The sequence below is a fragment of the Advenella sp. genome (assembly GCF_052108595.1).
Lineage (GTDB): Bacteria > Pseudomonadota > Gammaproteobacteria > Burkholderiales > Burkholderiaceae_B > Advenella.
Map to the genome: position 1 here is coordinate 13,232 of NZ_JBQEAU010000014.1, position 42,429 is coordinate 55,660.

Below are 42,429 nucleotides of genomic sequence, written 5' to 3' on the forward strand. Positions count from 1 at the left end.
ACGGACAGAAAGGACAGTTTGGCCAGACCAACTATTCCACGGCCAAAGCAGGTATTCATGGCTTTACCATGGCCCTGGCGCAGGAAGTGGCCAGTCGCGGGGTCACCGTCAACACGGTTTCCCCGGGTTATATCGGAACCGACATGGTACGCGCAATCCGTCCCGAGGTGCTCGAGCAAATCGTCGGCACCATTCCGGTTCGTCGTCTGGGCACGCCCGAAGAAATTGCCTCGATTGTGTCATGGCTGGCTTCAGACGAATCCGGCTTTTCCACCGGCGCCGACTTCTCGGTCAATGGTGGCCTGCATATGGGTTAAGTCCTTCAACCGGACAAAGACAGTTATTTAAAGGTTAAACAGGTAATGGCAAAAGCAACTGACACGGACGCCGTCCGCACAATCAAAAAATATCCCAATCGTCGGCTCTACGATACGCAGACCAGCACCTATATTACGTTGCAGGATGTGAGACAGTTGGTGTTGGACAATGTCCGTTTTCAGGTGCTGGATGCCAAATCGGGCGAAGAGCTCACGCGTAGCATCTTGCTACAGATTATCCTTGAAGCGGAATCTGGCGGCGTGCCCATGTTCAGTTCCACCATGCTGGCGCATATCATCCGTTTCTACGGACACGCCATGCAGGGTGTCATGGGTTCCTATCTTGAAAAGAACATGCAGGCCTTTGTAGATATTCAGGACAAACTGGCCGAGCAGTCAAAAGGTGTCTACACGCCGCAATTTGGTGCCGAAGCCTGGTCGCAATTCATGAATATTCAGGCGCCGCTGCTCAACAACATGATGAATAATTACGTTGAGCAATCCAAGAACATGTTCGTGCAGATGCAGGAGCAGATGCAGAACCAGACCAGCAATATATTCGGTGGTTTTCCGTTCAATCCGGCCGACAACGACAACGCCAAAGACAAAGATAAAGAAGACAAATAAGAAGGCGGGCGGGCAGCTCGCTGGCTACCCCAGGGGCTAGCTGCCATTATTTGTGCCATGCGAGCCAGAGGCCAGGGTGTCAGAACATGGCTGCCTGGCATGCGTTGTGGCTACGGTCCGGCAAGGCGGGCCGAGCCTTCCCCGGTACCGGATAGCTACTCGGGCAGCGGTGGGGCAGGCCGTACTTGAGTGCTGTCCTGTTTCCTGAATGGCGAATGCTCATGCAGCTCGTCCAGATAGGCCTGAACATGCACTGTTTCTTCATCCAGAAAGCGATGTATGGCATCGGCAAACTCGGGTCGAGCGATCCAGTGTGCCGAATAGGTCGCCTGTGGCAGCAGCCCGCGCGACAGTTTATGCTCACCCTGGGCCCCGCCCTCAAATAAGGCAATGCCGTGGGCGATGCAATAGCGGATACCCTGCATGTAGCAGGTTTCAAAATGCAGCCCGGGTATATATTCGTGCGCACCCCAATAACGACCGTACATTTTATTGTTGCCGATCATGTTCATGGCGCAGGCAACCGGGGCTCCCTGGCGTTGCGCAATCACAAGCAGCAGGCTGTCCGGCGCATGCTGCAGCAACTGGCTGAAGAATGCCTCTGACAGATAGGGCTGGCGACCACGCTCGTAATAAGTATTGCAATAGCAGGAAAAGAAAAACGAAAGATCTTCAGCGGTAATCTGTTTGCCGCGCTTATATTCAAACGTGATATCGGCCTGGGCCACCTTGCGTGCTTCCTGGCGAATTTTCTTGCGTTTGTCATAAGTGAGACTGGCAAGGAAGGCATCGAAATCGGCATAGTCGGCATTGTTCCAGTGAAACTGGACACTCTCTCGTACCATGTAACCGGACTCGCGCAGCACGGCCAGATCGTCCTGTTCGGGAAACAGTACATGAATGGACGAGACTTTCAAGCGCCGGGCGACCTCAATCGCCGCCTGGGCGAGCACCCGCCTGGCCTGAGCGTTGCGTCCGATCAGGCGGGGGCCGGTGACCGGTGAAAACGGAGCCGCGCACAGTAGTTTGGGATAGTACTCAAGGCCATACTGGCTGAAAGCCCGGGCCCAGGCCATATCGAAGACAAATTCGCCCTGGGAATGGGTTTTCAGATACATCGGCATGAAACCGGCCGGCTGCCGACGCTGATCGTATAGAATCAGGTGACATGGTTGCCAGCCGGTGTCCTCGCTGGCGCAGCCGGTATTTTCCATGGCACGTAAAAATGCCGGAGAGATAAACGGATTATCGTTGGACCAGGCACGCCAGTCAAAGTCCGGCAGATCAGCCAGCGAGTGCAGGAGTTCCACCTGCATGTTGTTTACGTCTTCAGATGACACTGCATACCACCGTTTATTGCCACCACCACTTCAGACTCCTTGTATGACTACGACTGCTTTTGATTCCGACCACAGGGTTGCCGTTACCGCTGTTACCGGCTTTCTGGGTAGCGGAAAAACCCGCTATATCAACCAGCTGTTACAGCAACCCGATATGGCCAATACGGTTGTGATCGTAAATGAAATCGGCCAACTGGGGATTGACCAGGCAAACTGGTCATTCGTGCAGCCTTCCACTATTCTACTAGAAGGCGGGTGTCTGTGCTGCCAGATGCAGGGCTCCATGAGTGCGACATTGCAGCGTCTGTTTACCGATGCCCTGGCGCGAACCATTCCCCGCTTCAATCGCATCATCGTAGAGACCAGCGGTCTGGCAGACCCCTCGGCATTGCGTTTTACATTGCATAGTGATTTTTTTCTCAAGGAGCGTTTCTTTTACAACGGCTGCATCTGTATCGTGGATGTTGTCAATGCCGACAAACAGAGCACTTATGTTGAATGGTCCCGGCAACTGGTGCAGGCTGATCTGGTCCTGCTGTCCAGAACAGATAGCATTGCAGGTGACCAGGCGCTTGGCGTTGCGCAATATATATCAACTGTTACTGATGCGCCGGCCATGACCCTACCGCAATTTTTTGCGAATGAAAATCCGCTAGATATGCTGTCAAAACTGCAGGTATCGCCAAGGCAGGGCGCAGGGTTTTCCAATTTCCTGACAGGCTCGCTTGCCGGCGTCAGCCATACCGACCACCAGACTCTGGCGCAAAACCTGGGACTTCAGCGACAAAAGCCGCAGTCAGTGCTGCGACCGGTGCAGTCGCATTCGGCCATAGGGATTGTGACGCTTGAGTTTACTCAACCACTGCGGCGCAGCGTGTTCAATCAGGCGCTGGAGGCGATGCTCGCCAGGCTGGGAGCAGCATTGATCAGGGCCAAGGCGTTGTTGCGCTTTGTTGACGATCCAGGTCTGTATCTTTTCAATATCGTACATGCACAGCGATATCCCGCCCAGCGGTTGCGGGCTGCGCAAGAGCAGGACCGGACTGCAATGGTGCTGTTTCTTGATGGCGCTTCGGAACACGCGGGATTGCCACAGGCAGAGGATTTTTATCGGGTATAACCACCAGGCTTGATCGTAGTGTGCGTTATATAATTTCGCTCAGGCAGTTGTTCGCTTCGATTTGCTGACAAGCGCACATGTGCGGAGCGTGTTCGCTTTAATTGATCTTTTGATGTATCGCTTCAACTGGGCCGGTTCGCTTTATTGTTTCACGTCATTGTTTTGTTGTATCGCTTGGCTTGATCGTTGCATTTTAACGCTACAGTAAGCGGCTGCATGTTGTCGATGTTTTTTTCAGCAGAGCACGCCATGGGTTTGGGCATCGGCCAGCAATAAAACGGGCTATAAAATAAATGACCGCACGCTTTACACCGCCAGTTACTCGGCGGCAAAGCATGCGGTATCTTACTTGAACGTGTTTATTCGCTGCTGTGGGTTGCTACGCAGCCTGTGAACGCCCAAGCCGCTCAACGTCACGTAATTTAAACATCAAGTAACTCAACCACGTCAGGCCACTGAGGCCGATGGCTTCTGGGCGATGCGTATATCAGCGAACAGGGCAGGCCGGATCAAAGGTCGTTGTTGTGGCGAGACCAGAAGTCACTCACTTGCTTTTCTGCTTCCTCTTTGGTGCGGCCATACTTTTCCTGCAGGATGCCTGCCAGTTTCTGGGCGCTGCCATTGACCTGGGCGACGTCGTCGTCAGTCAACTCACCCCATGTCTGCTTCACAGAGCCTTTGACCTGTTCCCATTTACCGGCTGCAATATCTTTATTCATACTTTGCTCCTGTTTCAGTTAATGTGAAAATCAGTGTTTGGCACTCTGATCACTTGAGTCTTTAGCGTAGCATGCGCCATGGCATGCTAACTGTCATGGATGTAACGCGCGGTAAAAGGTCGCGATAGCAGTGCATATATCCGGGAAAAGTGGCTATTCCAACTGTGTTTGATGCAGAAATCTGAAGACCCCTGGTATACAAAGGCGTGCTGCAGATTTCGGTGTTGCCAGGCGGGACACAAATGCAGGTGTATAAAGGCCGAATATAAATAGTTACAAGAATCCGCAATAATGTCGTGAGTGCGTGCCCGGGTTTCATTTGTGCGTTTCATTTGCAAAGGTTCATCAGTACGTCTCATTGCACGCCTCATCGGCCTGTTTCATTTATTTGCATGGCGACTGATCATTCCTGCGAGCAGCCGAACTGTTGCGCCAGGTCAAGCATATCCCGCGCCACGACGTCCCAATCCTGGTCGGGCACAAGGTCTTTTGTTTGCTGATGGCCGTGCTCGGTAGGACGGGGAATGAAAGCCGTGCGCATACCGCAAAGGCGTGCTGCGGCAAGATCATTGTTGTGCGCCGCGACCATGCAAATTTGTTCCGGCGGCAAATCCAGAATCTCTGCCGTGCGTAAATAGGCTTGCGGTGCCGGCTTATATGCCTGGGCAGTTTCTGCGCCAAGAATGGCGTCCCAGGGCAGGCCGGCCCGTTTGGCCATATCAAGCATCAGCCGAATATTGCCGTTCGATAGCGGCGCAATAATATAACGGCCTTTTAGCCGGGTGAGCCCTGGCACGGAGTCGGGCCACGGATCCAGCCGGTGCCAAGCCAGATTAAGCTGGGCCAGTGCATCCGCAGGCAAACTGGCGACGGGCACGTCAAACGTTGCCAGCGTCTTCTCCAGACTCTCCCTGTGCAGCACATCCAACCTTGTAAAGGGGCGTCTGCCACTGCGAACCTCTTCCATTGACGGTGAATAATGACTGCGCCAGACGTCGGCAAAAGTCGCTGGGTCAATGGTTGTCAGTGCATGCCTGCGTGCAAACTCAGTCACTTCGCCGATGACACCGCTGCGCCAGTCTACGACCGTTCCAAAAACATCGAACAACAGTGCGCGTAAATCAAGCTCCATTGCATCTGCCATAGTTTATTTCCTTTTAGAGGGGTGAGCGGGCGAAGGCTCCCGCGCAAAAAGTGTTTTGTGTACATGATAACCAATGTATTGCACAGGCAAGCGGCCTGCTTTCGGATGGCGTTGAATTAATGACCGGCAGCGCTGCCGGGCAACCGGATTCCCGATTTGGCAAACGTGCGTGTGATCGTACTGACAGCCGAGCCCGCGGGAGACATGGTTCTGTGGCGGTGATGTGACAACGTCATTGTGATCATTACATCCTGATTCTCCAGGGTAAATGTACGCGTCTTTCGGCATTTACGGATTTTTTGATCTGTTCCAAATCTCTAGAATATTTTTGCTGCTGCCAGACCTGAATCCGGCATCCGATTGCCGGATCAGTTATCGGCACGCTGGCGTATATATTGATTCAATGAGAGAGAAAGATTGTATGTTTAGACTCAAGAGAACTCTACCGCAAGTGACCGTAATCACGCTTGCTTCCATGCTGCTATTTTGCCAGCAGGCGGGCGCAGAGCAGGGCGAATCGCGCTCCACCCAGCTGGGTCACGAGGCCGAGGCCATTGGCGATGGCGCCGTGGCCATCGGTTGGGGCGCAAACGCTCGCGGAAAAGATAGCATCGCAATTGGTTCCAAAGTTCAAATAATCGGTCCTGCCACAACCTTTGCCTCAGATGGTGGCATCGCCATAGGAGCGGGTTCACAATCGCATAGTGCCGGCGACGTCAATTTTGGTTCCCGTACACTGTCGGGACTGCGCGATGGTGTAAGCGATGACGAGGCCGTCACCATGCGTCAAATAAAAGCGGCGCAAGCCTATACCGATACTGTAAAAAATGATTTGCTCAGGATGATCGATCCGGCCGGCTCGCCGGTGTTGGCGCAAGCCAAGGCCTATTCCGATCTGTCCAAGAATCAGGCCATTGCTGCCGCCAACGCATATAGCGATGCAGTAAAAAACGAAACCATTATTCAGGGTAAAAAGCATGTGGAGCAGATCGTGGCAGCCGGGCGGGCGCAGCACGATACAAAGCTGTTGTCGCTGGCAAAATCGTACTCGGATCGAGAAAACCAGGCCACACTGGAAAATGCCAATTTGTACAGCGAAAAAGTAGGGCGTGCAGTCCTGTCCAGGGCGAACGCGTTTACAGAGCTTCGCAGCCAGCAGGCCCAGGACAATGCCGTTGAGCTGTCCAGGCAATATACGGACCGGCGCGTCGGTCAATTGCAATCGCAAATAAAAAAATTCCGCCGACGGTCCAATGCGGGTATTTCCGGCGCAATGGCAATGACCACCTTAACGCCACCACCGGCGAATGCCAACACCTCTTTTGGAATGGCGATGGCAACGTACAGGAATCAAGTAGCACTGGCCTCTGGTGTTACCTTCAGAACGGGAAAAAACAGCAATCTCCGCCTGAACACCTCATGGGACTCTGCTGGTGGCATAGGCGCAGCTGCCGGTTTTAATGTGGCCTGGTAGTCAGGGTAAGGCTATGCAACGGTTCCTGTCGTCCGTTATTGGCAGGGGATTTCCCGTGAGTGGTGATTCTGGTGCGTGCGCCGGAAGGCATCGCTGCTGACGATAGGGCGCTTGCCCGCAGGTGGAGTTCACGCACATGAACCCAATCGTTGCGGGCTTTTTCATAATGAAAACGGATCGATAGTGGCTTTTTCACCCTAAAATTGGCAATTGTATCTAAGTGAAATCAAATTTACAGTTATGATATCAATAGCTGCAGGTTCGTCGGTAATATGACCGTATCTAATCCATCGGGAATCCAAAATGAAAAAAATGATTGCGTTTTTTGGCCTTTCTGTCGTTTTCCTTACTGGCTGTACGGCCCGGGGGCCCTCTGTTTCAGTAGATCCAGGCGGTATTTATCCATATGGCTATGATGGGGGCGGTCATTATCGGGGCGGTGGTGGTGGCCGTTTCTGTCCCCCAGGACAAGCCAAAAAAGGCAACTGCTAAATTTCGAATGCCTGGCACTGCTGTATAAGGCCCGTTTGACAAGACGGGCTTTTTTTGCGCCTTTTTCCAGTCAATTGTGCTCGCGTCTGCCCGATCTGACACGATAATAAACCATGGCATTTGCCAGAAAAAAAACGGCCGCGTTGACTCGTGTACTTCTGCAAGAAAAGGTGAGCACCTATATTGGTCAGGCAGTTTTAGTGCGCAGCCTCCAACAGGACCTATTTTTTATTTGGCAGGCACCGTCGTTGAACAGGCGCTTTCGAAAAAAGGCGTCTGGTGCAAAGGGAGGCGGCAACCCCCTGTATTTGAACAATCCATTCACCTGATTGGCCTTGAATATTGTCCGGCATCAAGCCCAGGAAAAATGGGTTGGGCTACAATAGTGAATTCAGATAATGGTCAATATAAGGAAATTGGCATGATAAACGACACATCTTCCAAACCCTATGGCGTGCCCAAGTTATGGGAGGGTTATGGTTTTCCATTTGTTTTTATGCCGGTTCTGGTCGGCGCCTGTGCGGTATTGTTGCTTGTCGAGCAACTTTTTTCCTGAATGAACGTGCGCGTTGCGTCAATGACGTTCTATCGCAAAAAAAACCAACGCTTTTTCGTTCCCATAATAAACGATTAAACAGGACATAGCCCATCAATCAGGTCGTTCAAGCAGGCGTTCGATATCTCCAAATACCGCCTGCCATTGCTGTGGCGATAAATCAAAGAAGTTGAAACTGCGAAGCAGGAAGGCGCCTTCGTTGGCGATAAAGGCCAGTCGCGCATTGCGTCCTTGTGCTGTAGAAAAATCCAGTCCTTGCAATTGTCTCGCGTACCAGGCGCGAGTCTCGGCCAACTGGTCGGAGTTTGGAATCAGCCCGGCAAGCATGGCGGCAAAACGCGACTCATCCTGTACATCGGCCTCGCGGGTAACCTTTATGTGGGCGCGTACATGCGCGAGCGCGTCAGTTTTGCCACCTGCCGCCTGCGCAACCTCGGCGTCGAAATGATCGCTCCAGCGCATGATCATCGCCTTGATCAGGCCCTCTTTATTACCGAAGCAATACTGCACGCCGCCTTTGGTAACGTTCGCGGCCCTGGCCAGCGCGTCCATCGTCAAACCGGCAACACCATGTTGTGCGACAATTTTCTCTGCTATCTCCAGCAGCTTTTCACGATCAATTGACCGCGGCCTGCCCGCGGTCTGTGGTTTGTTTTGTTTCATATCAATAATTACTTTCCATACGTATGGATTTATATTATAGTACATCCCTTAATTCCCACAAGGAATAATTTGATTCCATACAGAGCAAACATATCGATCAGGATCGCACGCCTACGTTGACGCTATCCGGTATGTGACTCGCAACACGCCCAGCCTTTACTCATGGCTGTCGGTGCGAACGGATTTTTTATCATGACTGCAACCGTCAAACATTCACGTAACCGATGGCTGATACTGGCTATCGTCTCCAGCGCTCTGTTTCTTATTGTCATTGACCTGACCGTGCTTTACACCGCATTGCCGCGTTTGACGCATGACCTGCAGGCCAGTGCTTCACAGAAGCTGTGGATCATCAATGCCTATCCATTGGTGGTTGCCGGTCTACTGCCTGGTCTGGGTACGTTGGGTGACCGCCTGGGACACAAGCAACTTTTTCTTAACGGTTTGCTGGTGTTCGGCATGGCATCGGTGGTTGCTGCTTTCGCGCCCAGCTCCGAAGTGCTGATCGGCAGCCGTGTATTGCTTGCCGTGGGCGCTGCCATGATGATGCCGGCAACATTGTCCATTATTCGTCTGACCTTTGAGGATGATAAGGAACGAGCCTTTGCCATTGGCATCTGGGCGGCCGTCGCGTCTGGAGGCGCTGCGTTCGGGCCGGTGGTCGGCGGTATTTTGCTGGAGTTTTTCTGGTGGGGTTCGGTCTTTCTGATCAACGTGCCGGTGGTCCTGATCGCCTTTTTGGTGGGTGCACGCGTTCTGGAAAAGCGGCCGGGTAACAAAACGCGAGAATGGGACCTGATCAGTTCCGGGCAAATCATGGTTGCCTTGATTTTCCTGACCTATACGATCAAGGAGCTGGGAAAACCGCAAGTTGATTGGATTGCATTTGTCATCGCGCTTGGGCTGGGCGCTGGCGCTTTGATCATTTTTTTACGTCGGCAAAAGCACAGCGCGGCACCCTTGATTGATTTTGGCTTGTTTCGCAATAAACAGTTTCTGCTTGGTGTTATCGCTGCATCTGTTATGTCGGCGACCCTTATTGGATTCGAACTTGTCTTTAGCCAGCGGTTGCAACTGGTTAGCGGTTACTCGCCATTGCAGGCCGGTTTGCTTATTCTGCCGATTCCACTTGCCGCTTTTTTTGCCGGACCGCTGATGGGATCGTTGCAGCCAAAGCTGGGCACGGCTCGTCTGCTATGGCTTTCACTGCTGGTCTCGGGTGTCGGCTCGCTTTGGTATCTGTTCATGTTCGATGGCGCCATACTGTGGTGGTCAGTGGCTCTGGCGGTCTTTGGTTTTGGCGCGGGTGCGGCCATTACCGGTGCGTCCACGGCCATTATCAATAACGCTCCCGCTAGCCGGGCAGGAATGGCCGCTTCAATAGAAGAAGTGGCCTATGAACTGGGTGGTGCGATGGGCGTGACTATTTTCGGCAGTATCATGTCTGTGATTTATACGATGAAATTGGTACTGCCCACCGATTTTTTGCTACCGGGTATTGCGCGCGACAGCCTGGATCAGGCGCATCTGGTTGCAGAGCAACTGCCGCCTGAACAGGCCGAACAGCTACTGTCAATCGCCTTTGCTTCGTTTGACTACGCCTTTATCGGGGTGATAATGGGAGTGACTGCTATGCTGTTTGTAACCGCCGGCATCATTTATTTGGTGAATTTGCGGTCTGCCGAAAGGGCGGGCTCTGGTTTTAATACAAGTCATTAACAGTCGGTGCAAGCGCAGCATTGTATAGTATGCGCTTGCACAAAAGGTGAGGCGAACAGTGGATGCTGCGGCAGGGGGCGTCGGATGTATATATGCCAGCTTACCTGTTTGTCACTGGTGCCTTAAGCTTCGGAGCCATAACAGTCGGCCCAGCAGTTGGGGGTTTCGTATAGTCTGGCGTGCGTCAGCTTGAGCCGGTCCCCGTACTGCGCCAGATAAGCAGCGGCCAAGGTATCGAATGCGATCTGGACCAGATTTTCGGCAGTCGGAATTCGATCCAGCACAACGGTCTTATGATCGGCCATCGAGTCCAGAAACTTGCGTACGACCGTATCACCGCTATAGACCAGGAAGGCATGATCCCAGACGTCGACGATTAGCTCCTTGGCGATGGCTTTGACATCGGAAAAATCCAACACCATGCCGCGGTCGGGGGCGCCATCAACCATTGAAACGGGGCCAGAGAGCGTGATTTCAAGCGTGTAGCGGTGGCCATGCATGTTGCGGCACTGGCTTTTGTGATCGGGTATGCGGTGGCCAGCATCAAAGTGCAGGGCACGAGTCACAGTAATCATGGGATGCCTATGTATTTATGAGTTTGCACGCTCAGACGCCATTTGGGATGATCCATGCAGTACTGCACTGCATGTTCGGTGGCGGCCAGGCGATTCGGCCCGTCCATGGGCTGCAGGAAAAAATGTGAAAAAGCCAATGCTTCAAACCGCTCGGGCGGGGCATTGGATTGAAGAAAGACAAGTTTAAGTTCATCGCCTTGCGTTTGAACCAGCTCGTTGTTCCCCTTCGGGCTCACACAGATCCAATCGATTCCCGCCGGTGCGGCAAGAGTGCCGTTGGTTTCTATGGCGATCTCGAAGCCTTCGGCATGAACGGCGTCGATCAGGGCGGTATCCAGTTGCAGCAGCGGTTCGCCGCCGGTAAACACAACATAACGTGAAGCCCCGTCAGGTCCCCAGGTTTTGGCCAGTGTTGCGGCCAGATCAACCGCCGTGGCAAATTTACCACCACCAACGCCGTTTGTTCCAACAAAATCGGTGTCGCAAAACGTACAGGCCGCCGAGGCACGGTCGATCTCGCGACCAGACCATAAATTGCACCCGGCGAATCGGCAGAAGACAGCCGCACGGCCCGCTTGCGCCCCTTCGCCTTGCAGTGTTTTGAAAATTTCTTTTACGGCGTATGTCATGTGTTGGGCCAATATGGAACTAATGCCACATTCTAGCCAATTGGGGGCAATCCGGCAGGAGTATAGGCTCGAATTTCGTAAATTTCCGAGTATTGGAGAGATGTGAAAAATGCTGTGACGGATACATGTTTTCTACGCAAGCGCAGGGTTCACGACTGCCATGGTGTATGGGAGAAATGTCGTGTTCCCGTTTTTGAACACAGGTTTCATGGCCATGATCCGCCTGAACCACGAAATTTACTCCGCTGTAGATTAAATCACTTAACAGTCCCATGGGGCCATGTCGGTAACGCTGATTTCATAGCGTGTCAGCGCCTCAGCGCATAGTGTTCTGCTTATTTTTCCTTGTCGTGCAAGTGCACCGAGCGCTGCGACCGCTATGGAATATTTGTCGACCTCAAAAAATTCCCGAAGTCTGGCTCGCGTGTCGCTGCGGCCGAAGCCATCCGTACCAAGCACGATGTATGGGCAATTTATATACGACGCAATAAGCTGTGGTAGCGCCCGAACATAGTCCGTGGCAGCAATCGCCGGATTATCACCGCTTATGCAGCCGGCCACGTAGCTCGTCCGCGCTGGCTGGTCTGGATGCAAGCGGGTCCATCGTTCTGCCTGCCTTGCTTCTCGTGCCAGTTCCGTAAAGCTGGTAACACTCCATATTTCACTTTTGATATTCCAGTCCTGGGCCAGCAGCTGTGCTGCTGCCAGCACTTCAGGCAAAATGGCTCCCGAACCCAGCAGCGTCACTGTTGCGCGAGGTTTACCGACGTTCTGTTCTGAAAACCGGTACATGCCTTTGATAATGCCGCTTTCCACGCCGTCCGGCAGGGTAGGTTGCGCATAGTTTTCATTCATCAGGGACATGTAATAGAAAACATCTTTCTGCTCATCGAGCATCTCGTGCATGCCATGGTCAAGAATGACGGCAACTTCAAAAGCGAAGGCAGGATCATACGCCCGGCAATTCGGTATGGTCGATGCGATAAGCTGGCTGCTGCCGTCCTGGTGTTGCAGGCCTTCGCCGCCAAGCGTGGTTCGTCCCGCCGTGGCCCCAAGCAGAAAGCCTCTTGCCCGCTGGTCTGCAGCAGCCCAGATCAAATCTCCTATCCGTTGGAATCCGAACATGGAGTAGAAAATATAAAAGGGAAGCATGGGTATGCCATGCACCGAATAACTGGTCGCTGCTGCGACCCACGAGCTGATTGCCCCAGCTTCACTGATTCCTTCTTCGAGAATCTGTCCGTCCTTTGCTTCGCGGTAGCTGAGGATTGAATCGATATCTTCGGGTTCATACTGCTGGCCAGCACTGGCGTAAATCCCTACCTGTTTGAACAGATTGGCCATGCCAAACGTACGTGCTTCATCTGCCACGATGGGAACCACATGCTTGCCTAATTTCGCATCCTTCATTAAGCCGCCAAGCATCCGCACAAATGCCATGGTGGACGACATTACCTTGTCGTTGGCTTCAATGGCAAATTGTCCATAGTTTTCAATGGCAGGCACAGGTAGCGGCACGGCCGTTTTGCTGCGCTTCATCATGCTGCCACCCAACATTTTTCGACGTTCCTGCAAATATTGCATCTCCGCGGAAGTACTGTCAGGTTTGTAGAATTCAAGATTTTCGGTCTGGGTGTCTGTCAAGGGCAAGCGGAAGCGATCCCGAAAGGCCAGAAGCGCGTCTTTCGTTAATTTTTTCTGCTGATGCGTGGTCATTTTCCCCTGACCGGTATCACCCATTCCAAACCCTTTTTTCGTTTGGGCCAGAATGACGGTAGGCTGCCCTGGGTGATTGACGGCCGATTTATATGCTGCATGGATTTTCACCAAATCATGGCCACCGCGTTTGAGCATGTCAATTTGTTCGTCACTGAGCGCGTCCGCCAGTTTTTTCAGTTCTGCGTTCTGCCCAAAAAAATGCTCACGGTTGTAACGTCCATCCTTGGCGGCAAAGGTCTGAAATTGTCCGTCTACCGTTTCTGCAAAGATTTTTTGCAAAGCCTTTTCGTCGTCGCGCGCCAGCAGTGGGTCCCAGTCTGAGCCCCACACCAGTTTGATGACGTGCCAGCCGGCGCCTTTAAACAGCATTTCCAGCTCGTCGATAATCCTTCCGTTGCCTCTTACCGGGCCGTCCAGTCTTTGCAGATTGCAATTGACGACCCAGACAAGATTGTCCAAACGCTCTCTGGCGGCCAGGGTGAGGGCGCTCATGCTTTCAGGTTCATCCATTTCTCCATCACCGAATACGCCCCATACAGTACGGCCATCACAGTTTTGCAAGCCTCTGTGTTGCAGATAACGCATAAACCGGGCATGGTATATCGAGCTGATCGGACCAATACCCATTGAACCCGTGGGAAATTGCCAGAAATCGGACATCAGCCATGGATGAGGGTAACTGGACAGGCCCATGACGCCTGCGCGTTTTGCTTTTATTTCCTGGCGATAGTGCAAAAGATTGCGCTCATCCAGCCGGCCTTCCAGGAAAGCGCGCGCGTACACACCGGGCGATGAGTGAGGCTGATAAAAGACAAGATCACTGGCCTGGCCACTTTGGGAAGCACGAAAGAAGTGGTTAAAGCCGATTTCAAACAAATCAGCGGCGCTCGCGTAACTGGCAATATGGCCGCCCAGATCGGCAAACTGGCCATTTGCGCGCACCACCATGGCCAGCGCATTCCAACGCATAATGGACGCCAGTTTCTCTTCGATTTCCAGATTGCCGGGGAATGGATCCTGGTCACTTGCCTGGATCGTATTGATATAGGGCGTTCCGATAGCAGGCTGCCATGGAATGTTCAGGTTTCGGCTCGCCTCGAGCAGGACATTGAGCAGATGCTTTGCTCGACCAGGACCCGAGGCGGCGGTCACTGACGCAAGTGCGTCGCACCATTCCTGGGTTTCAAGTGGGTCTTCGTCTGTGCCTGAGCTCAAGTGCCGGGGATTATATGCAAGGTTGGAATCGTTCATCGTATTGTCTCCGTTATAGCTACATTATAATTTATAGAAGACAATATATTTAACTGATTATGCTGTAATATTGCGGCATATTCGGCATTAAATGTTTTTAAATTAACTTATGGCGGCATAATGAGCTTTGATGATATTGACCTGAAAATACTGAAAGAACTTCAGAGCGATAGCAATCTTTCAAACGTGGCGCTGGCAAAGCGGGTGCATCTGTCGCCATCCCCGTGCCTGGCGCGCGTCAAGGCCCTGCATTCGGCGGGGATCATCCGGCAATATGTCGCATTGCTGGATGCGCAGAAGCTGGGCTTGCATTTAAGCGTTTTTATCTCGGTCAGTTTGAAACGCCAGGATCGCACGTCGCTGCAGGCGTTCGAGTCGCGGATTTGTTCGCGGGACGAGGTCATGGAGTGCTATCTGATGTCCGGCGACGCCGATTATCTGATTCGGGTGGCCGTGCCGGATATTGAGTCGCTGGAGCATTTCATCATAGAACAGTTGTCGCCGATGCCAGAAATAGAAAAAATAAGATCTAGTTTTGCGCTCAAGCAGGTACGCTACAAAACAGCACTTCCGTTACCGGCAGCGGGGCGTATTGAATGATGTTGTTGCAAACTTACTCAAGTTTTTAATCCAATGTGGCTTTTTTTGGAAGCTCGTGCCTGCTTATTGATATCCTGTTCCAGATGTTTTTCTGCGGCTGCTGCGTCTACATCGCCTGGGCCTCAATGTCCATTTCGGTCATCAAACTACTCGGCAGACGATTGCATCGCCTGGAAATAGCCCAAGGTCTGGCAAGCAGACTTAAGAATATCGAGCTTGAAAAAACAGTTAATGATGCGTGGACAGACATTGGGAGGCACGGCAATCGTGCGGATCTCTGATGCAAAACTGATGTTTAATGAATTATTGATCCGTCTGAATGCCGAAGTTACGGAGAACGCATTTGCCGCGGAACCTATACGGTACGGTATCTTGGGGGCTCTTGGGCGCGATATACTTTGAGCTCGGTGAGCTTAAAAAAAGCCGGGCAAAAAAATGAAAACGGCCCAAATGCTTTTTAATATGCACTTGGGCCGTTTTTTAAAACTGGTTGCGGGGGCAGGATTTGAACCTACGACCTTCGGGTTATGAGCCCGACGAGCTGCCAGACTGCTCCACCCCGCGTCTGTGTAAGAAAAGAATATTAGCCCATTTTGAGTTATGATGCAAGTCTGATAATACAAAGCGACATGTCATGGACCAGAATTTATCTCGAAAAATCCTAGAAACCGCCTTGCTGTGCGCCGACGAACCTATGAAAATAGGGGGTTTGCGCAAGTTATTTACTGATTTGGACGAAATTGACAATGATGTAATTAAGCAACAGTTGCAGGTATTGCAAGACGAATGGGCAGATAAAGGTTTAGAATTATTAGAATTGGCAAGTGGCTGGCGTTTTCAGAGTCGGCCCGAGATGCAAAAGTATTTAGAACGCCTGAATCCAGAAAAGCCGCCCAAATATTCACGGGCAGTCATGGAGACTTTGGCAATTATTGCCTGGCGTCAGCCTGTCACTCGCGGAGACATAGAAGATATTCGCGGGGTCACGGTTTCATCACAAATCATCAAAACGTTAGAAGAGCGCGGCTGGATAGACGTGTTAGGACATCGTGATGCCCCCGGGCGTCCGGCGTTACTGGGCACGACAAAGCAGTTCCTCGATGATCTTGGGCTCAAAGCGCTTGATGACCTGCCTGTGCTGGAGAGTGGCGAAGCTGGCATGCCGGATTTATCCGGGCTGGATATGAGTATCACGGCCTCGGAACAACCTGCACAAGAGCAGGTAGAATCAGAGATGATTTCCGATGAGTCTGCACCTGACGAGTCAACGCCCGATGCGGCCGGCTCGACGCAGGTTGATTTAGCCTCGTCTGAGGCGGCGTTGGCCGATTCTGATAGCGAGAATGCTGATGACCAGGCTTTGTCCGACGAGTCAGCGGATCGGTTGTCGGATGTGGAAGCGGAATCGCCCAGTGATGTAGCGGAATTGGCCGATGCAAGGCCGGATGAAATCAGCGAAGTATCAGATGAGATCAAGATTGGTGCAGACGGGTTGGTTCCTGCTGCCGGCGCGCAAGCGCAGAATACCGGAGAGACTCAAGAGCGCGTTGCCCACGGCGATGTGACCGAAGAGATGGCTGCTGCAGACGAGACAGCATCAGCCGCCCAAGAGATGCCGGCTGGGTTTAGTCCAGATTCGACATCGCAAAATGAACAGCCAGACGATCATAGCGTTGATCCTGCTGATGAAATTTCATCAGATCGGGAGGCGAGTGATAATCAAAACGACGATTTAAAGAATAAAACATAGTTTTTTGGAGTTACCAACATAATGAATAGTTCGGATCACGTTGATGCGGAAAATAATTCAAATGAAACGCGTTCAAGCCGTTCAAACGAATACGACAATGATTCTGTCGCCAGAGTAATCACCGTTAAGGGAGTCGATCAAACGGGTGCTGCGCCCGAGGCCGAGGCGCGTCAGAAGGGCAAGGGGCGCAAGTTGCGCACGCCGTTTCGTCGCCGTCGCGCCGATGCGGTACAGGAAAAGGCGGAACAGCCTGAGGTGGTAGCCGAAGTGAACGCTGCGCCAGCGAAGAAAGCGCAGCCGCGCCCGCGTCGTGCGCCGGGTGCGAGGGCTCCCGGTGGCAAGGGACGCACGCCGCAGGCCCGCCCGGATCGTAAGGAACAGGCCAGTAGCCCGTTTACCGCAGCCCAGGATGAACAGGATGCTGATCAGGCACTGGCCTATCTTGATGGCACAGCGCGTCTTGAGCAGAAGCTGAATAAAATTCTCAACAGCGACGCTGTCAATCCCAAGCTGCACAAAGTGCTGGCGGATGCGGGCGTCGGTTCGCGTCGGGATATGGAAGAGCTGATTATCGCCGGCCGCGTGTCGGTCAATGGCGAGCCTGCTCACATTGGTCAGCGAGTCGGGTCACAGGATCAGGTTCGTGTTAATGGTCAGTTGGTGATGCGGCCCAATGCCAAGCGTCCGCCGCGCGTTATCTTGTATCACAAACCTGCCGGGGAAATTGTCAGTCATGACGATCCCGAAGGTCGCGCGTCTGTATTTTCGCGTTTGCCCAAAATGCGCACCGGCAAATGGATTTCTGTGGGCAGGCTGGATTTGAATACCGAAGGCTTGCTGATATTTACCACCTCGGGCGATCTGGCGCACCGGTTTATGCATCCACGGTTTGGCAACGAACGAGAGTACGCGGTGCGTGTGCTGGGAGAGATGACGGACGCTCAGCGTGAAAGCCTGGTTACCGGGATTGTGCTGGAAGATGGGGCTGCCTCCTTTACCAGTATGGAATTTATTGGCGGCGAAGGAAGTAACCGCTGGTTTCGGGTCACTTTGCAGGAAGGACGTAATCGCGAAGTGCGGCGCATGTTCGAGGCGGTGGGCGTTACGGTCAGCCGGTTGATCCGCACCCGTTTCGGCGACATCGTGCTGCCTCGCAATCTGAAGCGCGGTCGCTGGGAAGAATTGGATCCGGCGCTGGTCAGTGCGCTGATGATTCAAACCGGATTGGTCAAAGAGGAAGATAGCTCAGACCACCGTCGGCCCCGCCAGCCTATTTCCCATGATAACGCCATGCCTCCGGGCTTTGAGACGCCGGTCAAGACGCGATCCCATGCGCCGGGCGCACGTCCGGCTCATGGGCGCAACAATGGCAATGGTCGCGCCGGTGCCGCAGCGCCTGGCGCTGGGGCACCCCGTCCGGGTCGTGCCGGTACCGGGTTGTACAATAATCGTCGTCAGGGCGGGCCGGCTGAAGGGCGTGGCGAAGGTCGCGCGAGAACCGCCGACAAGAACGAGCAGCCCCGTAATGGAAAAGGCGGTGGGCGTGGCGGCAACGCCAGTGGGCGTTCCAATACCCGCCAGACGTCGTCGCGTAGTCGTGACGAATGGCAGCCCTCTGGTCCATCTGCGCATGAATCTCAACTGGGGTTTATTGGTCGCAATCGTAACGGACGATAGGCGGATGCGGCATGGTCTGCGGTATGGTTAGTTGTTGTGAGCACCTGTCGCGGGCCAAATTGATGTTATGCCGAATAAATAGTAAAGTATTGATTATTCTGTTATAATTTCTGATTAACTAATTGCTTGGTTAATGTTTTGTGCTTTTTTTGTCTTATAGTTGCCTTTTAAGGGTTGTCTTTAGGGCATCATAAATGGCGTGTTTTGCACAGTGTGTGCAGTGGTTTAGCCGCAAGGTAGATTTGCACGGTCTTTGGCCAGATGCAACACCGAAGGGGCGGCAACGGCAAGGTTTTCTGTGGCGCGCCCGGTACCAAAACAATAACCAGAAACAGCTATGTATACCTTATTTTTGCAGGCAAGCGGCTTTTATGGGTCTGGCCAGGTGGAAATGTCGGGTAGGCTGCCAAAAAATGGCTGCATCTGCAAATTGCTGCATCTGCGGTTTTTTTTGCGCGCATAACTGTAATCAACAATGGGCTGGAAAAGGCCCATTTTTTATTGTATGACTGATTTATACACACTTACCGAACAGGCAATCGCCGGCCTTGGTGTTGAACTCGTTGACGTCGAGCGGGCTGCACTGGGGCTGTTGCGGGTCACGATCGACCGCGAGGGCGGAATTACGATCGAAGACTGCGAACAGGTGTCGCGGCAGCTTTCGCGCGTATTCGAGGTGGAAAACATCGAATATAAACGGCTTGAAGTGGGCTCCCCTGGTGTGGACCGACCGTTGCGCACACGCCGCGATTTTGACCGGTTTGCCGCGCAGCAGGCGCGTGTGGAAGTAAAATTACGGGAACCGCAGGACAATCGCAAGGTATTTACCGGCATTCTGCGGCATAAAGATAGTTCAGATGGTGCGCCAACAGAGACATTCTGTCTGGAATTTGACATTAAAAAGAACGAGACACAGACAATTGAATTTGCTTTCGACGATATCGAAAAAGCAAAGCTGGATCCGGTTCTTGATTTCAAGGGTAAGAAGCGATGAGTCGCGAAATTCTTCTGCTTGTAGATGCATTGGCACGTGAAAAAAACGTATCGCGTGAGGTCGTATTTGGTGCGCTTGAAAATGCGCTTGCCTCTGCGATGAAAAAGCGCTTCAAGGACGACGCCGATATTCGTGTCGTTATTGATCGTTCAAATGGCTCGCATGAGGGTTACCGACGCTGGCTTGTGGTGCCCGATGATGCGGGCCTGCAGGAGCCGGACCGTCAGGAATTGTTGTCTGAAGCGCAGGAAATCCAGCCTGGTGTCCAGGAGGGTGAATATCTTGAAGAGCCGCTCGAGCCAATCGAGTTCGGTCGTATCGGAGCCCAGGCTGCCAAACAGGCAATTATCCAGAAAATTCGTGATGCGGAAAGAGAACAGGTGCTGAACGATTTTCTGGATCGTGGCGAGACCATTATTTCCGGTACCATCAAGCGGCTTGACAAAGGTGACGCTATTATTGAAACGGGCAAGATTGAAGCGCGTCTGCCTCGTTCCGAAATGATCCCCAAAGAGAATCTGCGCGTCGGTGACCGGGTTCGCGCCTGGGTAGCCAAGGTTGACCGTACGGCGAGAGGGCAGCAGGTCCTGCTGTCCCGCACCGCACCCGAATTTATCCGTGAACTGTTTGAGAACGAAGTTCCCGAAATCGAGCAGGGTTTGCTTGAAATCAAGGCGGCGGCCCGTGACCCCGGACTTCGCGCTAAAATTGCAGTTGTGGCCTATGACAAGCGTATTGACCCCATCGGTACATGCGTCGGCATGCGCGGTTCGCGCGTTACCGCCGTACGTAACGAGCTGGGCGGAGAGCAGGTCGATATCGTATTGTGGGCCGACGAACCGGCCGAGTTCGTGATTGGCGCATTGGCGCCGGCCGCTGTCGAATCCATTGTTGTGGACGAAGACAAGCATGCCATGGATGTTGTTGTCGACGCCGAAAATCTGCCCAAAGCGATTGGTTCGCGTGGTCAGAACGTGCGTCTGGCTTCTGATCTGACCGGCTGGCAGATCAATATCATGACGCCGGAAGAAAATCAGAACCGCCAGCAGGAAGAGCGCACAGGCCAGCGCGCCATGTTTATGGAGCGCCTGGATGTTGATGAACAGGTGGCTGACATTCTAATTGATGAAGGCTTTACCGGACTGGAAGAGGTGGCTTATGTCCCTATCCAGGAATTGCTGGAAATTGATGGCTTTGATGAAGAAACCGTCAACGAATTGCGCAATCGCGCACGTACTGCCCTGCTGACCGAGGCCATTGCCCAGGAAGAGCGGGTTGAAACAGCGCAGGATTTGTTGGATCTTGAGGGCATGACCCCGGAACTGGTTACCACTTTAGGTGACGCCGGCGTGGCAACGCTTGATGATCTGGCCGAACTTGCGACCGACGAACTGGCTGAAATCACGGGTATGACAGAAGAACAGGCCAGCGAAATTATCATGCGCGCCCGGGCGCACTGGTTTGATGACGAAGAGAAGTGATTGCGCAGTAGCACTGTTGAGTGTGTATCGTGGCATGGTTGGCCACCGTGCAGGCGATGCACACTACGCCAGCGGCTTTGTCGATCCAGCCCTGAATAACGAAGTTCACACTTTGCTCAGTGGCCATCAGCCAGTTATTGAAACGTTGTAAGGGAAGAGAGAACTTAATGCCCAGTAATACCGTAAACCAGTTTGCCGTCGAACTCAAAATGCCAGCGAATGTGTTGCTTGAACAGCTTCGCTCGGCTGGCGTGAATCTGAAATCGGTGGAAGATGTCGTGACCGAAAGCGACAAAGCGAAACTTCTGGACTCGCTGCGTCGTGCGCATGGTGCAAAAGATGGAAAAAAAATCACCGTAACACGTCGCGAAACATCAGAAATCCGTCAGGCGGATGGCTCCGGCCGTTCGCGGACCATTCAGGTCGAAGTGCGTAAAAAGCGCGTCTTCGTCAAACGGGATGTCACTGAGGCCAAGCCCGATGCCGCCGATGCGCCTGTAACAAATGAGCCTGAGGCAGCTGTCGGTTCTGAGCAGGTTGTCGCACCGGCTGTTGCCGATGCCCAGGTCGCTGCGGCTGCGCCGGTCCAAGCAAATGCATCGCCAGCACCCGAAACGGCAGCAACCAGCCAACAGGCCGCATCGCAGCCCGAGCCAGCCCAGGCATCCGTAGGCGAAAAAGCGAAGGAAGCGCAAGAAGCGCAACCCGCAGCGGCGCAGGCGCCTGCTGCGACTGCACCGGCGGCCGCTGACCAAGCGGCAGCGACGCCGGCAAAGGCTGCTGAGCCTGAATCAGTCCAAAGCACAGCAACGCCTGCGGCTGCAGAAACCGCTGCGGTTGCGACACCATCGCCAGCTAATAATGCACCGGCCGCCGCCGAAGCGCGCAACACAGGCAGCCAGGATCAGGCCAAGCCGGAAACGGTTCGCAGCGAGCAGGCCAAACCGCGTCAGCCAGACACATCTCGTGCCGCAACGGGCGCCCGTAAACCTGTGGCTGCGCGTAGCGAAGCCGCCGATGCCCGTCGCGATGAAGCACGCCGCCAGGCTGAAGCCGAGGCTGCCGCCCTGCGCGACATGTTGAATAAGCCGCGTAAAGTGCTGCGTGCCACGCCTACTGCCGAAGGGGCAGATGCCACTAAAAAGGCCGGGAAAAAGGATGTCAAAACCCTTGCCGCTCCAGGTGCGCACAAGCCTGCCGAAACAGACAAGAAATGGTCTGACGAACAGTCCCGTGGGAAAAAAGCCGTTGCTGAAAAACGCGCCGGCCCCGCAGGCAAGGAAGACGGCTGGCGCTCGTCCGGTGGTCGTGGTGGATCACGTGGTCGTAATAAGCATCATCACGCTCAGGTCAATCAGCCGTCCACACCCGAATTTATTGCGCGTGAAGTTCATGTGCCCGAGACAATTACAGTGGCCGATCTGGCCCACAAGATGTCTGTCAAAGCGGCCGAAGTGATCAAAGAACTCATGAAACTGGGTCAGATGGTCACCATCAATCAGGTCCTGGATCAGGAAACCGCCATGATCGTGGTCGAAGAGCTGGGGCATAATGCGATTGCCGCCAAGCTTGACGATCCCGAAGCGTTCCTGGAGATCGGTGATACAGGTGCAGATGCAGAATTGCTGCCAAGAGCACCGGTAGTGACGGTTATGGGTCACGTAGACCACGGTAAAACTTCGCTGCTCGATTACATTCGTCGTGCCAAAGTGGCCTCGGGCGAAGCCGGGGGCATTACCCAGCATATAGGTGCCTATCACGTCCAGACCGAAGGTGGCATGGTGACCTTCCTGGATACCCCGGGTCACGAGGCGTTCACCGCTATGCGTGCCCGTGGCGCCAAGGCCACCGACATTGTCATTCTCGTTGTGGCGGCCGATGACGGCGTGATGCCGCAAACCAAAGAGGCGATCCATCACGCGAAAGCGGCTGGTGTGCCCATGGTTGTGGCCGTCAACAAGATCGACAAACCCGAAGCCAACCCCGAACGCGTCAAGCAGGAACTGGTTACTGAAGAAGTGGTTCCCGAAGAATATGGTGGTGACGTTCCCTTTGTGTCGGTTTCGGCCAAGACAGGGAAGGGCATCGACGAGTTGCTGGAAAACGTATTGCTTCAGGCTGAAATTCTTGAACTGAAAGCGCCGGTAGATGCGCCAGCCAAGGGTATCGTGATCGAAGCGCGCCTTGACAAGGGTCGCGGTCCGGTTGCTACCATTTTGGTTCAAAGCGGTACGCTCAATCGTGGCGATGCATTGCTGGCCGGCGCAAGCTTTGGTCGCGTGCGTGCCATGCTTGACGAGAACGGCAAACCTATTACCAAAGCCGGCCCGGCCATTCCTGTTGAAATCCAGGGTCTGACCGAAGTGCCTCGGGCAGGTGACGAGGTGCTGGTGCTGGTCGATGAGCGCAAGGCGCGCGAGATCGCGCTGTTCCGTCAAGGCAAGTTCCGCGACGTCAAACTGGCAAGACAGCAGGCAGCAAAACTGGAGTCCATGTTCGACAACATTGGCGAAGGCATGCAGACACTGTCTCTGATCGTCAAGACCGACGTTCAGGGTTCCCAGGAAGCGCTGGTGCAGTCCCTGACCAAGCTGTCAACCGACGAAGTGCGTGTCCAGGTTGTGCATGCGGCAGTTGGTGGCATTTCCGAAAGTGACATCAACCTGGCTATCGCGTCCAACGCGGTGGTGATTGGGTTCAATGTCCGTGCAGACCAGAGTACCAAAAAACTGGCCGAGGCCAACGATATTGACGTTCGCTACTACAACATCATTTACGATGCCGTCGATGACGTTCGCAACGCGATGTCTGGCATGCTAGCGCCCGAAGAGCGCGAAGAAGTGATCGGTATGGTTGAGATCCGTGAGGTCTACAGTATTTCCCGTATCGGTAAGGTGGCCGGTTGTATGGTCACCGAAGGCCTGGTCCGCCGCGATTCACAGGTACGCCTGTTGCGTAATAACGTTGTTCACTGGACAGGCAATCTTGATTCGCTCAAACGCTTCAAGGATGACGTCAAGGAAGTCAAATCCGGCTTCGATTGCGGCATCACGCTGCGCAACAATTCCGATATCGAAGTTGGCGATCAGCTTGAAATTTTTGAAATCAAAGAAATTGCCCGCTCACTGTAAAATATTATGAACCGTCATAAATCCTCCGGCGCAAATCGAAACGTTCGTCTGGCCGAGCAAATCCAGAAAGATCTGGCAGTGCTGATTCAGCGCGAGCTTGACATGTCGCGCGCGGGTCTGATTACGCTGACCGGCGTGGATTTGTCGGCCGATTATGCGCACGCCAAGGTATGGTTTACAGTACTTGGCGCTGAGCCGGAGACGGCTGCTGCGCTGCTTAACGAGAAAGCGGGCTGGCTGCATTCTCTGTTGTTCAAGATGTTGCATATCCATACCGTTCCTACACTGCGTTTTTTTCATGACAATCAGCTGGCGCGCGGTATTGAAATGACACAACTGATCGACCGCGCCAACCGGCCGGAAGACTATCCGGACAGCGTCGATCCGCTACCGGACACCAAAGACGATCGCAAGTAACATCAGGGCAGGCGATGGGAAGAAAACGCGGGCAGGATATCGACGGCGTCCTTTTGCTGGACAAGCAGTTCGGATATTCCAGCAACCAGTCGCTGCAACGCGTGCGTCGCATGCTGGATGCGAAAAAAGGGGGCCATACTGGCACGCTGGATCCATTTGCGACCGGCTTGCTGGTTTGCTGTTTTGGCAAGGCGACAAAAATTTGCGGGACCATGCTGGATGCCGACAAGTCCTACATTGCGACATTGCAGTTTGGCGCGGAAACCGATTCAGGTGATTTGACCGGCACTGTTGTACAAGAGGCACAGCTGACAGCCGAATCAGTGACCCGTGAGAAAATCGACTTGGTATTGCCACAGTTTCGCGGTTCAATACTACAGATTCCGCCCATGCATTCGGCGCTCAAGCGTGACGGGCGTCCGCTTTATGAATATGCCCGTCAGGGAATAGTGCTGGAAAGAGAGCCGCGCGCAGTGGTCATCCACGACCTTCAGGTGCAGGCGATGGACGAAACGTCGATGGTGCTGGCTGTCGATTGCAGCAAGGGCACGTATATCAGGACACTGGCTCAGGATATCGGTCGGGCACTGGGCTGTTTCGCCCACTTGACCGCTTTGCGCAGGACGCGTGTCGGCCCTTTCGATCTGACCGGCGCCACGACGATAGACGAACTCGAACAGATGGAAAACAGGCTGACACCTCTGATACCGCTAAATGAAATACCGGACGGCCTGCTGCCGTCCAATATACGACAAAAGGAAGATACATTATGAGCCGAGCGCTCCGTAACGTTGCGATTATTGCGCACGTTGACCATGGGAAAACAACGCTGGTCGATCAGCTTTTACGTCAGTCCGGTACGTTCCGGGACAACCAAGCGGTTGTTGAGCGCGTCATGGATTCGAACGATATCGAAAAGGAACGGGGCATTACGATCCTGTCCAAAAACTGTGCCGTTGAATATGAAGGGACACACATCAATATTATTGACACCCCTGGACACGCCGACTTCGGTGGCGAAGTAGAACGGGTACTGTCCATGGTTGATGGCGTGTTGCTGCTGGTGGACGCGGTCGAAGGCCCTATGCCTCAGACCCGCTTTGTGACCAAGAAAGCACTGGCCCTGGGCTTGAAGCCGATTGTGGTTGTCAACAAAATTGACCGCCCTGGCGCACGCCCCGATTTCGTCATCGACACTACCTTTGATCTGTTTGACAAACTTGGCGCGACCGAAGAGCAGCTTGATTTCCCGATCGTATATGCCTCCGGGCTTACCGGTTACGCCGGTCTGACCGATGATGTCCGCGAAGGCGATATGCGTCCACTTTTCGATGCGATTTTGCAATACGTGCCTCAGCGTAACGATGACAAGGAAGCGCCGCTGCAGTTGCAGATCATTTCGCTGGACTACAACAGCTACGTCGGCAAGATCGGCGTCGGCCGTATCAACCGTGGGCGGATTCGTCCGGGCCAGGAAGTGATGGTCCGCTTCGGTGAAGAGGGCGAACAGAGCAAGGGCCGGGTCAACCAGGTATTGAAATTCAAGGGCCTGGAGCGTGAACAGGTCGAAAGCGCTGATGCCGGCGACATCGTACTGATTAATGGTATTGAAGAAATCGGCATTGGCTGCACACTGTGTGATCCTAATCATCCTGAGCCATTGCCTATGCTCAAAATTGACGAACCTACCCTGACCATGAACTTCATGGTCAACACCTCGCCTTTGGCCGGTCGTGAAGGTAAATTTGTCACTAGCCGCCAGATCCGTGACCGCCTGAACCTGGAGCTCAAATCGAACGTCGCGTTGCGCGTTCGCGAGACTGGTGATGATACGGTGTTTGAAGTATCGGGTCGGGGTGAATTGCATCTGACGATTTTGCTTGAGAATATGCGCCGCGAAGGATATGAACTTGCCGTTTCACGTCCGCGCGTGGTGTACAAGGAAATCGATGGCGTACGTCACGAACCGATGGAACTGTTGACGGTTGATCTGGAAGATGATCATCAGGGCGGCGTGATGGAAGAGCTTGGTCGTCGCAAGGGCGAGTTGCTGGATATGCAGTCGGACGGACGTGGTCGTACCCGCATGGAATATCGTATTCCTGCGCGCGGCCTGATTGGTTTCCAGAGTGAATTCCTGTCCATGACCCGCGGCACTGGCCTGATGAGCCATATTTTTGACGAGTATGCGCCAGTACGCGAAGGCAGCATCGGCGAGCGTCGCAACGGTGTGCTAATCAGCCAGGACAATGGTGACGCGGTTGCCTATGCCTTGTGGAAATTGCAGGATCGTGGCCGGATGTTTGTGTCGCCGGGTGAAGCCCTGTACGAAGGCATGATCATTGGTATTCACAGTCGTGATAATGATCTGGTGGTTAACCCAATCAAGGGTAAACAGCTGACCAACGTACGTGCGTCGGGCACCGATGAGGCCGTGCGCCTGGTACCGCCTATCAAGCTGAATCTGGAATACGCGGTCGAGTTCATCGACGAAGACGAACTGGTGGAAGTTACACCCAAAAATATCCGTCTGCGCAAACGCCACCTGCTGGAGCACGAACGCAAACGTGCCTCACGTGGCGGTGTTTGATAGCGTTACCAAAGGTCATAAAGCTTTTATAGACATTTGACCTTGTTGATAAGTAGAAAGCCGTGCCCGGTGTAACCGGTGCACGGTTTTTTTCTGCCTGGCACGGCGCAGTAGCGGTCAGTGCATCGATTGGCTTGTCGCCCGCCAGTCGTGGCTCACCGTGCATGCGCCAGCCCGTGACAAGGCTTCTGGCCCTGGGCAAGCAGACGGCAGGAGAGCTTGGGTTTGAGTCCGTGTGGGTATCGGCTACGGTCTTCGCATCGTATTGCACGGGTACGCCGGCATTCTGGTATGCGCCATGATCGTCATCCGGGGGATGTCGATGAGCAAGCCTTCTGATCTGATGATCGTGCCTAAGCTGTCGCTTGCGGCAGCAAAAACAGGTCCTGTCGTTATGTGCAGCCCATTACTATAGTTTGGGGTCGATGCCATGGCCGCATTGTCGTAGAACAAATATCAGCAGGGCAGGACTGATTACTGCCACTGATAAATAATGAACACCGCCAATAACACGCCTGCGATAACAATCCAGCGCATCATCAACGACCCGTTCTGCCTGATCCACACAAAACCAGCCCCAATACTGCGAGACCATAGCCGGTTCAGGGCTGGACTGAAAAATCGTCCAATCCACCAGAGGATGATAACGATCAAAAGCAGCTTGATTACGGTTGCCATAGTTATTCAATACTTAATCACACGTTGACCACATGTTACCCACAACTTTATCCTCGTGTGGACAGAAGTCTCGCTTATCAACAGAATATGTTGAGAATGATGTGGATAGGATTTTAATAATTCTGTAAAACATCGACAAGTACATGATATTGAAAGTGTTTTCGATTTCTGATCACTATTTGATCAATTGCACTTATACACATGGCAGCCGCAGTGCCGGCACCAGCCATTCTTGGTCAAGACCGTGAACGCAGCAGTGGTGCAAGCGATGTTACAGTAGAATCAGATTTTATCCCGTAGCTTGTATACCTGCATAATCCTCAAGGAGCATTTGATGGCTGAACTGCCCGAAACCGGTTTCTCGGATCAATTTCGCATTACCAATGGAAAAAAATTCAGTCTCAAAAAATGCAGCACAGATCCCGACAGGGAACCTGATAAAAAAAGTGCGCAAAAGCGGCTGCAGGAATATGTGGAAGGCATTGCGGATTTACAAAATGTTCTTTACGCCGATAATCGCTGGTCATTGCTATTGATTTTTCAGGCCATGGACGCGGCAGGAAAGGATTCGACAATCAAGAACCTGCTCTCTGGCGTCAATCCACAGGGCTGTGAAGTATATTCGTTCAAGCGCCCCTCGGAAGAGGAACTGGGACATGATTTTCTGTGGCGTACCAGCAAATGCTTGCCCCAGCGTGGCAATATCGGCGTTTTCAATCGTTCCTATTATGAGGAAACACTGGTGGTACGCGTTCACCCCACCATTCTCGACGGCCAGCATTTGCCCAAGGCCTGTCTGACAGAAAATATCTGGGATGAACGGTTTGAAGATATTTGTCACTTCGAAAAGCATATGGACCGCAACGGCACCAAGGTATTGAAATTTTTCCTGCATATTTCACTGGAGGAACAGAAGAAGCGTTTTCTGGAGCGGCTTGATAATCCGGAAAAAAACTGGAAATTTGAAAGCGCTGATCTGGAAGAGCGAAAATTCTGGAGCGAATATATGCACGCTTACGAGGAAACCATCAAAAACACGGCGAGCAAAGCCGGGCCCTGGTATGTGATTCCGGGCAACGATAAACCTTACGCACGTCTGGCTGTGGCCGACGCCGTGCTGCAGACATTGCAATCGCTGGATTTGAACTATCCGAAGCTGGAAAAGGAAGAGCAGAAAAATCTTGGCGGGTATAAAACACAACTGGAACTGGAATCAAAAGGATAGCGGCTTGGATTCGTTCTCGACGTTTTCGCAGCCTGCAATATGCGCCAGTTTACAATTGAGTGTCAGCCGGTTCCATATGTCCCCTGACGGCACCGTATCAGCGGACCGACATTTGGACCCGGGGCTGTCAATATAACAACTGTGATTGTCTTGCTGCGCAGCGATATCGAGATCGTCATTCGCTTTTTGTGCGATCAATATCAGTCCGGAGCGCAAATTTCTCGGTCTCAAAAAGCTTGCTGCATCGCAGCGATGTACGAGCGGGGCTCCTGAATCTGTATCTGTACTCGTGGTGCAGTATCCGTCAATACACTGCGGCCATCGGGTAGTGGCAAATGCCTTCAAAATAAATGATAAAAATTACGAATAACGATATAAGAATAATGGCTAAATTCTATCAGCTGGGCACTTGATGCCCTGACGTTGACAATGCTATATTGACCAAACTCAATCAGGCATCCGAATGCTGCTATACCCAGTGCAGGCTTTGGCTGTATGTTGTGGTCAGCTGCCGGTTACCACCCGTAACTGTATAACGTTGTACAGGAGAAAGACTGTGTCGGATTCAAATAAATCTCAACGTATCAGAACCCGAATTGTAAATCGCTCTTTTGACTTTGAACGTGCTTCCCTGGCATTGTTCAAGCAGCTGAAATTGTCGGCGACCCAGTCGGCCAGACTGGGCCTGGCCAGCGAATGGAAAGACCCGCCGCGCGTACGCTGGTAGGTAGCCGGCCCATTATTGCTGTTCCTGTTTTTGCGAGCTTATCTTCTCATTTGTCTTGATCACCCTTACGTTACCAGTCCCATATGATACCCGGCTAATCAACAAACAAGATGATTCGGCCAGCGGTCGGCAACGATGGGTAAGCTGCATGTGTCCGATCCCGCAGCGCGGCTTGCCGGCAATCGCGCTGGCAATGGTATTGTGTTGATGACCAATAGCTTGCGGTGATCACGGCAGCGCTTATGATATTCTTTTGTTTCAGAAGCAAACCAATAATCGTGAGTGCAAGGCACATGCAGATTCAATTCAGACAATTTCTTCCCCATGATACCGAACAGACGGTGGCGCTATGGCAGGCTTGTGGCCTGACCCGCCCCTGGAACGACCCGCATAAAGATATCGAGCGCAAGCTGCAGCAGGAGCCAGAGCTGTTTATTGTGGCCGAACTTAACGGGCAGCTTTTGGGCTCGGTGATGGCGGGCTATGACGGGCACCGCGGCTGGATTTATTATCTTTCCGTGTTGCCGCAGTATCAATCGCAGGGCGTGGGCAAAAGCCTGGTGCAGCAGGCAGAGCAAAGGCTGCGCAGCAAAGGTTGCCCGAAAATTCAATTGATGATCAGGCACGACAATAATGGCGTGCAGGATTTCTATCGAACGCTGGGCTACGAGCAGGCAGAGGTTGTGGTGCTGGGAAAGCGGCTGATAGAAGATGTGTAAAGAAGAGATCTAAAGAAGAGATGTAAAGTAGAGATGTAAAGTAGAGGGCGTACAAAGAGAACGCGTAATCACAGTCGTGATTGCGGTACAGGGCACACTCTGAATATGAAAGCCGAAGGCATGTCTTGCGGCGCCGTATGAGCACGGCTGGCGGGTGCGTAGCCACTGCCAGCATGCGAAATACAAAGAGCCGGTGGCAGTGGTTAATCCTGCAAATGCCCAGTCTGAGCAAAACACGCTCAGCCTGGGCCGGGTACATGGCAACAACCTATTGCCGGCCCTGACTGATGGTCGCTATCTGCCGGGTTGTTGTCTATTGGCCTAGTCGTTTTGGCCGTTTAATCGCGCTCCGGTGCTGTGGCGCCTGGCGCCGAATGACTCTTATCTTCCGACGTTTCGCAGGTTGCGCCATCGTTTTTGAAACGCTGGTACAGGGTTGCGACCAAGGGCCCGGTAATGTTGTGCCAGACGCTGAAAATCGCGCTTGGCACAGCGGCTGCCGGTGAGAAGTGGGCCGTCGCCAGTGCGGCGCCCAGGCCGGAATTTTGCATGCCTATTTCAATAGACAGGGTCTTGCGCTGTGCGACGCTCAGCCCGGACAATTTTGCTAACCAGTAGCCCAGTAGCAGGCCCAGGCCATTATGCAGAATAACGACGGCAAAAATTTCCAGGCCACTGCTTGCAATTTTTTCCTGATTGCCAGCGACCACCGCCGCAACAATGGCGACAATGGCCACAACCGAGACCAGGGGCAGTAGAGCCACGCCGGCCTGCACTTTTTCCTTGAGCAACATTTGCGCAATCAGCCCCAGCCCGATGGGCAGAATCACCACCTGTACGATTGACCAGAACATGGCCGCCGCGCTCACGTCCAGCCACTGGCTGGCCATGATATAGATCAGCCCGGGGGTGACGATAGGCGCCAATAAGGTGCTGACAGACGTAATCGCTACGGAAAGGGCAATATCTCCGCGTGCCAGAAACGTCATGACGTTCGAAGCGGTGCCACCCGGGCAGCAACCGACCAGAATCACACCAACGGCCACTTCAGGACTCAGGTTCAAGCCGGTGGCCAGTAGCCAGGCCAGCCCCGGCATGATAATGAATTGTCCAAGTACGCCAATGGCGACCGTACCAGGGCGCTTGAACACTTCGGCAAAGTCGTTTTTGGAAATGGTCAGGCCCATGCCGAACATGATGATGCCGAGCAGGGGAACAATATACTTGCCCAACCAGGCGTAGCTGGCAGGGTTGAAAAAAGCCAGTATTGCAAATAGCAATACCCATATGACAAATGTCTTGCCAATGAATTGGCTCAGGCGGGCGATGGCCTGCATCATGAATAGTCCTTGAGATAAATGATCGTGCGGCATCGGTCGCCGCGCCACATTCGCTGAAGGCGCGCGTCAACAGCCAGTCACGGCAAAGTAGTGTATGAATAATGTAGGGGTGTGCAACCGACTGGAGGCCCGACAGGCTGGTAAACCCGGGACCGGTTTGTAATGCAGATCATGCGGAAAACAAAGACACCGGCCTTAGGGGCCGGTGTTGCGGTGCAGTAAATTGATTGTACCGCTTTTCAGATGGTGGTGGGGTTACCCTGGGTTGACAGGGTAATGTTGTGCCGGTGCAGTTTGCGATACAGGGTATTGCGGCTGACACCCAGCGTTCGCGCCACATCGCTGATGTTCCAGCGATGGGTTTCCAGCAACTGGATCAGGGTGATTCTTTCACTTTCCTGCAAGGGGTTGACAGGTTCGTGCTCATCGCCCATTGCCAGGCAGTCTGTCAGTCCGACTGGCGCGGCGCCATTGCCTGCCGGTTGCGCATGCAGCTCAGCCAGCGGCCCTGGCAAATGCTCCAGGCCAATGGTTGTGCCCTCGGCCAGGACAGCCATGGTGCGCAACACGTGACGCATTTGGCGCAAATTGCCAGGCCAGACGTATTGCATGAGAATCTTCAGCGCCTGGTCACTGAGTACTACCGGTTTGCCGGCTTCTTCCTGGAGGATGGCCTCGATAAGCTGGTGTTTATCCTGGCGCTCGCGCAGTGGCGGCAAGCGTATCTCTACCCCATTGAGTCGGTAGTACAGGTCTTCCCTGAATTGGCCCTTGGCTACCAGATCTGTCAGATTCCGGTGGCTGGCGCTGATCAATTGAATATCTACATCGACCGATGCCTCTGCACCGAGTGGCGTGACCTTGCGTTCATCGAGTACGCGCAGCAGGCGTGCCTGCAATGCCAAAGGCATATCGCCAATTTCGTCAAGCAAAAGCGTGCCGCCGTGAGCCTGCAGTATTTTGCCGCTGCGGCCCTGGCGCTGGGCGCCGGTAAAAGCGCCTGCGCGGTAGCCGAACAATTCGCTTTCGATCAGGCTTTCGGGCAGGGATGCACAGTTGACGGCGACGAAGGGGCCATCGCGGCGGGGACTGCGATGGTGAACGGCGCGGGCGAGCACTTCCTTGCCAGATCCTGTCTCGCCATACAGCAGAACTGGAACTGCCTTGCTGACGACGCGCTGTGCCAGTTCGAATTGTTCGCGCAAGACGGGGTCGCCAAGTTCAACGCAGGCGATGCTGCCCTGCTTGCCGGTTCTGGCAGACAGATTGGCGGGCTCGGCCACTTTGTCCAGTGCTGGCAGGGACGAAGGTTTGGATGACGCGCGGTGAAAGGACAATTGAGTGGAGCCGGCAGGAGGCAGTTGGGCCACGGCAAAAAAACGGCTGGAGGCCCCGGCCCGATAGATCGGTACCGGGTGAAACGAGCTTTGCATACTGCGTTGCAAAAGAGATTCAAGCGTTAGCTGGAAAATTTCGTCGAAGCGGTAGCGGCGCAGCGCCTGCATATCGGGAAAGCCCAACTGGAACAGCGCACTTTGGTTGGCGGCAACGATGGTGCCATCTTCCTCGACCATCAGCTTGCCGTCATGTACGGTATTGATGCTTTCGGGCCGGCTGTGAAAATGAACCGGATGTGCATGCTTGCAATTGACGGTAAGCAGGCGGTTTTCGATCATGCGGGCTGTCATGCCAATCAGCACCAGTGAATGCTGCTGGAGCAGCGACGAGCGGCTGGTCACGTCCAGTACCGCAATCATTTTTCCGGTATGGTCCATGACCGGTACTGCGGAACAGGTAAGCAAAATATGCTTGTATAAAAAGTGGTCGGTCTGGCGGATTGCAATGGGTTCGCCAACGGCCAGGCAGGTGCCCATTCCGTTCGTGCCCACTTCCTCCTCACTCCAGATCGCCCCCAGGCGCAAGCCCAGTCCGGAAAGATCACTTTCCAGATGATCGGCTGCCACCATGTGCAAAATACAACCATCGGTGTCCACGAGAACCACGGCCAGTTCCGGATCAGCCAGTTGCTGATACAGAATATTCATTTCGTGTTTGGCTTCGGTAATCAGGACCCGCTTCTGTTCCGAGCGCGCGATCCGCTCGGCGTGAGTTAGAACGGGAGGCAGTCGCCGGCTTTCCGGATCCAGGCCATAATCATTGACACAACGCCCCCAGGAACTGGCGACCGCCGGGTCAACGTCAGGAACCATGACGCCGCGATGCACGATCTGGTTAATCCGCTCAATGTGGTTGCTGACCTCCAACGAGTACATGTCTCCTCCTGCTATGTACATCAGCGCTTGTCCTTTCGGTGGCTGATGCCGATTTTGTAATCTGTCTCGGTGCTTGTTACGGGTTGTATGCCCGCTGCTTGTTGATGTCGTCTGCGCAACATTAAACTGCAAAAAATACGATAACCCGCTAGTGGCTGGGTAACCTGTCTATGTTCACCCAATTGTATATCACATGATATGTCATGCGTGTCTCGTTTTCCCTATGAAGGCGACATTTTGTCCTCGCTTGCCAGGGCGTTGGTGGCCGTGCTGGCCGATAGCCTGCGCGAGTTGGCATCGTTGCGGAACACCAGTGGCTTTTCCTGGACGGCTGCTGCCGGCGTGCGTCCGATCATATCTGTAATGACATGGTGATAGGGCGATTTATCGCAAACCGGGTCGGCGTTGGCTGCATTGCCGGTCAGGGCCAGCGCCTGACAACGGCAGCCACCAAAATCATGCTCCTTTTCTGGGCAGGTGCGACAAGGTTCCTGCATCCAGTCATCACCACGGAACTTGTTGAATGCATCGCTGTGGTACCAGATATCATGCACAGTGCTCTCGGTTACTTGCGGAAACTGCAGGCCCGGAATCGTCTTTGCTGCGTGACAGGGTAGGGCGCTACCATCGGCGGATATGGCCAGGAAAACGGATCCCCAGCCGTTCATACAGGCTTTGGGGCGTTTTTCAAAATAATCCGGTACGACAAACAGAATGCGCATCCGGTTGCCGATTTTTTCGCGATAGCGCGCTACGGCCGCTTCGGCGCGCTGCAATTGTGATCTGTCGGGTAACAACTGTTCGCGATTGATCAGGCCCCAGCCGTAATACTGTGTATTGGCCAGTTCAAGATATTCCACCCCCATCTTGTCGGCCATCTCGATAATGCGCTCGATATGGTCCAGATTATAGCGATGCAGAACCACGTTCAGCACCATGGGATATTCGAATTCCCGAATCATGGCGGCAACGCGCGATTTCAAATCAAAGGTTTTGGTGTGCGTCAGGAAATCGTTCATTTCCCGGGTCGAATCCTGGAATGACAATTGAATATGATCGAGCCCGGCATCCCGCAGGGCGGCAAGCCGTTCGCGCTTTAAGCCAACGCCGGAGGTAATAAGATTGGTATAGAAACCCAATTGGCGACCTTCGGCCACAAGTACTTCCAGGTCATCGCGCAGCAAAGGCTCTCCGCCGGAAAACCCCAACTGTGCCGCGCCCATTTCCCGGGCCTGGCGCATGACGCTGATCCACTGGTCGGTACTGAGCTCGTTCAGGTTGCTGGCATAGTCGACCGGGTTATAGCAGAACACGCAATGCAGCGGGCAGCGATAGGTCAGTTCGGCCAGCAGCCACAGCGGTGGCGCAATGGTCGCTTTCTGCTTTTGTTCAACGGCTTGGGGCATATCCATGATGACCTCTATTTGATCCAGCCACGCTCCTGTGCAGCCTGCAAAAATGATTCAACATCGTTCTGCAATCCTGTCGTGGCAAAGCTTTGTTCCAGATCGGCAACGATCTGGGCAATATTGCGATCGCCATCACAGCGACGTAGAATTTCGGCGGCGCTGTCGTTCAGCTTGACCATGCCTTCTGGGTACAGCAGGACATAGGCATTTTGCGCTTTTTCGTACTGCAGCCGGAACAGGCGCGACAACAGGGGCTTTTCGGGCAAGTCAGGCATGAGTGGTCTCGCTGTGGTGCTGGCAGGCTTTTTCAATGGCATCCAGCATGGACCATAGAATGTCCAGTTTGAACTGCAGTATTTCCAGTGCCCGCGCCTGTTGCTGGCGAGTGGTAAAGTAATCGAGCGTGACCTGCAATCCGTGCTCGACATCCCTTTCTGCCAGAGAGATCCGGCTGCGGAAATATTCCAGTCCGCCTGCCTCGATCCACTGATAATGACCGGGCCAGTTTGCCAGCCTGTCTTTGTGTATTTTTGGTGCAAACATTTCGGTCAGCGATGAACACACCGCTTCCTGCCAGGGCGCCTGACGCGCAAAATTGACATAGGCATCCACGGCAAAACGCACGCCGGGCGCGACCAGCTTCAGAGACCACAAGTCCTCGCGGCTGATACCCACCGCTTGACCCAGACGAGTCCAGGCTTCAATGCCGCCTTCGTTATCGCCGAAGCCATCATGGTCCAGCATGCGCAGGATCCAGCGACGGCGGGTTTCCCTGTCCGGGCAGTTTGACATGACTGCAGCATCTTTGAGCGGAATGTTAATCTGGTAATAGAAGCGGTTGGCAACCCAGCATCGGATATCGTCCTGGCTCAACTGGCCGCTGTTCATCCGGACATTGAATGGATGATGAATGTGGTAGCTGGCACCTTTGGCGCGCAACTGGCGTTCAAATTCAGCCCGGTCCCAGGCCTCGGGGTCGGTTTGCTTCTGGTTATACCCAGCGAGATTCGAAAGAACGATGCTCACAATGTAATCTCCATGCCATCAACGGCGATTTCGATATTATGCCGTTGCAGTACTGCAGCCTGTTCCGAGTCCTGATCCAGGATCGGATTGCTGTTGTTGATATGAATTAGAATCTTGCGTTTATTTTTGCCCAGCGAGTCCAGAACGCTGATCATGCCTTTGGGTCCGGATTGCGGCAGATGGCCCATCTGGGCAGCGGTTTTGCGCGACAGGCCAAGACGGATCATCTCGTCTTCGGTCCACACCGTTCCGTCTACCATGACGCAATCGGCACGGGACATGGCCTCGAGCACTAGCGGCTCGATTTGGCCCAGACCGGGCGCATAAAAAAGACTTTTGCCAGAGCGCTCACTGGTAATGAGCAGGCCGATATTGTCGCCGACCTGCGGGTTGTTGCGGTTGGGCGAATAGGGCGGAGCCTTGCTGGTGAGCGGAAACGGTGTGATGTTAATGCCGGGAAGCTCAACAAGCTGCAAGGGCGGGCTAAAGCGATTCTCTTCAACGGTAATGTGCCGATGCGTCAGGCCGCAATAATGCGATAGAACCTGGGTAAGCGGCAGGCCGGTGCTCAGATCGTTCCAGACCGGCTCGGTACAGTACAAGGGGATGGGGCTGCTGCTTTCTCGCAGCATTAACAGGCCGGTCACGTGATCGATCTGCGCATCCATTAATATTACAGATGTGATACCAGTATCACGCACGCTGCGTGCCGGTTGCAGCGCCGGATTAGCCTGGATCTGTTTGAGAATATCGGGAGAGGCATTGACCAGCAGCCATTGAATACCGTCTGCCGAGATCGCGATGGATGACTGGGTACGGGGTATGGCACGGATACTCTGTCGGCGTACACCGTCACAATTGGGACAGTTGCAGTTCCACTGCGGGAATCCGCCACCGGCGGCAGAGCCAAGCACAAGAATTTTCATAGGTAGCAAGTAAAACGGCACTGGCTCTCGCCAGCGCCGCATGGTATGAGCGTAAGATGCAGATTAACGGTTGGCAATGTACATCGTGATTTCAAAGCCAAAACGCAGATCGCAAAACTCAGGTGTTGTCCATTTCATAATTATATCTCCTGTTCAGATGGAAAATGTCGAAGTGGCAGGCAGAAGGTGTATGAGCCAACTACCAGCGTGATACTGATAATTCAATATGGCTACTGCCCCGCATGACTGTAAAACGATGCGCAGTCAAATTAATGGTAGCATGACTCGCATATTTGTCAAGGCGCTTTAACCTGCAAAAAATCTCCGGTTTATGCCTTGGTTATTGTATCAGTTGTAATAGTGCGATCCTGTTTTCATCTTCTGCCCGGAACTTGTTTTATGAGCATGCCATTGTCCCAAGGTTATCTGCAGACCCCCGATGGTCACCAGCTGTACTACGCCGAATTCGGCAATGTCCGGGCGCCTGCCGCGGTCGTTCTGCATGGCGGGCCGGGCAGTAGCAGCAATCTTGCCATGCTGGACTGGTTCGACCTCAGGCGCTGGCGAGTGGTCCTGTTTGACCAGCGCGGCAGCGGTAAAAGCCTGCCCACCGGAAGTCTGGAACATAATACAACGGCGCACCTGGTGGACGATATTGAACGCCTGAGACAACATCTGGCCATTTCAGCGTGGACCGTCGTGGGCGGATCGTGGGGGGCATACCTGGCCCTGGCTTACGTCGCCAGGTACGCCGCAAGTATTCACCATCTCGTGCTGCGCGGCACGTTTCTGCCGTCCCGGCTGCAACTGGACTGGTTCTTCCAGCAACTGCAGGCATTGGTTCCGCAAGCTTGGGACAGCCTGACCGAGACCATGAGTGACAGTGAAAAAGAATCGGTTCTGCTGACGCTGGCCGACAGGCTACTTGGCAGCGATCGCGAGAAAATGTCGGATGCAGCCGAACGCTGGAGCAACTACGAGAACAATATCATGGGCAGCATGATGCAGGGCAAGCCAGCGCAGCAAGCGTCCAGCGGGCAGCCAGCCCAAAAAAAACATACCCAGGCCCAGGGCTCGGCAGCGCAGGCGGCTGCCAGTGCGCAGCCTCAGGGTGAAGATGGCGAACGCGACCAAGGCCAGGCCAGGGCTGCGGCGCGCAATATTCATAAATATCGCATCCAGGCACACTATTTGCGCCACACGGGGTTTATCGATCTGCCTGCGCTGCTCGCGCAGTTGCGCCAGGTGCCGGTGAAGACCACTTTGCTGCATGGCACGCACGACTGGATATGTCCTGCGGCCAACGTTCATATGCTGCAGCGCTTCCTGCCCGGCGCCGATCTGTGCTGGGTCCCGGGCGGCACGCATACGCCTTCGGATCCGCTCATTCTTGCGGCGCTGACCGATACCATGACCCGGCTATCGGCAGCGTCCTGACACAACAGGGGCCTGAGCATCTGGACAGATTTACCCGCTGATTCGCCCCTCTGATTCGCCTTTGATTTGCGGCTGTCTTGCACGCATGCGTGTCGTTCGTGACAGACCGGGCGTTGCATCGCCTGCACGCCGCCGCATCTGTATCGACCCGCGTGCATCTTCGGCAGACCATGGAACAGCCTGTATCGTATTCTGAACAACTGCTGATTCGCGCTTTGAAGTGACCGGCGCAGCGCCGTTGTGAAAGCGGAATGGTTCTGCTTCTGTTCACTCTGTTTTCTCGCCTGCAGGCGCCATCGTTTCCGATGATTGGCATGGAAGTTGCTTTAGGAGTGGTTATTGCCTGCCCATGTGCAAGGTGCCATGTTTGGCGGGGAAGGTGCCCGATCAAGTCAGAACCATTCATAACCAATCCGGAGACACATATGAGTTACAATATCCATCCAGCCGTTAACAATGGCGTTCAGGCGAGTACAGACAATAACTTTACCGGTGGCAAACTGGTGTGCAACTGCGAGACAGACAGGGTAGAAGTAACCGTGAACTCGCAATCAGCACATAATCACCTTTGTGGTTGCTCTAAATGCTGGCGGCCTGCAGGCGCCCTGTTTTCGCAGGTTGCCGTGGTGCCCAAAGAGTCGGTGCAAGTGACAGCCCATGCCGACAAGCTCAAGGTGGTCGACGAGTCGGCAGCCATTCAGCGTCATGCATGCAGCGGTTGTGGCGTTCACATGTATGGCCGCATTGAAAATGCGCAGCATCCATTCTATGGGCTCGATTTCATTCATACAGAGCGCTCTCCGCAGACCGGCTGGTCTGCACCCACCTTTGCCGCTTTTGTCTCGTCCATTATTGAAACAGGCACCGATCCTGCAGAAATGAATGGCATTCGTGCAAGATTGAACGAACTGGGATTGCCGCCCTATGATGCGCTGTCGCCGGCGTTGATGGACGTTATCGCAACACACGTTGCAAAATCAAAACATGCATCTTAAGCAGGAGTTGAAGTAATGGAAACAAAAGCCGCTGTTGCCACCAAAGCCGGGGCGCCGCTGACGATCGAGACTGTCCAGCTGGACGGCCCGCGTGCATTCGAAGTGCTGGTGGAAATCAAGGCATCGGGCGTGTGTCATACAGACATGTTCACGCTGTCCGGTGACGACCCGGAAGGCATTTTTCCGGCTATTCTGGGCCACGAAGGCGCCGGTGTGGTGGTTGAAGTGGGTTCCGGCGTGACTACGCTCAAGCCCGGCGATCACGTTATTCCGCTTTATACGCCTGAGTGCCGCAATTGCGTATTCTGCCTGTCGCGCAAGACCAATTTGTGCGGCGCTATTCGTGAAACCCAGGGCAAGGGCCTGATGCCCGATGGTACCAGCCGTTTCAAATTGAACGGCAAAGATGTGTTTCACTACATGGGTACGTCCACCTTTTCAAATTACACGGTGGTGCCGGAAATTGCACTTGCAAAAATCCGGGAAGATGCGCCCTTTGAAAAGGTCTGCTATATCGGCTGCGGCGTAACAACCGGTGTCGGTGCGGTCATCTATACGGCAAAGGTCCAGCCCGGAGACAAGGTGATTGTGTTTGGTCTGGGCGGCATTGGCCTGAATGTCGTGCAGGGTGCACGCATGGCCGGTGCCGATATGATTATTGGCGTGGACATCAATCCGGCACGTGAAGAACTGGCCCGAAAATTTGGCATGACGCATTTTGTCAATCCGAAAGAAGTCGAAGGCGATATCGTTCCATACCTGGTGAGTCTGACCAAGGGCGGCGCCGATCATACCTTTGAATGTATCGGCAATGTGAATCTGATGCGTCAGGCGCTGGAGTCCTGCCATAAGGGCTGGGGCAAGAGCACGATTATTGGTGTGGCCGGCGCGGGCCAGGAAATCTCGACAAGGCCGTTTCAACTGGTCACCGGTCGCGTCTGGCAGGGCTCGGCCTTCGGCGGCGCACGCGGTCGTACCGATGTACCAAAAATTGTTGACTGGTACATGGAAGGCAAGATCAATATCGATGACCTGATCACACATGTCATGCCGATCGAGAAGATCAACGAGGCATTCGATCTGATGCATGAGGGTACGTCGATCCGTTCCGTGGTTACTTTCGACTGATGCTGCACCAGGCACGCTACACATAGCGGCGTGCCTTGTGCTCATAAAAGCGGTATACCTGCTGTGTCGGTATGGCACAACAGCCAAAAGAAGGGGCTCTTAATATTGAGCCCCTTCGTCATTGCCGTCAACGGTAAACCGTGGCAAGCAAGCCTTGTATCTGTTAGCAATCAAAAACATGACAATGCGGCATTTATCTACGCTGCTTAGAAATAGAAATACAGCTATCAACGATAAATACAGCTATCAACAGGAAAACGGGGCTGTCCTGGATCCAGGGCAGTCTGGGGTCATACGGGCCGACACCGGAACAGCAATCCTGTTCGAACCAGGGCATTATCCGGCGCCGCCGCACACAGGCAGGCGTCAGGCGGCAGCGGCCTGCTGCGCATAGATGCCGGCCATCTTTTCCAGCGCTACCGGTTTGATGACAGAAGCCCGACCTGCGCAGCCAAACGCTTCGAAGCGCTCTTGGCAAATCTGTCGTGCGGCCGCGGTGGCTTCCTTGAAGAATTTGCGTGGATCAAATTCCGCCGTGTCCTGCATCATGCTGCGACGCATTGCACCTGTCATCGCCAGCCGGATATCGGTATCGATATTGACTTTGCGCACGCCATTTTTGATGCCTTCACAGATTTCCTCTACCGGCACGCCGTAAGTTTCACGGATGTCGCCACCATGCTTGCGGATGATGTCCAGCCATTCCTGGGGAACGGAAGAGGAGCCGTGCATGACCAGGTGCGTATTGGGAATGCGTGCGTGAATGGCGCGGATACGGTCAATGGCCAGAATGTCGCCGGTGGGCTTGCGGGTAAATTTATAGGCGCCGTGGCTGGTGCCAATGGCAATGGCCAGCGCATCCACGCCGGTACGAGCAACAAAATCGGCGGCCTGTTCCGGATCGGTAAGCAGTTGTTCGTGCGATAACACCCCTTGGGCGCCGGAGCCATCTTCTTCGCCCGCCTGGCCCGATTCAAGCGAGCCCAGGCAGCCGAGTTCACCTTCGACCGAGACACCGACGCAATGGGCCATATCCGCAACTTGTCGCGTAACAGCCACATTGTATTCATAGGTAGATGGCGTTTTCATGTCGGCCATAAGGGAACCGTCCATCATCACGCTTGAAAAACCGGAACGGATTGACGCCTGGCACACGGCCGGGCTGGCACCATGGTCCTGGTGCATACACACTGGAATATCGGGATAGGACTCAATAGCCGCCTCGACCAGTCGGCGCAGGAAGGCTTCGCCGGCATATTTTCGTGCGCCGGCAGAGGCCTGCAGAATGACCGGGCTGTCGGTGCCTGATGCGGCCTGCATGATCGCCTGGATCTGTTCCAGATTGTTGACATTGAAGGCGGGAATGCCGTAACCATGCTCGGCAGCATGATCCAGTAGTTGACGTAAAGAAACGAGGGCCATGTTGATCTCCTTGGGTAGAGCAGGGGGCGTTAAGTAACAGGAACCCCTGCGAACGAATCGTGTTATGAAACCTGATCAAGTAATGTGTAAATCGCTTTGCAAACTGCCTGGGGGGTCAGACCAAAATAGTCATATAGCT

General features: G+C 53.8%; 38 protein-coding genes and 1 tRNA gene. 22 read left to right on the forward strand and 17 right to left on the reverse strand.

Translation table 11 applies throughout. The features are described 5' to 3' along the window. Positions 1-317, forward strand: a 317-nt coding sequence (locus ACTIKR_RS04220; protein ID WP_442327218.1) for an SDR family oxidoreductase, incomplete at its 5' end; no start/stop codon positions are given. A 45-nt stretch (positions 318-362) separates the two neighbouring features. Continuing rightward, the gene (gene phaR / locus ACTIKR_RS04225) at positions 363-944 is read left to right on the forward strand and encodes a polyhydroxyalkanoate synthesis repressor PhaR (RefSeq protein ID WP_193088621.1); all 582 of its coding nucleotides are present in this window, start codon (positions 363-365) and stop codon (positions 942-944) included. A 155-nt stretch (positions 945-1,099) separates the two neighbouring features. On the opposite strand, the gene ACTIKR_RS04230 is transcribed toward phaR, so the two are convergent. Next, positions 1,100-2,260 carry a GNAT family N-acetyltransferase gene (locus ACTIKR_RS04230; protein ID WP_193088700.1) on the reverse strand — a complete coding sequence of 387 codons (1,161 nt, stop codon included), beginning with the start codon at positions 2,258-2,260 and terminating at the stop codon, positions 1,100-1,102. A gap of 67 nt (positions 2,261-2,327) precedes the next feature. Between ACTIKR_RS04230 and ACTIKR_RS04235 the strand changes: the two genes are divergently transcribed. After that, positions 2,328-3,404: a CobW family GTP-binding protein gene (locus ACTIKR_RS04235; protein WP_193088620.1), complete on the forward strand. Its 1,077-nt coding sequence runs from the start codon at positions 2,328-2,330 to the stop codon at positions 3,402-3,404. Between the two features lie 509 nt (positions 3,405-3,913). Here ACTIKR_RS04235 and ACTIKR_RS04240 read toward each other — a convergent pair. Then, the gene (locus tag ACTIKR_RS04240; protein WP_193088619.1) at positions 3,914-4,123 is read right to left on the reverse strand and encodes a CsbD family protein; all 210 of its coding nucleotides are present in this window, start codon (positions 4,121-4,123) and stop codon (positions 3,914-3,916) included. Between the two features lie 403 nt (positions 4,124-4,526). Then, positions 4,527-5,267, reverse strand: a complete 741-nt coding sequence (locus ACTIKR_RS04245; protein WP_226816859.1) for a haloacid dehalogenase type II — start codon at positions 5,265-5,267, stop codon at positions 4,527-4,529. Between the two features lie 421 nt (positions 5,268-5,688). Between ACTIKR_RS04245 and ACTIKR_RS04250 the strand changes: the two genes are divergently transcribed. Continuing rightward, the gene (locus ACTIKR_RS04250; RefSeq protein WP_193088618.1) at positions 5,689-6,741 is read left to right on the forward strand and encodes a YadA-like family protein; all 1,053 of its coding nucleotides are present in this window, start codon (positions 5,689-5,691) and stop codon (positions 6,739-6,741) included. Positions 6,742-7,465: 724 nt separating this feature from the next. Further along, positions 7,466-7,789 carry a hypothetical protein gene (locus tag ACTIKR_RS04255; RefSeq protein ID WP_193088616.1) on the forward strand — a complete coding sequence of 108 codons (324 nt, stop codon included), beginning with the start codon at positions 7,466-7,468 and terminating at the stop codon, positions 7,787-7,789. A 93-nt stretch (positions 7,790-7,882) separates the two neighbouring features. Here the strand turns inward: ACTIKR_RS04255 and ACTIKR_RS04260 are convergent, their stop codons facing one another. Continuing rightward, entirely contained in the window at positions 7,883-8,452 is a 570-nt protein-coding gene (locus ACTIKR_RS04260; protein ID WP_193088615.1) for a TetR/AcrR family transcriptional regulator, read from the reverse strand. Positions 8,453-8,644: 192 nt separating this feature from the next. Between ACTIKR_RS04260 and ACTIKR_RS04265 the strand changes: the two genes are divergently transcribed. Next, positions 8,645-10,171: an MFS transporter gene (locus tag ACTIKR_RS04265; RefSeq protein WP_193088614.1), complete on the forward strand. Its 1,527-nt coding sequence runs from the start codon at positions 8,645-8,647 to the stop codon at positions 10,169-10,171. A 122-nt stretch (positions 10,172-10,293) separates the two neighbouring features. Here the strand turns inward: ACTIKR_RS04265 and queD are convergent, their stop codons facing one another. The 3 genes from queD to mdeB all read right to left on the reverse strand — a co-directional run bounded on the left by queD (position 10,294) and on the right by mdeB (position 14,345). After that, the gene (gene queD, locus ACTIKR_RS04270; RefSeq protein WP_193088613.1) at positions 10,294-10,746 is read right to left on the reverse strand and encodes a 6-carboxytetrahydropterin synthase QueD; all 453 of its coding nucleotides are present in this window, start codon (positions 10,744-10,746) and stop codon (positions 10,294-10,296) included. Then, on the reverse strand, positions 10,743-11,375 hold the full coding sequence (queE, locus tag ACTIKR_RS04275) for a 7-carboxy-7-deazaguanine synthase (protein ID WP_193088612.1): 633 nt from the start codon (positions 11,373-11,375) through the stop codon (positions 10,743-10,745). Before queE ends, queD begins: the two co-directional genes overlap by 4 nt. A 261-nt stretch (positions 11,376-11,636) precedes the next feature. Continuing rightward, positions 11,637-14,345 carry an alpha-ketoglutarate dehydrogenase gene (mdeB, locus tag ACTIKR_RS04280; RefSeq protein WP_193088611.1) on the reverse strand — a complete coding sequence of 903 codons (2,709 nt, stop codon included), beginning with the start codon at positions 14,343-14,345 and terminating at the stop codon, positions 11,637-11,639. Between the two features lie 120 nt (positions 14,346-14,465). Between mdeB and ACTIKR_RS04285 the strand changes: the two genes are divergently transcribed. Continuing rightward, positions 14,466-14,945: an Lrp/AsnC family transcriptional regulator gene (locus tag ACTIKR_RS04285; protein WP_193088610.1), complete on the forward strand. Its 480-nt coding sequence runs from the start codon at positions 14,466-14,468 to the stop codon at positions 14,943-14,945. Positions 14,946-15,432: 487 nt separating this feature from the next. On the opposite strand, the gene ACTIKR_RS04290 is transcribed toward ACTIKR_RS04285, so the two are convergent. Continuing rightward, a tRNA-Met gene (locus ACTIKR_RS04290) sits at positions 15,433-15,509 on the reverse strand. 70 nt (positions 15,510-15,579) lie between these two features. On the opposite strand from ACTIKR_RS04290, the gene scpB reads away from it, so the two are divergent. The 9 genes from scpB to typA all read left to right on the forward strand — a co-directional run bounded on the left by scpB (position 15,580) and on the right by typA (position 26,985). Beyond that, positions 15,580-16,695, forward strand: a complete 1,116-nt coding sequence (gene scpB / locus ACTIKR_RS04295) for an SMC-Scp complex subunit ScpB (protein WP_193088609.1) — start codon at positions 15,580-15,582, stop codon at positions 16,693-16,695. Between the two features lie 21 nt (positions 16,696-16,716). Further along, positions 16,717-18,372 (forward strand): 23S rRNA pseudouridine(2605) synthase RluB, encoded by a 1,656-nt coding sequence (gene rluB / locus ACTIKR_RS04300; protein WP_226816857.1) that lies wholly within the window; start codon positions 16,717-16,719, stop codon positions 18,370-18,372. Between the two features lie 505 nt (positions 18,373-18,877). After that, the gene (gene rimP / locus ACTIKR_RS04305; RefSeq protein ID WP_193088608.1) at positions 18,878-19,366 is read left to right on the forward strand and encodes a ribosome maturation factor RimP; all 489 of its coding nucleotides are present in this window, start codon (positions 18,878-18,880) and stop codon (positions 19,364-19,366) included. Then, entirely contained in the window at positions 19,363-20,847 is a 1,485-nt protein-coding gene (gene nusA / locus ACTIKR_RS04310) for a transcription termination factor NusA (RefSeq protein ID WP_193088607.1), read from the forward strand. Before rimP ends, nusA begins: the two co-directional genes overlap by 4 nt. Next, positions 20,831-20,998, forward strand: a complete 168-nt coding sequence (locus ACTIKR_RS04315; protein WP_193088606.1) for a hypothetical protein — start codon at positions 20,831-20,833, stop codon at positions 20,996-20,998. The genes nusA and ACTIKR_RS04315 overlap by 17 nt, the downstream gene beginning before the upstream one ends. Positions 20,999-21,014: 16 nt before the next feature. After that, the gene (gene infB / locus ACTIKR_RS04320) at positions 21,015-23,978 is read left to right on the forward strand and encodes a translation initiation factor IF-2 (RefSeq protein ID WP_442327220.1); all 2,964 of its coding nucleotides are present in this window, start codon (positions 21,015-21,017) and stop codon (positions 23,976-23,978) included. Between the two features lie 6 nt (positions 23,979-23,984). Next, a complete protein-coding gene (rbfA, locus tag ACTIKR_RS04325; protein ID WP_193088604.1) occupies positions 23,985-24,395 on the forward strand; it encodes a 30S ribosome-binding factor RbfA in 411 nt (136 codons plus the stop codon). A 14-nt stretch (positions 24,396-24,409) separates the two neighbouring features. Further along, positions 24,410-25,168 (forward strand): tRNA pseudouridine(55) synthase TruB, encoded by a 759-nt coding sequence (truB, locus tag ACTIKR_RS04330; protein WP_442327221.1) that lies wholly within the window; start codon positions 24,410-24,412, stop codon positions 25,166-25,168. Then, positions 25,165-26,985: a translational GTPase TypA gene (gene typA / locus ACTIKR_RS04335; RefSeq protein ID WP_193088602.1), complete on the forward strand. Its 1,821-nt coding sequence runs from the start codon at positions 25,165-25,167 to the stop codon at positions 26,983-26,985. The genes truB and typA overlap by 4 nt, the downstream gene beginning before the upstream one ends. 409 nt (positions 26,986-27,394) lie before the next feature. Here the strand turns inward: typA and ACTIKR_RS04340 are convergent, their stop codons facing one another. Then, on the reverse strand, positions 27,395-27,673 hold the full coding sequence (locus tag ACTIKR_RS04340) for a hypothetical protein (protein WP_193088600.1): 279 nt from the start codon (positions 27,671-27,673) through the stop codon (positions 27,395-27,397). A 324-nt stretch (positions 27,674-27,997) separates the two neighbouring features. On the opposite strand from ACTIKR_RS04340, the gene ACTIKR_RS04345 reads away from it, so the two are divergent. The 3 genes from ACTIKR_RS04345 (at position 27,998) to ACTIKR_RS04355 (ending at position 30,334) form a co-directional block, all read left to right on the forward strand. After that, complete coding sequence (locus ACTIKR_RS04345) at positions 27,998-28,888, forward strand: polyphosphate kinase 2 family protein (RefSeq protein ID WP_193088599.1); 891 nt, start codon at positions 27,998-28,000, stop codon at positions 28,886-28,888. Between the two features lie 556 nt (positions 28,889-29,444). Then, complete coding sequence (locus ACTIKR_RS04350) at positions 29,445-29,615, forward strand: hypothetical protein (protein WP_193088598.1); 171 nt, start codon at positions 29,445-29,447, stop codon at positions 29,613-29,615. Between the two features lie 293 nt (positions 29,616-29,908). Continuing rightward, positions 29,909-30,334 carry a GNAT family acetyltransferase gene (locus ACTIKR_RS04355; protein WP_193088597.1) on the forward strand — a complete coding sequence of 142 codons (426 nt, stop codon included), beginning with the start codon at positions 29,909-29,911 and terminating at the stop codon, positions 30,332-30,334. Positions 30,335-30,672: 338 nt separating this feature from the next. Here ACTIKR_RS04355 and ACTIKR_RS04360 read toward each other — a convergent pair whose 3' ends face one another. The 7 genes from ACTIKR_RS04360 to pqqA all read right to left on the reverse strand — a co-directional run bounded on the left by ACTIKR_RS04360 (position 30,673) and on the right by pqqA (position 37,446). Beyond that, positions 30,673-31,671, reverse strand: a complete 999-nt coding sequence (locus ACTIKR_RS04360; protein ID WP_193088697.1) for a bile acid:sodium symporter family protein — start codon at positions 31,669-31,671, stop codon at positions 30,673-30,675. A gap of 242 nt (positions 31,672-31,913) precedes the next feature. After that, positions 31,914-33,947: a sigma-54-dependent Fis family transcriptional regulator gene (locus ACTIKR_RS04365; RefSeq protein WP_442327222.1), complete on the reverse strand. Its 2,034-nt coding sequence runs from the start codon at positions 33,945-33,947 to the stop codon at positions 31,914-31,916. Between the two features lie 221 nt (positions 33,948-34,168). Then, the gene (pqqE, locus tag ACTIKR_RS04370) at positions 34,169-35,359 is read right to left on the reverse strand and encodes a pyrroloquinoline quinone biosynthesis protein PqqE (protein ID WP_193088595.1); all 1,191 of its coding nucleotides are present in this window, start codon (positions 35,357-35,359) and stop codon (positions 34,169-34,171) included. A gap of 8 nt (positions 35,360-35,367) precedes the next feature. Beyond that, complete coding sequence (pqqD, locus tag ACTIKR_RS04375) at positions 35,368-35,631, reverse strand: pyrroloquinoline quinone biosynthesis peptide chaperone PqqD (protein ID WP_193088594.1); 264 nt, start codon at positions 35,629-35,631, stop codon at positions 35,368-35,370. Next, positions 35,624-36,382 (reverse strand): pyrroloquinoline-quinone synthase PqqC, encoded by a 759-nt coding sequence (gene pqqC, locus ACTIKR_RS04380; protein WP_193088593.1) that lies wholly within the window; start codon positions 36,380-36,382, stop codon positions 35,624-35,626. The genes pqqD and pqqC overlap by 8 nt, the downstream gene beginning before the upstream one ends. Beyond that, the gene (pqqB, locus tag ACTIKR_RS04385; RefSeq protein WP_193088592.1) at positions 36,379-37,308 is read right to left on the reverse strand and encodes a pyrroloquinoline quinone biosynthesis protein PqqB; all 930 of its coding nucleotides are present in this window, start codon (positions 37,306-37,308) and stop codon (positions 36,379-36,381) included. The genes pqqC and pqqB overlap by 4 nt, the downstream gene beginning before the upstream one ends. 63 nt (positions 37,309-37,371) lie before the next feature. Then, positions 37,372-37,446 (reverse strand): pyrroloquinoline quinone precursor peptide PqqA, encoded by a 75-nt coding sequence (gene pqqA / locus ACTIKR_RS04390; RefSeq protein WP_014751277.1) that lies wholly within the window; start codon positions 37,444-37,446, stop codon positions 37,372-37,374. A 261-nt stretch (positions 37,447-37,707) separates the two neighbouring features. On the opposite strand from pqqA, the gene ACTIKR_RS04395 reads away from it, so the two are divergent. From ACTIKR_RS04395 to ACTIKR_RS04405, 3 genes are all read left to right on the forward strand, one after another. Continuing rightward, a complete protein-coding gene (locus tag ACTIKR_RS04395; RefSeq protein ID WP_193088591.1) occupies positions 37,708-38,745 on the forward strand; it encodes an alpha/beta fold hydrolase in 1,038 nt (345 codons plus the stop codon). Positions 38,746-39,170: 425 nt separating this feature from the next. Beyond that, positions 39,171-39,740, forward strand: coding sequence for an S-(hydroxymethyl)glutathione synthase (gfa, locus tag ACTIKR_RS04400; protein WP_193088590.1), 570 nt, complete (start codon positions 39,171-39,173; stop codon positions 39,738-39,740). 15 nt (positions 39,741-39,755) lie between these two features. Further along, positions 39,756-40,868, forward strand: a complete 1,113-nt coding sequence (locus tag ACTIKR_RS04405; protein ID WP_193088589.1) for an S-(hydroxymethyl)glutathione dehydrogenase/class III alcohol dehydrogenase — start codon at positions 39,756-39,758, stop codon at positions 40,866-40,868. Between the two features lie 366 nt (positions 40,869-41,234). Here ACTIKR_RS04405 and fba read toward each other — a convergent pair whose 3' ends face one another. Beyond that, the gene (gene fba / locus ACTIKR_RS04410) at positions 41,235-42,290 is read right to left on the reverse strand and encodes a class II fructose-bisphosphate aldolase (protein WP_193088588.1); all 1,056 of its coding nucleotides are present in this window, start codon (positions 42,288-42,290) and stop codon (positions 41,235-41,237) included. Positions 42,291-42,429: the final 139 nt, after the last annotated feature.

Bases quoted from the DNA above. Each gene is read 5' to 3' on its own strand.
- phaR (WP_193088621.1), top strand. From the start codon at position 363: ATGGCAAAAGCAACTGACACGGACGCCGTCCGCACAATCAAAAAATAT.
- ACTIKR_RS04230 (WP_193088700.1), bottom strand. From the start codon at position 2,260: ATGCAGGTGGAACTCCTGCACTCGCTGGCTGATCTGCCGGACTTTGAC.
- ACTIKR_RS04235 (WP_193088620.1), top strand. From the start codon at position 2,328: ATGACTACGACTGCTTTTGATTCCGACCACAGGGTTGCCGTTACCGCT.
- ACTIKR_RS04240 (WP_193088619.1), bottom strand. From the start codon at position 4,123: ATGAATAAAGATATTGCAGCCGGTAAATGGGAACAGGTCAAAGGCTCT.
- ACTIKR_RS04245 (WP_226816859.1), bottom strand. From the start codon at position 5,267: ATGGCAGATGCAATGGAGCTTGATTTACGCGCACTGTTGTTCGATGTT.
- ACTIKR_RS04250 (WP_193088618.1), top strand. From the start codon at position 5,689: ATGTTTAGACTCAAGAGAACTCTACCGCAAGTGACCGTAATCACGCTT.
- ACTIKR_RS04260 (WP_193088615.1), bottom strand. From the start codon at position 8,452: ATGAAACAAAACAAACCACAGACCGCGGGCAGGCCGCGGTCAATTGAT.
- ACTIKR_RS04265 (WP_193088614.1), top strand. From the start codon at position 8,645: ATGACTGCAACCGTCAAACATTCACGTAACCGATGGCTGATACTGGCT.
- queD (WP_193088613.1), bottom strand. From the start codon at position 10,746: ATGATTACTGTGACTCGTGCCCTGCACTTTGATGCTGGCCACCGCATA.
- queE (WP_193088612.1), bottom strand. From the start codon at position 11,375: ATGACATACGCCGTAAAAGAAATTTTCAAAACACTGCAAGGCGAAGGG.
- mdeB (WP_193088611.1), bottom strand. From the start codon at position 14,345: ATGAACGATTCCAACCTTGCATATAATCCCCGGCACTTGAGCTCAGGC.
- ACTIKR_RS04285 (WP_193088610.1), top strand. From the start codon at position 14,466: ATGAGCTTTGATGATATTGACCTGAAAATACTGAAAGAACTTCAGAGC.
- scpB (WP_193088609.1), top strand. From the start codon at position 15,580: ATGGACCAGAATTTATCTCGAAAAATCCTAGAAACCGCCTTGCTGTGC.
- rluB (WP_226816857.1), top strand. From the start codon at position 16,717: ATGAATAGTTCGGATCACGTTGATGCGGAAAATAATTCAAATGAAACG.
- rimP (WP_193088608.1), top strand. From the start codon at position 18,878: ATGACTGATTTATACACACTTACCGAACAGGCAATCGCCGGCCTTGGT.
- nusA (WP_193088607.1), top strand. From the start codon at position 19,363: ATGAGTCGCGAAATTCTTCTGCTTGTAGATGCATTGGCACGTGAAAAA.
- ACTIKR_RS04315 (WP_193088606.1), top strand. From the start codon at position 20,831: ATGACGAAGAGAAGTGATTGCGCAGTAGCACTGTTGAGTGTGTATCGT.
- infB (WP_442327220.1), top strand. From the start codon at position 21,015: ATGCCCAGTAATACCGTAAACCAGTTTGCCGTCGAACTCAAAATGCCA.
- rbfA (WP_193088604.1), top strand. From the start codon at position 23,985: ATGAACCGTCATAAATCCTCCGGCGCAAATCGAAACGTTCGTCTGGCC.
- truB (WP_442327221.1), top strand. From the start codon at position 24,410: ATGGGAAGAAAACGCGGGCAGGATATCGACGGCGTCCTTTTGCTGGAC.
- typA (WP_193088602.1), top strand. From the start codon at position 25,165: ATGAGCCGAGCGCTCCGTAACGTTGCGATTATTGCGCACGTTGACCAT.
- ACTIKR_RS04345 (WP_193088599.1), top strand. From the start codon at position 27,998: ATGGCTGAACTGCCCGAAACCGGTTTCTCGGATCAATTTCGCATTACC.
- ACTIKR_RS04355 (WP_193088597.1), top strand. From the start codon at position 29,909: ATGCAGATTCAATTCAGACAATTTCTTCCCCATGATACCGAACAGACG.
- ACTIKR_RS04360 (WP_193088697.1), bottom strand. From the start codon at position 31,671: ATGCAGGCCATCGCCCGCCTGAGCCAATTCATTGGCAAGACATTTGTC.
- ACTIKR_RS04365 (WP_442327222.1), bottom strand. From the start codon at position 33,947: ATGTACTCGTTGGAGGTCAGCAACCACATTGAGCGGATTAACCAGATC.
- pqqE (WP_193088595.1), bottom strand. From the start codon at position 35,359: ATGGATATGCCCCAAGCCGTTGAACAAAAGCAGAAAGCGACCATTGCG.
- pqqD (WP_193088594.1), bottom strand. From the start codon at position 35,631: ATGCCTGACTTGCCCGAAAAGCCCCTGTTGTCGCGCCTGTTCCGGCTG.
- pqqB (WP_193088592.1), bottom strand. From the start codon at position 37,308: ATGAAAATTCTTGTGCTTGGCTCTGCCGCCGGTGGCGGATTCCCGCAG.
- ACTIKR_RS04395 (WP_193088591.1), top strand. From the start codon at position 37,708: ATGAGCATGCCATTGTCCCAAGGTTATCTGCAGACCCCCGATGGTCAC.
- gfa (WP_193088590.1), top strand. From the start codon at position 39,171: ATGAGTTACAATATCCATCCAGCCGTTAACAATGGCGTTCAGGCGAGT.
- ACTIKR_RS04405 (WP_193088589.1), top strand. From the start codon at position 39,756: ATGGAAACAAAAGCCGCTGTTGCCACCAAAGCCGGGGCGCCGCTGACG.
- fba (WP_193088588.1), bottom strand. From the start codon at position 42,290: ATGGCCCTCGTTTCTTTACGTCAACTACTGGATCATGCTGCCGAGCAT.